The organism is Micromonospora sp. B006 (assembly GCF_003408515.1).
Classification (GTDB): domain Bacteria; phylum Actinomycetota; class Actinomycetes; order Mycobacteriales; family Micromonosporaceae; genus Micromonospora; species Micromonospora echinospora_A.
Genome location: NZ_CP030865.1, coordinates 3115201 through 3172871 on the forward strand (window position 1 = coordinate 3115201; position 57671 = coordinate 3172871).

Sequence of the window (57671 nt, forward strand, 5' to 3'; positions counted from 1 at the left end):
GCGTCACCGGGGCCCCGGCCGCGAGCAGGTCAGTTGACCACGCCGAAGCCGCCGGACCAGGGAAGCTTCTCGTTCGCCGCCAGGCTGATCTGCAGGAAGCCGACGGCCTCCATCTCGCGGGCGCGGTGGAGGGAGCCGGCGTCGACGGCCTTCAGCCCGGCGGCGGTGACCACGCCCGCGAGGGCGGCCTTGGCGTCCGCGTCGTCGCCGGCGATGAGCACGGTGGTGGTGAGCGGTCCGACGGTCCCCTCGGCGAGGGTGCCGGCGAAGGTGGTGTTGAACGCCTTGACAACCCGGGAGCGTGGGAGCTTCGCCGCGATCTCCGCGGCGGCCGAGGAGTCGGCGGGAACGGTGAGCGAGTCGTAGGTCTCGAAGTTCAGCGGGTTGGTGATGTCGACGACGATCTTGTCGTCGAGCTGACCGGCGCGCTGAGCGAGCACCTGGTCCACCGCCGGGTAGGGCACGGCAAGCACCACGATGTCACCGGTGACCGGCTTGTCGAGATCGGTCTTGCCGAACAGTTCGACGCTGTTGTCGCCCTTGGCGGCTATCGCAGAGATGGCCTGGCCCATGTTTCCGGTGCCGATGATCGAGATATGCGTCATGAGGCTCTTCCTTCCAGGGATGTTGCCGATGCTTCAGAAGATTGAGCACGCAGTCGGTGATCCGCGGACGGGACGGCTATGTCTCAGCGGTGTGTCGGCAGCCACCTCTCGCGCGAGTGACGCTACCGATGCGCCCCACGGCGCGCCGCTGATTGGCCACCGTTCATCAGTGGGCCGCCTTCCGCCGGATCCGCCAGATCCGCAGCGCCACGACGGCGCCGATCAGGGCCAGCAGGATCCACTCCCCGATGCCCAGTTCCCGCTCCAGATACCGGTAGGAGGCGGCGCCCAGGTAGCCCAGCACCGCCACGGCTGTCGCCCACACCAGCCCGCCGGCCAGGTTCGCCCGCAGGAACACCGGCCACCGCATCCCACCGGTCCCGGCGATCATGGGGACAACGGCCCGCAGCACCGCCACCCAGCGTCCGATGAGCACCGCCCATGCCCCGCGGCGGGCGACCAGGCGGCGGGCCCGCGCGATGTCGAGGCGCCGGCGCAGCACTCGCGGGGCGCGGGCGAGCACACCCGCGCCGTACCGGCGGCCGAGGGCGTACCCGGCCTGGTCACCGAGGCACGCCCCGACGGTCCCGGCGGCGACCACCGCCCACAGCGGCAGCGCACCACCGTGGGCCACCAGCCCACCGATCAGGATCGCTGTCTCACCCGGTACGACCAGCCCGAGCAGCGTCGAGGACTCCAGAGCCGGCAGGACGACCACCAGGGTCAGGACCAGGACCGGCGGCAGCCCGACGAGCGCCTCCACCACCTTGTCCACCACTCGCTGATTGTCGCCCCAACGGGTTGATCAGTGGTGAGCAAGACCGTCGGGTGGGTCGGCGATCCGCAGGGTTCGGGTCGACAGCAGGCATCCGTGCCGCCTGAGGGGCGGCTCACCGCGCCGGGAGACTACCAACGCCACTTGAGGGGCAGCTGAGCGCACTCGCGCCGTCACTCCAGGGCATCGACGCCCACCGGCGTGGGGCGCCGGAACAGCCGCAGCAGGCGGGCCGCGACCTCGCCGTCGCCCCGGACGACGACGCCGGCGGAATGCAACGGCACGCCACCGAAGACGAGCGAGCGGAAGACCCCGACGCCGGCCCGGATCACCAGCTCGGCATCGGCGGCGTCCGCGCGCACCACGTCGAACCGTCCGTCCTCGACGGTGACGAGCAGGCTGTCGCCGTCGAGGAGAAGCTGACACCGTACGGCGAAGTCGCCCGCCGCGGCCGGGTCGAAGGTGGTCTTCATGGCGAGGGCCAGCGCGTCCCCGCTCAGCTGCGCCGACGAGGTCAGCGGGCTCCGGCTCCCCCACCTGGCCAGCCCCAGCAGGGCGGGTTCGAGGTCCCGTCCCCATTCGGTCAGCTCGTACGCCCGGACGCCGGCCGGCGGTCCGAGACGCCGACGGCGTACCACTCCCGCCTCCTCCAGCTCGGCGAGCCGGGCGGTGAGCATGCTCTGACTGGCGCCGGGCAGGCCGCGCCGCAGGTCGGTGAAGCGCTTCGGGCCGAGCAGCAACTCGCGGACGATCAGCAACGCCCACCTGTCGCCGACCAGGTTGAGCGCCCGGGCCAGGCCGCAGGGGTCGTCGTATACGCGCGTCATGCCATCGATGGTATTCCTACAGCACTGTTTGGTGCTAAATTCGCACCGTGACGACCTACATCCTGGTGCCCGGGGCGGGCGGCGACGCCTGGTACTGGCACCGCCTGGTCCCCCTCCTGGAGCAGCGCGGCCACGAGGCGACGGCCGTCGAGCTGCCGGCCGTGGACGACAGCGCGGGACTGCCGGAGTACGTGGACACCGTGGTCGACGCGGCCGGTGACCGCGGGGACCTGGTGGTGGTGGCCCAGTCGATGGGCGGCCTGACCGCGCCACTGGTCTGCGGCCGGCTGCCTGTCGCACGGCTGGTCCTGGTCAACGCGATGATCCCGGCTCCCGGCGAGACCGGCGACGACTGGTGGACCAACACCGGCCAGGACCAGGCCCGCCGTGAGTGCGACAGGCGCGAGGGCCGCTCCCCCGACGGGCCGTTCGATCCGCTCGTGTACTTCTTCCACGACGTGCCGGAGGACATCACCGCGCAGGCCATGGCGGGTGGGTCACCGCAGTCGGGAACCCCGTTCGCGCAGCCCTGGCCGCTGGACGCGTGGCCCGACGTGCCGACCGAGGTCCTGTGCGGCAGCGCGGACCGGTTCTTCCCGGCCGAGTTCCAGACCCGGGTGGCCCAGCAGCGGCTCGGCGTCACGCCCGAGCGCCTGCCCGGCGGTCATCTGCTGGCCCTCAGCCTGCCCGAGGCGCTGGCCGCCGCGTTGGACCGCTGAGGCCACCGGTCCCCGCCGTGGCGGGGACCGGCAGACGCCGCACCGGGCATGTCAGGAGCCGGCGACGTCCGTGGTGAACGCGAGCTCGCGGCCGGCCTCGATGTCACCGGCGAGCGCCTCCACACGGGCCTTGGCCAGCGCGTAGGAGTCGGAGCCGAGGACCTGGTGCAGCGGCGCCGCGCCGCCGACGGCGACCTCGATGATGGCGGCCGCGGCCTTCACCGGGTCACCGAGCTGGCTCCCGGGCATCGCCAGGTGCGCCTCGGTCATCTCGCGGATCGCCACATAGCCGTCGGCGGTGCTCGCCGGCAGGCCGAGCGAGGACGTACGCAGGAAGTCGGTACGCGTGTAGCCCGGCTCCACGACGTTGACCTTGATACCGAACTCGGCGACCTCGGCCGCGAGAGCGTCCGACAGGCCCTCCAGCGCGTACTTCGCCGAGCAGTACAGGCCCCAGCCCGGGAAAGCGGTGAGGCCCAGGATCGAGGAGACGTTGATGATGTGGCCGCTGCGCGCGGCGCGCATTCCGGGAATGGCCGCCCGGAGCACGTTCCAGACGCCGAAGACCTGCACCTCGAACATCTTCCGCACCTCGGCGTCGCCGGCTTCCTCGACCGCGCCGAGGAAGCCGTAGCCGGCGTTGTTCACCACGACGTCGACGGCGCCGAAACGGTCGGTGGTGGCGCGGACCGCCGACGCCACCGCCGCCTCGTCGGTCAGGTCGAGTTCGAGGGGAAGCAGCCGCTCCCGGTCGACCGGACCGAGGGCCGCGCCGAGACGCTCGGCCGAGCGGGTCGTCGCCGCGACGTTGTCGCCCCGGTCCAGCAGTTGCCGGACCAGTTCGAGGCCGATGCCGCGGGACGTGCCGGTGACGAACCAGGTGGCCGGACGGGTGGTCGGGAAGGACATGAGAGCTCCTGAGTCTCGGTGCCGTGGCGTCCCGGCTGGGACACATCCCATGCTGCGGACGAGAAAGGGCCGAGAACACGGCGAGGCAAGCCCAGCGCTGCCTGGGAACGACACACCCACCCGGACGGTGTCGCGGAACGCCACTCGCGGCCGATCATTGGGGCATGGCGGGACACTCAGACCTCGGCCGGTTCCTTCGCCGGTGCCGGGCCTCCCTGGCGCCGGAGGACGTGGGCATCGCCCCCGCGACGCACGGGCGCCGGGTCCGCGGGCTGCGCCGGGAAGAGGTGGCGTTGCTCGCCGGGGTGAGCGTCGACTACTACACCCGACTCGAACAGGGCCGGCACACCAGCCCGTCCGCAGCGGTCGTCGAGGCCCTCGCGCGGGTCTTCCAGCTCGACGCCGCCGCCGGCGCCCACCTCGCCGACCTGGCGCGGCCCGCCCGGCGCGGCAACCAGGAGACGCCCGCCCAACGGGTACGTCCGGCGATGCACCAGCTGATCGCCTCCATGACCGAGCACCCGGCGCTCGTCCTCGGACGCCGCACGGACGTGCTCGCGTCGAACGCCCTCGCCCGTGCGCTGCTCACCGACTGGACACTGCTGCCGCCACGGCAGCGCAACTACATCCGGTGGATCTTCCTGGACCCGGGCGCCCGCGACGCCTTCCTGGACTGGCCCACGGTGGCCGCCGAGGTGGTCGGCACCCTGCGTCTGTATGCCGGCCGCAATCCCGACGATCCACAGCTCAGCCGGCTCGTCGGCGAACTGACCATCAGGAGCCCGGAGTTCCGTACCTGGTGGAACGGGCACTACGTGCACGAGCGCACGTACGGCACCAAGCGGATGCGCCACCCGGGGGTCGGGCCGATCACGCTTCGCTACGAGGCCCTCGCGATGCCCGGCGACCCGGACCAGACGCTGTTCATCTACACCACCGACCCCGGCAGCCCGTCGCACGACAACCTGCGCCTGCTGGGGTCGCTGGTGGCCCGGTCCGGGTCGACGCCGGGCACCACCTCGTCCGCCCGGACGCCGCGCGGCTGAGCCGGCCCGAGAGCGTACCCGGGCCGGCCCACCTTCCAGCAGCGCGCGGTCAGACGCTGATCCGTCCGGCCCCGGCGCCCGCCGTCACGACGGCCTTCACGTCGCAGGCGGCGTCCTGCGTGTACGGGTACGGGATGCCGGCGACGCTGCCACCGGCCTGCCCGGCCCCCGAGTTGACGAAGCAGTTGTTGCGGGCGACCAGCGAACCGGGACCGGACGAGCCCTCGCCCCGGTGGTAGGGGTCGGCCGTGTTCTCGAAGTAGTTGCTCTCCACGAGCACCCCGGCGTTCATCGTCGACGCCACGCCGTAGCCGCCGACGTTGCTGTAGAGGTTGTTGTAGACGTGGACCGGGTTGCCGAAGCGCACCCGCGGGTGGCGCTGGTTGGAGCCGTCGAACCAGTTGTGGTGGTAGGTGACGCGCAGGTGCCCGACGTCCTGACTGCCGTTGTCGTCGCTGTGGCCCAGCAGCATCGACTTGTCGTGACCGTAGACGCGGTTCCAGGACACGGTGACGAAGTCGGAGCCGCGCTTGATGTCGACAGCGCCGTCGTACCCGTTGGTGAAGCTGTTGTGGTCGATCCAGATGTTGGTGGCCGACTGTTCGACGTTTATGGCGTCATCGCTCCAGTTGCGGAAGTTCAGGTTGCGGACGATGACGTTGCGGTCGCCGCTGACTGTGAATCCGCAGCCGGAGATCGTCGCGCCGGCGTTGCCGAGGATCGTCTTGTTGGAGCGGACCCGCAGCATGCCGGAGCAGGAGATCGTGCCGGAGACCCGGATCACCGCGGCGCTGGACGACCCGAGCGCGCTGGACAGGGCGGACGCGCTGGTCACCGTGGTGACGGCGGCGTTGCCGCCGCCGGTGGTGCCACCGTTCTGGGTGGCCCAGCCGACCAGCCCGGTCTGGGGTGTCCCGGGGCTGCCGCCCCCGATCGGCACCAGTTGCCACTGCTGGTTGGCGCCGTTGAGGTCGGCGTACTGGGAGATCCGGCCGCCGTCGGCGGTGGACCACTCCCAGACCTCGAGCGCCTTGTTGGAGTGCCTGTTGATCAGGCGGACGTAGCCGCTGTCCGAGTCGAGGACCTGGAACTGCTGGTTGGTCGCGTTGAGGTCGGGCCACTGCCGGTACTCCGCGCCGTCGGCGGTGTTCCACTCCCACAGGTCGACGACCTTGCCGCTGTTGCGGTTCTGCAGCCGGTAGTAGCCGCTGCCGGAGCTGACGAAGCGGAACTGCTGCCAGGCCCCGTCGTTGCGGGACCACTGCTGGATCACCGCGCCGTCGGCCGTCGAGGTGTCCCGGACGTCGAGGACCTTGCCGCTGTTGCGGTTGACCAGCACGTAGTACGCGCCTGTGTCGATGGTGGCCGCCTGGGCCGAGGGCGACGCGACGACCGCGCCGACGGTGCCGACGACGAGGGCGCCGGCGGCGGCGACCAGGGACCGCCAGCGGTGCCGCCGGCGCCTTTCGGGTGTGGTGAGAGCCGTTGTCACGGGAACTCCTCCGGTGGACGGTGGTGGTGGGTGGGGGTGCGGGGGTGCGCCTGCGGCGCTCAACACCAGTTCAGCGTCGAGTTGACCCGCGTGACGTTGCTGATCGTGTTGTTCGCTCCGCCGCAGGGACTCTGGGTGATGTTCGTGTTGGTGACAGTGAGGTTCTGGAAGCGGATGCCGGAGGAGATCGGGAACTCGGTCCGGGACGCGATGCGGACCTCGCCGCCGCCGGTCACCGTGCCGGACACCCCGGCGATCGTGACGTTGTAGCAGTTCTCCACGAGGATCGAGTTGTTGCCGGTGTTGGAGATCGTCACGCGGTCGATGACCGCGCCGCCGGACTCCGACACGCAGAAGATCCCCCGGCCGCCACCGGACGCGATGACGGTGCCGACCCGGATGTTCGTCGGGTACGAGTTGCCCACCCGGCCGTTGCGGTTGGCCATCCGGAACGCCGCGTAGCCGGTTCCGGTGCCGGCGCCCTGCGCGTCGACGGTGCCGACGGTGGCGTTGATCGTGTCGTTGAGCAGCAGACCGGAGTATCCGGTGTTGCGCGCGGTGACGGTGCCGATCGTCAGGCCGTCGACGCCGTACGTCTCGACGCCGTGCGCGCCGGTCCCTGACACGTACACGGTGTCGATGCGCACGTTGCGCACCTTGACCGCCCGGTCGCCGCCGTGGTTGTCGATCCGCACCCCCAGGCCGCCGGACAGCCGCATGTCGATCTGGCCGAGCGTCAGGTTGTTGACGTTGCGCATGAAGATCCCGTACAGCGGCGCACCGGTGAGCGTCAGGTTCTGCACCTCGACGTCGGTGGTGCCGCGGGAGTAGACGGGCGCGTAGTCGCCCGATCCCGAGCCGGTCACGTTGATCGTGCCGCAGACCGCCAGCGTCGTGTACGACGGCAGCGACAACCGCGAGCCCGCGCTCATCGAGCCGGAGCCGCGCACCACCACCCGCTGCTTCGCGGTCCGTCCCGCCGACAGCGAGTTCACCGCTGCCTGCATCGCGGCGAGCATGTCCGAGCCGGTGTACACGGTCGACGATCCGTTGCGGGCCGTCCAGGTGCCGCCGTTCAGCACCGCCTCGGCCTGGTACGAGCCGCTGCCGCACCCGGTGCTCGGCGGCGGCGTGGTGGGTGTGCCGGTGCCCACCGGGACCAGCTGCCACTGCTGGTTGGCGCCGTTGAGATCGGTGTACTGGCTGATCCGGGCGCCGTCGGCGGTCGAACGCTCCCAGACCTCCAGGGCCTTGCTGGAGTGCCTGTTGATCAGGCGGACGTAGCCGCTGTCCGAGTCGAGGACCTGGAACTGCTGGTTGGTGCCGTTGAGGTCGGGCCACTGCCGGTACTCCGCGCCGTCGGCGACGTTCCACTCCCACAGGTCGACCACCTTGCCGCTGTGGCGGGCCCGCAGGCGGTAGTAGCCGCTGCCGGAGGAGACGAACTGGAACTGCTGCCACGCGCCGTCGTTGCGGGACCACTGCTGGATCACCGCGCCGTCGGCCGTCGAGGTGTCCCGGACGTCGAGGACCTTGCCGCTGTTGCGGTTGACCAGCACGTACCAGGCGCTGGTGTCGATGGTGGCGGCCTGCGCCGGCGGCGCGGCCACCACTGCGACGCCGACCGCGCCGGCCAGCGCCGCCACCAGGGCCAGCACCAGGCCGGCACGCCGGCGGCGTGGGGCGCCGGCGGGCGACGTCACTGCGGGGTTGAGCATCGTGGACCTCCAAAAGGGGTACGCCGAATGCGGCGTGACGGTTTCTCCGGGCGCGCCTACTCCAGGTGGAAGGTGGCCGCGGCCCGGTCGGCGCTGGTGTTCACCGCTTCGAGCTGGAGCAGTCCGTCGCGGTGGCGGACGTACCGGCCGCTGTAGTTCTGCGATTCGAGCGAGAGCGCCTCGGCCGCGGCCAGGCCGGGACGGCGCTGGAAGCTCGCGTCGTTGTCGAACAGGGCCGAGCCGTCGTCGCGTTCGACGTAGAGGGCGAAGGCCCGGTGGCGCAGGAAGTAGCCGGGGAAGTTCGTCGACTCCAGGGACACCGATCCGCCGCCGGCGAGGCCGGGGACGATGCGGAACTGCGAGTCGGCCAGGTTCGTCACGTTCGGCTCGACCCGGGCCCGGTAGTCGTAGTGCCGGACGTAGCTCGCGGTCAGGTCGTGTGACCGCAGCCGGATCGGGGTGGCCCCGTCGGGTACGGGGATGCCGAAGTTCGGGGTGCCGTCGGCGTTCCAGTAGAGCTTCTGGATCCGGGTCCGCCGGTTCGGGTCGTTGAGCGGGTCGCCGCTGATGTCCCGGTAGTTGCGGTCGTGGTAGACCAGGATGTCGCTCTGCCCGTCCTCGGAGACGGTGAAGGAGTTGTGCCCGGGGCCGAACTGGCCGGTGGCGGCGCTGCTGGCGAACACCGGGTTCGGGCTCTTGGCCCAGGCGGCGGCGTCGAGCAGGTTCGCGCCGGCGGACGCGGTCAGCATGCCGAGGCAGTAGTGCGCGTCGGTGGCGCTCGCCGAGTAGGTGAGGAAGACCCGGCCGTTGCGCTGGATCACCGTCGGACCCTCTGCGACCCGGTAACCACGGGTCTCCCAGTCGTACGTCGGGACCACCAGCCGGGTCACCGTGCCGGTGATCTGCCACGGGTTGGCGCCCATGCGGGCGAGGTAGACGTTGGAGTTGGTGGAGATGCCGGGTTCCTGCTGGGCCCAGGTCAGGTACCGCACCCCGTTCACCACGAACGTCGAGGCGTCCAGGCTGAACGTGTCCCACGGCGTGGTGATCCGGCCGCGTTCGGTCCAGGAGCCGGACAGCGGGTTCGCGCTCGCGTTCTCCAGCACGTACATCCGGATCCGCCACACGTCGTCGGTGCGTCCGGCGGCGAAGTAGACGTACCACTTGCCGTTTATGAAGTGGATCTCCGGCGCCCAGATGTGGGCGCCCATCTCCCCGCTGGTGTGGCGGCGCCAGATCGTCGTCTCCGCGGCGCCGGCCAGTCCCTGCAGGGTGGTGGCCCGCCGGAGCACGATCCGGTCGTACTCCGGGACCGTCGCGGTCATGTAGTAGTAGCCGTCGGTGTGCTTGACGATGTGCGGATCGGCACGCTGGTTCACCAGCGGGTTGGTGTAGCTCACCGCCGGCGCGGCCTGCGCGGGCCCGGCCACCGGCAGACCGGCGGTCACGGCGACCGCCGCGAGCGCCGCGGCCAGCATCGGCCGCAGGCGTCGGCGGGCGGGGGCGGCGGGCGCCGCGCCGGCCCCTCGGCGGCGGGCCGTGCGGAGCAGGTGTCGAAGCGGCATGTGCCCTCCCAGGTGGGCCAGGTCGTCGGGGATGGTCCGGGGCCCGGGTCAGTAGACGTAGGGCCAGGCGGCGGCGTCGTAGCCGATGCGGTTGACGCCGAGCAGCGACGCGCCGTTGTCGGCGTAGTAGTGGTAGAAGAGGACGTCGCCGTCGGTGTCGGCGAGGACCGCCTGGTGGCCGGGCCCGTGCACGCTGCCGTGCGAGGCGAGGATCTGGGTGCCGCCCCCGGCGAGCATGTCCCGGCCGTCGCGGTCCACGAACGGCCCGGTCGGGCTCGCCGAGCGACCGACCATGATCCGGTACGTGCTGGCGGCGCCCTGGCAGCATCTGTCGAACGAGACGTACAGGTAGTACCAGGCGCCGCGCTTGACCAGGACTGGCGCCTCGATGCCGGGGCCGTAGTTCGCGAGCCCGTACATGGCGGTGCCGAGCCTGCGCCCGGTCGCCGGGTCGATCGGGATCATCTTGATGCCGGACCAGAACGAGCCGAAGGTGAGCCACCAGCGGCCCTGGTCGTCGGCGGTGAGGTTCGGGTCGATGGCGTTGAAGTCGTCGGTGGTCCGTGACTCGACGACCAGCCCCTCGTTGGTCCAGCTCCCGGCGGCTCCGGTGGCGCTGGTGGCCAGGAAGATCGCCGAGCGGTTGGAGCCGAAGGTCGAGGCCGAGTAGTACAGGTGATAGCGCCCGTTGCGATACGACAGGTCCGGCGCCCAGAGGTTGCGCGCGCCCCCGGTGTACGTGGTGGTCCACGGCGCGCCACCGGGGAAGACGGTGCCCGCGTTGCGGTAGGCCACCCGGTCGGTGGAGGTCTTCAACACGATGTCGTCACCGGTGTGCGCGACGAGGTAGGTGCCGTCGGGTCGTCTGACCACTGTCGGGTCGTGCACGCCGATGTCGCCGGTGACCCGGCCGCGCTGCGGATAGGCCGGCGCCGGAGTGGTCGGCGCCGGGCTGGTCGGTGTTCCGCCGCCCAGTCGGATCAGCTGCCACTGCTGGTTGGCGCCGTCCAGGTCGGAGTAACCGGCCAGCCGGCCACCGTCGGCGGTCGACCAGCCCCACACGTCGACGACCTTGCCCCACTGCCGGTTCACGAACCGCACGAACCCACCGGCGGAGTCCTGAAGCCGGAACTGCTGGGTGGCCGAGGACCGGTCGGTGGACTGCACCAACTGGGTGCCGTCGCCGCCGCTCGGCAACTCCAGCACCTTGCCGCTGTGCCGGGACCGCACCCTGTAGAACCCGCCACCGGCGTCCACGAACTGCCACTGCTGCACCGCGAGGTCGTTGCGCGTCCACTGGTTCACCGGCGCGTTCTCCGCCGTCGACCAGTCGTACAGGTCCATCGCCTTGCCACTGTGCCGGTTCACGAACACGTACGACGCGGTCGTGTCCACCGTCGCCGCCGACGCGGGCGGCACCCCGGCCAGCACGCCCGCGCCGAGGGCCAGGGCCGCCGAAACCGCCACCGCAACCGTCCGTGTCGTCTGAGCGGTCCCTGCCACCGAAACCTCCTGCGCTTGGTCGCCTCCGCTCCCGAGATCACGAACACGGGGCGAACGATCATGGCAGCGGCGTTACGTCCGGGTTACCAGTCATGTTTTCGATAACATAGACGACTGTCAAGGTGATGGCAGGCTCGAAGCTTTCGGAAGGCTTGCTTACGGTCTGATCGCCGCACGCGTCTGCGGACCGCAGCGGCGGGTGGTTAGCGCTAACAGACCCGGCGGATCGGCCCTGTCGACACCGGGCCTCCGTCGGTCACCGCGGCTCGGCCGGGCCCGGGTCGCTCGCGTCCACGAGAGAGACGGGAGTGCCCAGCTCGACAGTGCGGGAGACGGTGCAGAGCCGGTCGTGTGACTGCCGCAGAGATCGCGGCAGGGCCTCGCGGGCCCGGTCACCGTCCGCGCCGGCCGGAAACGCCACAGCGAAGGTGACGGTGAGGTTCCGCATCCGGTTGCCGGCTTCCGGATCACGGATCTTGTCACCGCTCACCGTGACGGCGAACCGGGTCGGTTCGGCGCGACGGCTGGTCACCAGGTCGACGTCGACGGCGGTACAGCCGCCGAGCGCCGCCAGCAGCAGTTCCACGGGCGTGAAGGTCTCGTCCTCCCCCGTGCCCATCGACATCTCGCCGCCCCGGGCGTTGCGCACGACGTACCGGCCCACGCTGGTGCGCTCGATCTCCACCGACCGGAGCGTGTCCTCACTCATGGGACGAACCTACCGAAAACGCTCCGCGAACGTGCGGTATGGGCCGGGTCGCGCAACCCGTCCCGCACAGGGCATAGTGGCCCGCGGCTTCATCGACCGATGTTGCCCGCTCTCGGCGAAGGTGGTGGGAAGTGACGACGCGCTCCCGTGTCCGATGGGCCCGCGCGGCCGTACTGGCCACGCTGGCCGGAGGGACGTTCGCGGTCGCGGCGGCACCGGCCACGGCCGCGCCGGAGACGGTGAGCATCCTGAGCGTGTCGGCGGAGAACGTGAAACCCGGCGAGACGGTACGCGCGCAGTTCCGCGTCACCAACACCGGACGCCGGGCCGAGACGGCGATCATCGTGGTGGGCGGCGGCCTGCGGTGCGCCACCGGCTGCCGGGCGGAGCCGAATCTCGGTCCCGGCCAGAGCCGGACCTTCGACGCGACACTCGTCGCCCCGGATGCCCGCCCGGGCGAGACCACCGGCCTCAACATCTCGATCGGCGTACGGCTCGCCGGGCAGAACAGCTACGCCTACAAGATGGTCCACGTCCACGGAGCGGGTGCCTCGCCCACCGGCGGGGCCGAACCCGGGGCCGGGGTGAGTAGGGTCTCCGGCCGGGTCCTCGACGCCGACGGAAAGGCGATCGGCGGCGCGGACCTGACCATCCGGGACAGCGCCGGTCACGAGTACCGGACGACCAGCAACCGCAGCGGCCAGTTCTCGATCACCGCCAAGGCCGGCCGGACGATCGCCGAGGGATCCATCACGGTCCGCGCGTCCATGGACGGCTACCGTGCCGCCCGCGCGACCGTCAGGGGCAGGGCCGGTGACGTCGCCACCGTACGGCTGACCCTTGCCGCAGTGGCCACGCCGACCACGACGTCGCCGTCGCCCGCCGCGGCGGCGAACCCTCTCGCCGCGGCGGCCGACGACGACACGCCCGCGGCCGCGCCGCCCGCGCTCAAGGCGGCCGGCGAGGAGGGCGGCAGTACGTCGATATTCCTCCTGGGCGGCCTGCTGGTCGCCGCGGGCCTGGGCGCGCTCGCACTGGTGCTGGTGCGCCGGAGGAACGCACCTGGCGCGGTGGCGGAGGCGGCGGCTCCCCCGGCGACCTGGCCGCCGGCCGGCGGGAACCTGGCCGACGCGCCGACCGCGATCCTGCACCTCGGGCCGGCCGGCGGCGGGCCCGGCGGGCCGGAGAACGCGCTCCACGATCCGGCGCTCACGTACCGGCGCCGAACTGCCACACCCGGAGGTTCCTGATCCGGGCGGCCCTGCCCGTGGCGCTCGGCGATCGCCCCGTCGGAAGACGTACGGTGAATCGGGCTCCCCGGCCCGGATGGCCCTCGGCCTCGATGGTGCCGTGGTGGCTGGTGACGACCTCCTGGAGCAGGGCCAGCCCCAGGCCGAAACGGCGGTCGCCGGCACCCGCGCCCCGGTGGAACCGGTCGAAGATGCGCCGGGCGTCCGCCTGGTCGAAGCCCTTCCCGGTGTCGGCGATCACGAACTCGGCGACGTCGTCAACGGCCCGCAGCGTCACGGTGATCCGGCCTCCCGCGGGGGTGTGGGCAAGCGCGTTCGCCAGCAGTTCGCCGACGACCCGGCGCAGGGCCGACTCGACACCCGGCACCGGCAGCGGGTCGCCCGGGATGTCCAGGACGAGCGTGACCTGGCGCTCGGCTGCCCGGTCGCCCTCGGCGGTGACTGTCGTACCGATCAGCGCGGTGAGGTCGACCGGCGGATCCGGCTCCCGGTCGGCGGGCGCGGCGGCGAGCCGGGCGGAGAGCAGCAGGTCGTCGACGATCTCGCCGAGCCGGCGGGTGGTGCCGATCAGCCGTTCCAGGTCGTCCAGGTTCGTGGCGGCGCCGTCGTTGCGCGCCCGGCGCGCGATCAACTGGGCCCGGGTGTGCACCTGGGCGATCGGCGTGCGCAGTTCGTGGCTGGCGTCCGCGACGAAGCGGCGCTGCCGGGTCAGGGCCTCCGCGAGTGGTGCGACGGCTCGACGGCCGACGACCATGCCGGTCAGCACGGCGGCGAGCAGCCCGACCACCGCCGCGAGGCTGAACGCGAGCAGGAGGTGCCGGCGGTCGGAGAGCTGGAAACGGGCGTCGAACACTGCCTGGACGACGGTGTCGCCGCGGGCCTCGGTGCGTACGTGGTAGGTCGTGCCGTTACGCGTGACAGTGGTGATCTCGGTGGCCCCGGTGGCCGCCACTGTGGCCAGCACGTCGTGCAACGGGAAGCCCGGTGGTGGCGGGTTCGCGCCGGTGTGCACGGTGGCGCCCTCGTACTCGAAGATCCAGCTACAGGCGGGCGGGCCGGCGATGGTGCCGTGTTCGGTGCCCCACGCCAGCTCACGCTGGATCTGCGCGTCCTGGCCGCGGACCAGCACCGCGTAGGAGATGCCGCCCGCCAGCAACAGCAGGGCACCGATGGTGAGGCCGACGAACAGGCCGATCCGGAGTCGGGTCCGCCGCACGATCGCCTTCTCGACCGCCTCCATCAGAGCGTTCCGAGGCGGTAGCCGAGGCCGTGCACGGTGCGTACCGCCGCGCGGCCGAGTTTGCGCCGGAGGTAGTAGACGTAGGTGTCCACTATCGATGCACCGGCGGCCTCCTCGAAGACCTTGCGGCGCAGCACGGCTCGTGGATGCACGGCGTTCGGCCGGGCCGCCAGGACGCGCAGCAGCTCGAACTCGCGGGTGGACAGCGCCACCCGGGTGCCGTCGGCCAGCACCGCCTCGCGCGGTCCCAGGTCGAGCCGGCCGGCGCCGATGCGCAGCACGTCAGTCGGCTCGGGCCTGCGCCGGCACAGCGCCCGGACCCGGGCGCTCAGTTCGTCGAGGTCGAACGGTTTGATCAGGTAGTCGTCGGCGCCCGCGTCCAGCCCGGCGATCCGGTCGTCGACGGTGCCGAGCGCGGTGAGCATCAGGGTCCGGGCCGGGACCGCCCGGGCGCGTAGCCGGGTGACCAGGTCGAGGCCGTCGAGCGCCGGCAGCATCCGGTCGATGACCATCACGTCGTACGTGCGGGTCAGCCCGAGGTGCAGCCCGCGCTGGCCGTCGAAGGCCCGGTCGACCAGGTAACCTTCGTGGCCGAGCGTCTCGGTGAGCATCTCGGTCAGATCCGCGTCGTCCTCGACCAGCAGCAGCGGGTTCGATGTTCCGCCCCGCATGTGTTAACGATCCCATAGATGACCGCCGATAGAAGCATCAGTATTTGCCTCTTCAACTATCTGAAACCGCCAGCGCGGGCTCGCGTACGGCGTCGGGCTGCCGGGCCTCCCGGCGCTCGATCCAGCTCAGCGTCGGCGTCGTCATCAGCGTGGTGACCAAGGCGACCAGCACCAGCACTGTGAACAGGGCGGGGTTCACGATGCCCGCCTCCAGCCCGACGTTCAGCGCGATGAGCTGCATCAAACCACGGGCGTTCATCAGCGCGCCGACCCGCAACGCGACGCTCGACGGCTCACCCCGCATCCGGGCCGCCGCCCAGCAGGCGCCGAACTTGCCGACGATCGCCGCCGCCACGCAGGCCAGCGCGAACAACAGCACCGGCGGCGAGGCGAGCAGGCCGAACTCCGTACGCAGGCCCGAGTAGGTGAAGAACAGCGGCAGGAAGAGCGTCGCGGCGACGGGTGTGAGCGTGTCCACCACCTTGTCGGTGTTGTCGGTGCGGGGCATCACCACGCCGACCGCGAACGCGCCGAAGACCGCGTACAGCCCGATCTCGTCGGTGTACCAGGCGACCAGGAACAGCAGCGCGACGGTGCCGAGCAGCCGGGCGCGGTCGTTGAGGGCCCGGTGGGTCATCAGCGTGGCGGTGACCGTACGCCCGCCGAACCAGAGCACCAGCCCGAACAGGACCGCTCCGCCGGCGGTGACGCTCGCGGGTCCGGCCCGGCCGGACGCGACCGCCAGCACGGCGGCCAGCATGATCCAGGCGACCACGTCGTCGATCGCGCCGCTGGCCAGGGAGAGCGTGCCGTGCCGGGTGCCGGCGTGCCCTTTCTCGGTGATGATCCGGGCCAGCATCGGGAACGCGGTGATGGCCAGGGCGACGCCGACGAACGCGGCCGAGACCCCGAGTGACGTCCCGTCAGCCTGGATCGGCACGACGCCCGCCGTCACCAGCACCAGCAGCACCCCCAGCAGCAGCGGCGCGGTGACCCCGGCCAGTGAGATCACGCCGGCGGTGCCGGCCAGCCCGGTGACCCGGTGGGCGCTGAACGCGTACCCGGCCTGGAACATGAACAGCACCAGGCCGACCTGACCCACGACATAGAGGATCGGGAGCAGGGGGGCCGGGAACAGGGCGTCCTGCACGTCCGGCAGGAGGAGCCCGAGCAGCGACGGGCCGAGCAGTACGCCGGCGAGCATCTCGCTGACCACGGCGGGCTGACCCGCCTTGCCGAGCAGCCACGCGACCCCTTTGCAGAAGATCAGGATCACGGTGACCGCGATGAAGAACCGTGGCGCCAGCTCCGTTGGTGTCATCGGACAGCCCTCTCGAAGTAGTTGGTGCACAACCGCTGCCGGCGGGCGTCGAGCACCATCCAGGTGCCGAACACCAGTTGCCGGACACTGCGGCCCACGTCGGCCCACCGGTCCCGCGACCGCATCGCGGCCAGCCGCAGCCGCCCCGGGCCGGCGAGCCCGACCGGTGTCAGATACGCCGGGCCCCGGCTGGGCAGCGACCGGGTGTGTGAGGCGGAGGAGATCAGGACGTACCGGCGCAGCACCTCGCGGGTCGCGGCGCGCATCATCACCGGCGCGACGCCGCGGGCCGGGCAGGCGCGGTTCGCGGTGACCCCGTACGGGATGAAGTGCGCGTCGCCGCGCTTGAGCGTCAGCCACCGGTCCGGGTCGAACCGGTCGTCGCCGGCGGCCCCGCCGCGGTGGAACGCCAGGTAGTTGAAGAGCAGCACCGTTCCGGCGGGCAGTGCCGCCCCGGTGGGCAGCGTGATCGGCGCCGAGGTGATCCGGTGCGCGACGCCGAAGAGCGGGTGCACCCGCAGTGTCTCGTCGATCACCCGGTCCAGCGCGTCGTCACCGTCGAGTCCCCGCTGCACGTCGGGATGCGTGGCGAGGGCGAGCAGCACGTGCGCCATCGCCTCGGACATCTGCACCACAGCGGTGTTGAAGAACGCGCCCTGGAGGTACCAGGCCGTCTCCTGGGCGGTGAACGGCGGCGGCAGCGTCACCGGGCAGGTCCCCGCCTCGATCCGGTCGCGCAGATACCCGGTCAGCCGCTCGCGCCGCCGCATGTGCCGGAGTCCGGTGCACTTCAGCCCGCTGACCACGTCGTCGGCGTTGGCGACGATCAGCGCCCGCGCCTCCGGTGGGCACGCCTCACCGAAGACGAGTTCGTAGTAGACCTCGGCCCAGACCGGCATCATCAGGTCGCGCAGCCGGACGTGGCTGGTCCGGTCGGCCGGCAACCGGTCGAGGACGCGCCGGGTGGCCGCGGTGGCGAGGTCGTCGCAGCGCTGGCGGCGTACCGCGAGCACCCGCCGGGTCGTGGCGGCGACGGTCCGGTAGCGCTCCCCCGGTTCCAGATGTTCCTGGTGCATGTGCGGTCCGGGCGCCAGCCAGTACCAGAACAGGTCCGACAGCCCGGCCCCGCGGCTGCGTCCGTCCGCCGCCGGATCGGCGTACACCCGCTCGAAGTGCTCCATGCCGACGGTGGGGCCCGGCACCGGAACGCCTTCGACACCGTTGACTCTGACGAACACCCACTCCCGCAGCCGGACCACGGTGCGGGGCAGCCAGTACGGCACGGTCCAGGCGATCCCCGCCAGGACCGGCAGGACGATCAGGGCGCTCATCCGCACGCCACCGTGGCGACCAGGTCGCCGCGCAGGTCGGCCGGCTCGGCGACGCCGGCCAGCGTCAGCGTCCGGTCGAGGTCGGCGTGGAGCAGGTCGAGCACGTGGCGCACCCCGGCGGCGCCGCCCACCGCGAGCCCCCAGAGCACCGGGCGGCCGACCAGCACCGCGCTCGCGCCGAGCGCCAGCGCCACCAGGACGTCGGCGCCCCGCCGGACGCCGCCGTCGAGCAGCACCGGCACCCGCCCGCCGACGGCCTCGACCACGGCGGGCAGCGCGTCCAGGGTGGCCAGCGCCCCGTCGAGTTGCCGGCCGCCGTGGTTGGAGACCAGCAGACCGTCGAGACCGTACGAGACGGCCAGCGCCGCGTCGGCCGGATGCAGCACCCCCTTCAGCAGAATCGGCAGCGTGGTGACCTCGCGCAGCCAGGCGATCCGGTCCCAGTCCAGCCCGGCGTCCATCTGGATGTCGCGTACCCGGCCGGTCGCGTCGCGCATGTTCTCGCAGCTCATTCCGGGCGGCAGGTCGGCGAAGCCGTGCCGCAGGTCGCGTTCCCGCTGGCCGAACACGGGCGAGTCGACTGTGACGACCAGGGCGGTGCACCCGGCCGCCTCCGCCCGCCGTACCACTGACGCGGTGAAGTCCAGGTCCGGCTGCGGGTACAGCTGGAACCACAGCGGCCCGCCGGCGGCGGCGATCTCCTCGACCGGCCGGGTGGCCGCCATGCTGACCACCATGATCGTGCCCGCCTCGGCGGCGGCGCGCGCGGTGGCAACCTCGCCCTCGGGGTGGGCCAGCCGGTGGAACGCGGTCGGCGCGATCAGCACCGGCATCGAGATCCGGCTGCCGAAGAGCGAGATCCGCAGGTCGCGCCGGCGCACGCCACGCAGGACGCGGGGCACCAGCCAGCGCCGGGTGAAGGCCGCCTCGTTGGCGCGCACCGTACGTTCCTCGCCGGCACCGCCGGAGAAGAAGTCCCAGTGCACCGGGTCCAGGCGGCCCCGCGCGTCGGCGGCCAGGTCGGCCAGGTTCAGCGCCGGGCCGTCCAGCGCCGCGTCGGACGGACGCATCTCAGCTCTCGGCACTGCTCAGGCAGCGGTCGACGAACGCGACGAGCGGCGCGACGTGGGTCTCCGGCCGGTCCCACCGGTTCTCCAGGTTCTCCGCCAGGTGGTGGGTGGCGACGACCCGGCCCGCCCGGTGGTGGCGGACGACCGGATGCAGGTAGGCGGCGTCGTGGGCCTGACCGGGGACGTCCTGGGCTACCCGGTGGACGGTGACGTCGAACGGGTCCACCTGGTCGTGCTCGGGGCCGTACTCCAGGGTGACCACGAAGGCGTGCTCGTAGTCGTGGTCGGGGGTGCGCAGGCCGGTGCCGGTGAAGTACTCGACCGGCACCTCCTCGTGGTAGCGCGCGTCGGATCCGGCGACGGTGACCACGTCGGCGAGGAAGCCGAACTGCTGCCACAGCGCGGAGGTGCGGTTGACCCGCGCGACGACGGCGTCGGCGATCAGCTCCGCGGTGGCGTCCAGCTTCTCCGCCGGCCACGGCGTGTCCCCGTACCGTCGTTCCAGGATCCGGTGCAGCGCCCGGACGGCGTACCGGAAACCGTGGATAAAGCCGCTCGTCGAGCGTTTGAAGTCCCGTTCCTGGCTGATCGTGCCGGCGAAGTAGAGGCCGGGCACGTTCACCGACTCCCACTCCGGGGTCTGCGCCGGGAAGCGGTCCCGGATGGCGAGTCGCGGACGGCAGGTGTCGTCGAAGATGGACGCGTCGAAGGCGAAACCGGTGCAGGCGAGCACCCGGTCGTACCGCAGCTCCTTGACGACCTCGTCGGCGCGGGAGAACGAGAAGGTCACGGTGAAGCCGTCGCCGTCGCGCTCGATGCGTCTGACGTCGCCGTCGAGGATCGCGTTCGCCGACTTGAGCTGGTAGGTGTCCAGGAAGTTGTTGTTCACCGCCCGCAGGTGTCCCACGTAGTGCGTGCGCCAGGCCATCCGGATCGAACTCGGACCGGCCACGTGGATCAGCGTGGTGGTCTCCATCAGGCTGTCCGCGGTCTCGAACGCGGAGTTCCCCTTGCCGATGATCAGCACCTTCTGGTCCAGGTAGTCACGCGGGTCGACGGGCATCTCCGCGTACTGCTCGGCGAGTTCCAGACCCGGGATGTCCGGCCGGTACGGCTGGGAGACGCCGGTGGCGACGATCAGCCGCCGCGCCCGGAAGACCTCCTCCCCCGCCCGCACCTCGAACACCCCGTCGACCTTGCCGACCGACGTCACCCGGGAGTTGTACCGGACCCGCGCCCCCGTCTTCGCGGCGAAGTCGGCCAGGTAGCGGACCATCACGTCGGCGTCGGGGAAGTACCGCTCGGTGTAGCCGGTGAACCGCAGCGCCGGGTCGTCGCTGAGCAGCGAGTTCCAGTCCAGCCGCAGGTTCAGCTCCGGGTCGTCCGAGCCGGTGTGCGGCTTGTTGATGGAGATCAGTTGCCGGTGGCGGGGAAAGGTGGCGAAGAACGCCCCCGGGATCCCCGCCTGCTCCAGGACCAGATAGTCGCGCTTGCCGTCGGCCTCCAGCAGAGCCGCGAGTTGCAGGCCGGCCGGCCCGGCCCCGACGATCAGGTAGTCAAGCGTCATGTGCGTCCATCCTCAGGAGAAGGAAACGGAGAAATCCGCGATCACGTCGGCGGCGCGCCGCACGTCGGCGTCCAGCGGCCGGTCCGGGTCGATCGGTGGTACGGCCGCGGCCACCGCGGCCAGCGCCTCGGCACAGCCGGACGCGGTCGGCGCACGCGCGCCGACGTACGCCGCCTGGCGCAGTCCCACCGCGAGTGACCCGACGACGAGGTGCAGCAACCGGGTCTGGTCCAGCGCCCGCAGCGCGGCCTGGGTGCCGAGCGGGACGACGTCCTGGTTGTGCAGGTTGGTCGGCACGCTCTGCATGCTCGCGGGCATGGTGTCCCGGCGGATCTCGGTGATCAGGGCGGTCGCCGCCAGTTGCACGCCCTGGAGTCCGTGCTGCTGTCCCGGGCCGGCGGCGAGCATCGGCGGCAGGCCGCCGTTGCGGTTCGGGTCGACGAGCAGGTCCAGTTGCCGTTCGGCGAGGTTGCCGACCTGCGCCACGACCATCGACAGCACGTCGGCGGCGAACGCGGCCGGCTGCCCGAAGAAGTTGCCGCCGTGCACGACGAGGTCGTCGTCGGGAAAGAACAACGGATTGTCGGTGACGCTCGCGAGGTCGGCCCCGACGACGGCGTCGACGTAGCGCAGCGCGTCCTCGGCGGCGCCGAGCAGTTGCGGCGCGCACCGGATGCTGTACGGCTCCTGCAACGGACGTGTCCCGGACGCGACGAGGCCGGCGCCGACCCGGCGCATCCGCGCGCCGACCTCGACCGCGCCCGGATGGCCGTACGCGGCCAGCAGCCGGGGGTCGAGGAACTGCGTGTCGCTGCCGAGCAGATCGGCGAGCAGGCAGGTGAGCACCTGGACCGTCCGGTGTGCGCGGCGGGCCGCGTCCAGCGCCAGCGCCGTCGCCGCTGTGGTCAGCGAGGTGCCGTTGACCAGGGCGAGGGCGTCCCGCCCGTCCAGCGGCAGCGGTTCCAGGCCGGCCCGCTTCAGCGCCTCGGCCGCCGGTAGCCGTACCCCGTCCAGGTAGGCGTGGCCCCGGCCCCGTAACGCCTGTGCGGCAGCGCCCAGCGGGATCAGGTCACCGCTGGCGCCGACCGAACCGAGCCGGGGCACCACGGGGACGAACGTGGTCGCGAGCATCGCCGCGAGGGCGTCGATGACGTGCGGGGAGACCCCCGACGCGCCGCGGGCCAGCGACGCGGCCCGCAGCAGCAGAGTCGCGCGGACCACGTCCGGGTCGAGTTCCGGGCCCTGACCGGCGCCGAGGTGGGCGAGCGTGTTGTCGGCCTGGTCACGCAGGTCGGCGCGGCCCGCGTACCCGACGAGGGCGCCGAATCCGGTGGTGGCGCCGTACACCGCGCGGTCGTCGCCGAGCACCGCGGACAGGAAGGTACGGGCGGCCGTGACGCGCTCCCGGACCTGCGGTCCGACCACGACCTTGACCGGGTCGCGGGCGGCGCGGAGGTCGGCGATCCGCAGTGGGACATCGAGGTCCACCTCTGTCGTCATGCGATCGCACCCTAGAGACGAATTCTCAGAACGCTCTGAGATCGAGTCGCTACGTTGCGGCGCATGACGGTCGACTATCTGATCATCGGAGCCGGACCGGCCGGGTTGCAGCTCGCTCACCTGCTGGAGCGCGACGGCCGCGACTATCTGGTCCTGGAGGCCGGCCCGGCGCCGGGCACGTTCTTCACCACCTACCCCCGGCACCGGCAACTCATCTCGATCAACAAGGTGTGGACCGGATCCGACGATCCGGAGTTCAACCTGCGCGCGGACTGGAACTCGCTGCTCAGCGACGATCCGGCGCTGCTGTTCAAGAACTACAGCCGGCGGTACTTCCCGGACGCCGCCGATCTGGTGCGCTACCTCGCCGACTTCGCCCAGGGTCTGCGGGTCAGGTACGACACCCGGGTCACACGGGTCGCGCGCGACGGCGACCTGTTCACCGTCCACGTCGGTGACGACACCCTCACCGCCCGCCGGGTGGTGGTCGCCACCGGCGTGTCCCAGCTGTACGTCCCGCCGATCGAGGGCGCCGCGCTCGCCGAGCGGTACGACACGGTCAGCGTCGACCCGGACGACTTCACCGACCAGCGCGTCCTCATCATCGGCAAGGGCAACTCGGCCTTCGAGACCGCTGACGCCCTGGTCGAGACGGCCGCTGTCATCCACGTCGCCGGCCCGCACTCGATCAAGCTGGCGTGGCAGTCGCACTACGTCGGGCATCTGCGCGCGGTGAACAACAACTTCCTCGACACGTACCAGCTCAAGTCGCAGAACGCGGTCCTCGACGGCACCGTCGAGCGGATCGCCCGGCGCGACGACGGCGGCTACCGGATCGACTTCCGGTACGCCCGCACGGTCGAGGCGATCCGGCAGATCGACTACGACCGGGTCATCCTCTGCACCGGATTCCGGTTCGACGCGAGCATCTTCGACCCGTCCGCCCGGCCACGGCTGGTCATCAACGACCGCTTCCCGGAGCAGACTCCGGCGTACGAGTCGGTGAACGTGCCCGGCCTCTACTTCGCCGGCACCCTCACCCAGCAGCGCGACTTCAAGCGCTCGACGAACGGGTTCATCCACGGCTTCCGGTACGGCGTGCGGGCCCTGCACCGGATCCTCGGCGCCCGCCACCACGACACCCCGTGGCCGGCCACGCCGCTGGAGCCCACCCCGGAGGCGATCGCCGACACGGTCATCGCCCGGATCAACCGCACCTCAGCGCTGTGGCAGCAGTTCGCCGTCCTCGGCGACGTCGTCGTCATCGACGGCGACACCGCGCGCTACCACGAGGAGGTGCCCGTCGCGTACGTGCACGACGGCGGCCTGGGCCCGGAGCCATTCGCGTTCGTGGTCACCCTGGAGTACGGGCCGGACCACGACCAGGTCGACCCGTTCGACGTCACGGTGCCCCGGATCGCCGAGAACGACGCCGCGCACGCGCACGACGCCAGCTACCTGCACCCGGTGGTCCGGGTCCACCGCGGCGGCCGGGTCGTCGCGGCGCACCACCTCGCGGAGAACCTGGAGAACCACTGGAATCTGCCGGACGTGCACCACCAGCCGCTCGTGCTCTTCGTCAAGGGCGTGCTCTCCGATGCCGGCTGAGGTCTGGCCGCAGCCCGTGCTGGACCTGCTCGCCACCGGTGACGACCGGCCGGTCTTCGAGGACGGCGACCGGAGGGTCACCACGGCCCAGATGTACCGGCTGGTCCGGCGCATCGCCGCCGGGCTCCGGGCCGCGGGAGTCGGCCCCGGCGTCGGGGTGGCCCTGCGGCTCGGTGTCACGGCGGAGGCGTTCGCGGCGATCATCGCGGCGTTCGCGGTCGGCGCCCGGGTCTCCGGGATCCGCCCCGACCTGACACCGGCCCACCGCGCGTGGCGCCGTGGCGAGAACGAGCTGCTGCTCGACGACGCCCGGGTCGCCGAACTGGCGTACACCCCCGACGACGACAGGCCGCTGATCGCCGCCGGGCGCCCGGACGACGTCGCCCGGATCATCTGGACCAGCGGCAGCACCGGCAGCCCGAAGGGCTGCGCGCAGACGTACGCGGCGATGAGCGCGGCCTGGGGCCCGTACCCGGACCGGTGGCCCCCGGCGATCGCCGACCTCGCCACCCGGCTCCGGCGTTATCTCGTCTTCGGTTCGCTGAGCAGCCAGGTGATGCTGGAGTACGGCATCCTCACCCTGGCGGCGGGGGGCACCCTCGTCGCGGCCCGGCCCCCGGGTTTTCCGGGCATGATCGCCCGGCACCGGGCGACCGCCAGCGTCATCACAGTGGGCAAGCTGTACCAGCTCGTGCACGACCAGCGCGTCGATCCGGCCGACCTGAGCAGTCTTCGGGCCCTGCTGGTGTCCGGGTCTCCGCTCGCGCCGGGCCGGCTCGCCGAGGCGCTCGACGTGCTCGGTCCCGTCGTCTTCCAGGGCTACGGCCAGACCGAGACCGGAATGATCACGATGGTGACGCCGACCGAGATGCTGGCGTCCCCGGCCGCGCTCGCCTCGGTCGGCCGCCCACCGGCGGTGACCGAGCTGTCCATCCGGGACGCCGACGGCCGCCCCGCCACCGAGGGGGAACTGTTCGTCCGCACACCGGCGCAGGCCGCCGCGTACTGGAACGATCCGGCCGAGACCGCCGACGTCTTCGTCGACGGCTGGGTCCGCACCCGCGACCTGGCCCGGCTCGACAACGACGGCTACCTGCACCTGCTCGGCCGGATCCGGGACGTCGTCATCGTGCACGCCAACCTGGTGTACGCCGGCCCGATCGAGCGGGTCCTCGCCGCGGACCCCACAGTCGCCGAGGCGTACGTCGTCGGCCGTCCCGACGACGTCACCGGGGAGGCGGTACACGCGTACGTGGTGCCGGCCGCCGGTCACACACCGGATGCCGGACGGCTGCGCGCGCTGGTGGTCCGGGCGCTGGGCGAAGCGTCGGCGCCGCAGACGATCCGGTGGATCGACCGGGTGCCGGTGGGGCCGAGCGGCAAGCCGGACAAGCGCGCCCTGGCGTACCTGACGACCACATGATCTTCACCGGTCGGCTACTGGTGGCCTACCATCCGTGCATGACAGTCCTCGACGCCGCCGCGCTGCGTACCCGCTCCAGCCTGCGGAGAACCGCCGTCGGATTCGCCGCCCTGTGGTCCGTCGCCCTCGCCGCGTTCGCGGGCGTCAACATCCTGTTCGGGGCGCGGAACAGGGATTACCTGCTGCAGTACGGCAGCGACGCGGGTGACCGGTTCGCGACCAACATCGTCATGCTGATGTCGTGGCTCGGCCTCGTCGCCGCTGTCGGCCTCGCCACGTGGATCACCACGCTGATCGTGCTCGCGCACACCCCCGAGATGCACAAGGTGCTGCGTATCCGCGTCCGCGTCGCGTCGGCGCTGGTGCTCGTCGCCACGCCGGTCGTCACAGTCGGCGCGCTCCTCCTCGGGTACGCGCTGATCGTGCCGTGGATCTACGCGGGAGTGCAGGCCTGAGGCCCGGAGCGCGAACACCTACGTGACGCGGTAGGCGGTGTAGCGCACCCGGTCGGCCTCGCGGATCGCCGACGCCACGAAGACGGACTGCTCCAGCACGGCGAGCGCGGGCACCGACGTCTCCAGTCGTACGCCCAGCCGGAAGTAGTACTCGGCGGGGTCGACCGCGTCGCCGCGCAGCAACGCCGCGAGGATCTCCGGGCGGCCGCTGCGGACGCCGAACGTGCGGAGGTAGACGTGGCCACCGTCGGCCGTGCGTGCCGAATAGCGCGTGTCGATCTCGATCGCGCCGTCGGGGCGGACCAGCTGCCAGTCGGCGCCGCCGGGCAGGATGTCGGCCTCGAACAGGCCGGTGACCCGGCCGCCGACGACAGGCACCACGCGACGGTGGCCCGCGCGGGTCACCCCGTGGTCCTCCAGCGCGCCGAGCCGCACCTCCACCTCGAACGCGGCCTCCAGGCCGGGAACCGCCGGGGCGCGCACCGCCCCGTGACCGGCGGGTCGGCGCGTACTCATGGGGTGTCCTTGGTGTCCGCGAGCGCGTCGCGCAGGCGTTCCAGCGCGGGCACCGCGGCGGCGAGGGCCGCGCGGTCCGCCGCCGACAGGGTGGCCGCGGCGCGGGCGACCAGCTCTCCGCTCGCGAGGTCGAAGCGGTCGAACAGGTCGAGGGCCTTCGGGGTGGCCAGGACCTCGACGTGGCGGTGGTTGCCGGGACGGGGACGGCGCTCGACGAGACCGTTGCCCTCCATCGTGGTGAGCAGGTTGCTGACCGTCGAGCGGCTCAGGCGGAGTCGTTCGGCCAGCTCACCGGGGCCGGACACGGTGCCCCGGGGCAGCGCCCGCACGATCTCGATCTGCGCGTCCGGGACCTCCGGCAAGTGCTCGGCGGCGCGGGCGGCGGCGAGCAGCGTGCGGCGCAGCGGTGAGATCACCGACGCCAGGCGTGCCGCGTCCAGCTCGGTCGTCTCCGGGCCGGTCACGGCAGGACGCCCGAGAAGACCGTCGGCGTCAGGGAGGCCCGTTCGTTGAGGTCGGCGGGCAGGAAGCCGGCCGCCTTCTTGTAGCCGGTGGCGATCTCGGTCAGCTCGTCCGGCGGGATGACGTCGTGGATGTGCGCGAACCCGTCCGGCGCGCGCTCGCGGGCGAGCACCATCACCTGCTCGGGCCCCTGCCGCCGGTTGCTCAGCACGAGCGCGGTGGTCGCCGGCCGCCGGTCCGCCTCGTAGGCCTCCAGCGCCGCCGGGACCGTCGGCGCGGTGGCGAGGTGAAAGGCGAGGGTACGCGCGTCCAGGATCGCCTGCGATGCCCCGTTGGAGCCGTTCGGGTACATCGGGTGTGCCGCGTCCCCGAGCAGCGTCGTGTTCCCGTGGGTCCAGGTGTCGATCGGGTCGCGGTCCACCATGGGGTATTCGAGGATCTCGTCGGCGGCGGCCAGCAGTGCCGGCACGTCGAGCCACGGGAAGCGCCAGTCCGCGAAGAGCGCGACGACCGGCGCGGGGTCGACCGTCCGGTTCCAGTCCGCGTTCGGCCCGGCGAAACCGGGGCCGCGCCGCTCGGCCACCACGTTGATCACGCCGGGACCGATCGGGTACGCGACGAACTTCTGTTCCGCGTCCCCCGCCATGATCATGGTTCGCCCGTCCAGGAATCCGGGCGCCCGGGCCGTCCCCCGCCACAGCGTCAGCCCGTTCCAGATCGGCTCGCCCTCGTCGGGCTGATGTTGCCGACGCAGCGCGGAGTGGATGCCGTCCGCGCCGACGATCAGGTCGGCCGCGACGCTCACCTCCCCCGCCGCCGTCGCGAAGCGCGCGACGCCGTCGTGGACGCCGACCAGCCGGTGCCCGGTGCGCACCACGTCGGCGCCCAGCCGTTCCCGTACCACGGCAAGCAGTTCCATCTGGAACCGGCCGCGGTGCACGGAAAGCTGCGGCCAGCGATATCCGGCGTCCAGCCCGCGCGGCTCGCTCCAGATCTGCTGACCGTAGCGGTTGTAGTAAGCGAGCGTGCCGGGCGCGGCGCCCAGCCTTTCCACTCGTTCCCCGAGGCCCAATTCGGTCAGCTCTCGGACGGCGTGCGGGAGCAGATTGATCCCGACGCCGAGTGGGCGCAGCGCGTCGGCGCGCTCGTAGACGGCGATGTCACGGAAGCCGGCCCGGTGCAGGCTGAGCGCGGTGGTGAGGCCACCGATACCAGCGCCCACGATCACGATCGCCAAGTCGCCGCTCCCTTCGCCACCGTGCCACCAACCGCACAGTTTGGTCACAAAATCGTGGTGCGTCAAGACGCATTCTCATCGCGGTCGGACCACTCCGATCGCAATGCGAGCCGCCTTATCAGAATTCTTGACAATCAATCACCTCTGCATGACGCTGATCGACGCGGTCGGATGGTTCACCTCTCCTCGCCGGCCCCCACTCCTCCGGATGCACCAGCGCTTCGCACGGAAGGGCTCGTCCATGAAGAAGGTCACCGCCCTCGCTGTTCTGGCCGGCGTCGCGATCGCCCTCACCGGCTGCACGGACTCCGACGCCACCGATCCGTCCCCCGGGGCAAGCGGCGAACTGCGCAAGGTTCGCGTGGCGGCGCTGCCCATCAGCGAGACCGCCGCGCTGTGGGGCGGCATCAAGGCGGGCATCTTCCGGGAGCAGGGGCTCGACGTGGAGGTGGTGCCCGCACAGGGCGGCGCCCAGGCCATCCCGGCCCTGATCAACGGCGACATCGACTTCGCCATCGGCCAGCCGTTCGGCCCGTTCCGCGCCGACCTGCAGAACCTCGGCGTGGTGATCATCGGGAACTACGCCTCGTCCTATGCCGACGGTGACGACATCAACGCCGTGGTGGCGTCGGCGAAGTCCGGCATCACCCGGCCGTCCCAGCTCGCGGGGCGCAAGGTGTCGGTGAACAGCCTGGGCGCCGCCGGCGACGTCACGATCATGGCGGCGGTCGAGAAGGACGGCGGGGATCCCGCCAAGGTCAAGTTTGTCGAGGTGGCCTTCCCGGACGCGCCCGCCCAGCTCGCCGCCGGCAACATCGACGCCGCCTGGGTGACCGAGCCGTTCATCACCCAGCTGCGCAAGCGCGGCGACGTTCTCGTGGTCGCCCCGTACCAGGCCACGGTTCCCGGGCTCGCCACCCTGACGACGATCACGTCGAGCAAGCTGAAGGACTCCGACTCCGCCCTGGTCGCGGACTTCTCGGCGGCGATGAAGAAGACGCTCACCTGGGCCAAGGACCCGGCCAACGAGAAGGACCTCCGTCAGGCCATCAAGGACAACCTCGAGCTACCGGAAGCGGTGGCGGACTCCGTACGGCTCCCGGCGTTCGGGTGGGAGCTCGACCGGGCCGGCCTGGAGCAACTGGCGACGCTCGCCCAGAAGTACCGCGTCCTCGACCGGCGACCCGACTTCGACCGACTCATCCAGCAGCAGTAGCCGGCCGATGCGCAAGATCCTGCTGGGCGCCGTCGGCCTGCTGGGGTTCCTCGTCGTCTGGCAACTGATCCCGACACTGGGACTGGTCGACCCGCACTACCTGCCGTACGCCACCGACGTGTTCGGACGGCTGGCCGAAGAGGTCCGCGACCTGGCGTTCTGGCGGCGGATCCGGCTCACCATGACGTCGTGGGCGATCGGCCTGACGGTGGCGACGCTCGCGGCCGTCGCGCTGGGCACTGTGGTCGGGCTGGTGCCGTTCCTGCGTCGCGCGACGCACACGACAGTCGAGTTCCTGCGACCGGTGCCGTCGGTCGCGCTGATCCCGCTCGCCGTGCTGATGTTCGGCCTGCAGATGCGCGCCGCGCTCGTCATCATCGTCTACGCGGCGTTCTGGCAGGTGTTCGTGCAGGTGATCTACGGCGTCGCCGACGTCGACACCGTCGCCCGGGACACCGCGCGGAGTTTCGGCCTCACCCGCGCCGAGCGGCTGCGCTACCTCGTCCTGCCGACCGCTCTGCCGTACCTGATGACCGGCCTGCGCCTCGGCGCGGCGGTCGCGCTCATCCTGGCCGTCACCGCCGAGATGGTGATCGGCAACCCCGGCCTCGGGCGCATGATCGAGCTGTCCCGCTCCGCCGGGGACGCCGTCGGCCTGTACGGCCTCGTCGTGGTCACCGGGGTCCTCGGCCTGCTGGTGAACCTCGTGTTCCGCTTCGTCGAACGCCGCTCGCTGGCCTGGCACCAGTCGGTCCTCGCGGACGAGGCAGCCCGGTGACCGCCCTCGGCGCGGGCCGGGCCCGCCCGCGCGGCCCGGGCGCACGGGCCGCCGAGAACGTCCTGTTCGCGGTCGGGCTACCCGTCCTGGCCGTGGGGCTGTGGGCGGTCTGGTCCACGCGGTCGACGAGCCGGTTCCTCGTCGGCCCCCGGGCGCTGCTCGACGCGTTCCGGCAGACCTGGATCGGCCCGGCGTTCGTCGACGACGTCCTGCCGAGCGTGTACCGCCTCCTGGCCGGCCTGTTCGCGTCGGTCCTGCTCGGCGTCGCCGCCGGCGTCGTCATCGGCCGGATCCGCCCGCTACGCGAGATCCTCGAACCACTGCTGGAGTTCTTCCGCGCGATTCCGCCACCGGTGCTGATTCCGGTCGCGATGCTCCTGCTCGGCATCACCGACACCATGAAGGTCGTCGTCATCGTGTCCGGCGCGATCTGGCCGATCCTGCTGAACACGATCGAGGGCGTCCGGGCGACCGACAGCGTGATGCTGGAGACCGCACGCTCCTTCCGGATCTCCCGGTGGGACCGGCTGTGGCTGCTGATCCTCCCGGCGGCGAGTCCGCGCATCATGACCGGCGTCCGGCAGGCGCTCTCGGTGGCCCTGATCCTCATGGTCATCTCGGAGATGTTCGCGTCGTCGGCCGGCCTCGGCTACCGGATCGCCTACTTCCAACGGAACTACCTCATCGCCGAGATGTGGAGCGGCATCCTCCTGCTCGGCCTCATCGGCGTCTTCCTCGCCGTGGCCTTCGGTGTCGTCGAACGCCGCGTCCTGCGCTGGTACCACGGAATGAAGGAGATCACCCGTGCCTGACGGGAGCCCGCTGCTGCGGGTCGAGCACCTGCGGAAGGTCTACGCCTCCGGCCGGGGCGAGGTCGAGGCGATCGGGGACCTCAGCTTCACCATGGATCCGGGCGAACTGCTGTGCATCGTCGGTCCCTCGGGCTGCGGGAAGACCACGCTCCTGAAATGCCTCGCCGGACTGCTCCGGCCCACCAGCGGCCTCGTCGAGATGGAGGGCTCACCGGTGACCGGGCCGAGCCCGGCGATGGCAGTGGTCTTCCAGGAGTACGGCCGCAGCCTCTACCCGTGGCTGACCGTCCGCGGCAACGTGGAGCTTCCGCTTCGCCACAAGAAGCTCTCCCGCGCCGAACGCGCCCGGCTGGTCACCGACGCCCTCGATGCGGTCGGGCTGCCGCAGTCGGCGCGCAGCCACCCGTGGCAGCTCTCCGGCGGGATGCAGCAACGGGTGGCCATCGCCCGCGCCATCGCGTACCAGCCGGACGTGCTGATCATGGACGAGCCGTTCGCCGCTGTGGACGCGCAGACCCGCGCGGACCTGGAGGACCTCGTCCGCGAACTGCACCTGACCCGCGGGATCTCCACTGTCTTCGTGACGCACGACATCGACGAGTCCGTCTACCTGGGCCAGCGTGTGCTCGTCCTGTCGAACTCACCGACCCGGGTCCAGGAGGACCTGGTGATCGACCTCCCGGGGGAACGCGATCAGCTCACCACCCGGGCGCTGCCCCGGTTCACCGAACTGCGGACCCACGTCTACGAGCAGATCCAGCGGGCCAAGCGCGGGCCGGCCGCCGCGCCCCCGCCGACGTCCTGACGGTGCCCCGCCCGGTCCCCCGCCCCGGCGTCCGGGCGCGGGCCGGTGGTCCCGCCGGCACGGGTCCACCGGCCGTGCCGGCATCGATCATCGCGGATCTACGGTCGAGGTGACGGACCGATGGAGGGCGGAAGCATGATCGGAACCCTGGTGGAGAACGGTCTCACGGCGTTGGCCGCCTACGACTCCTACGGCCAGGAACAGATCGACGGGATCGTGAAGAAGGCGTCGGTCGCCGCGCTCGGCCGGCACGCCGAACTCGCAACGCTGGCGGTCGAGGAGACCGGCCGCGGCGTGTTCGAGGACAAGGCGGTGAAGAACATCTTCGCCTGCGAACACGTCACCAACCACATGGCCGACGTCCGCACGGTCGGGGTGATCGCTCAGGACGACATCACGGGCATCACCCAGATCGCCGAGCCGGTGGGGGTGGTGGCCGCGGTGACGCCCGTGACGAACCCGACCTCGACCACCATCTTCAAGGCGCTGCTGGCCCTCAAGACCCGCAACCCGGTCATCTTCGCCTTCCACCCGGCCGCTCAACGGTGCAGCCAGGAGGCGGCCCGCACGGTCCGCGACGCCGCCGTCGCCGCCGGCGCGCCGGAGCACTGCATCCAGTGGATCGACGAACCGTCGGTGGCGGCGACGAACGAGCTGATGCGGCATCCCGACGTCTCGGTGGTCCTGGCGACCGGCGGCAACGCCATGGTCCGGGCCGCCTACTCCACCGGCAAACCGGCGCTCGGCGTCGGCGCCGGCAACGTCCCCGCGTACATCGAGGCGTCGGCCGACGTGGCCCGCGCGGTCCACGACGTGGTGCTGTCGAAGGCGTTCGACAACGGCATGATCTGCGCCTCCGAGCAGGCCGTCATCATCGACGACGCGATCCGGCCGGCCGCCCTCGCCGAGTTCCGGCGACTGCACGCCCACATCGCGACGACGGAGGAGAAGTCGCTGCTGGAGAAGCTGCTCTTCGGCTCCGGGAAGCTCAACCCGGACGTGGTCGGGCAGTCGGTGACCTGGATCGCCGAACACGCCGGTTTCCCGGTCGACCCGGACACCTCGATCATCCTGGTCCCGGTCGACCGGGTCGGCCCGGCCGAGCCGCTGACCCGGGAGAAGCTCTGCCCGGTGCTCGCCCTGCTGCCCGCCACCGGCCACGACCAGGGCTTCGAGTACGCCGAGCAGATGGTCGAGTTCGACGGTCTGGGGCACAGCGCCGTCATCCACACACGGGACGCCGATCTGGCCGAGGCGTACGGCCGCCGGGTCAAGGCCGTCCGGATCATCTGGAACGCACCGGCCTCGCAGGGTGGCATCGGCGACATGTACAACGCCTTCCTGCCGTCGCTGACGCTGGGCTGCGGAAGCTACGGCCACAACTCGGTGTCGCACAACGTCACAGCGGTCGACCTCATCAACATCAAGCGCGTGGCCCGGCGGACCAACAACCTCCAGTGGTTCAAGGTCCCGCCGAAGATCTACTTCGAGCCGAACGCGATCCGCTACCTCGCCGACATGCCCGACGTCCGCCGGGTCACCGTGGTGACCGACCACACCATGACCAGACTGGGCTACGTGGACCGCGTGCTGTCCGTGCTGCACCGCCGCCGCGAGCAGGTCGCCCTGCAGATCATCGACGACGTCGAGCCGGAACCCAGCGTACGCACCGTCGATCGCGGCGCCGAGCTGATGCGCTCGTTCCGCCCGGACACCATCGTCGCGCTCGGCGGCGGTTCGGCGATGGACGCCGCCAAGGTGATGTGGCTGCGCTACGAGCACCCCGAGGTGGTCTTCGCCGACCTGCGGGAGAAGTTCTTCGACATTCGCAAACGGGCCTTCAAGTTCCCCACCCTCGGCGCGCTGGCCCAGCTCGTCTGCATCCCGACCACCTCGGGCACCGGAGCCGAGGTCACCCCGTTCGCGGTCATCACCGACACCGCCTCCGGCAAGAAGTACCCGCTCGCCGACTACGCGCTCACGCCGAGCGTGGCGATCGTCGACCCGGTCCTGGCCGCCGACCTGCCGGCGGTGGTCACCGCCGACAGCGGCTTCGACGCGCTCACCCACGCGATCGAGTCGTACGTGTCCGTCTACGCCAACGACTTCACCGACGGCCTGGCCCTGCACGCCGTCCGGCTCATCTTCGGCAACCTCACCCGGGCCGTGCGCCAGGGTGCCGCGGACCCGGTGGCCCGCGAGAAGATGCACAACGCCGGTACGATCGCCGGCATGGCGTTCGGCAGCGCCTTCCTCGGCATCGTGCACGCCATGTCGCACACCCTGGGCGCCACCTTCCACGTCGCACACGGGCGCACCAACGCGATCCTGCTCCCGCACGTCATCCGGTACAACGGCACCGTGCCGGGCAAGCTCACCGGCTGGCCCAGGTACGAGACGTACCGGGCGCCGCAACGCTTCGCCGACATCGCCCGTACCCTCGGGCTCCCCGCGGCGACCGACGCCGAAGCGGTCGAAGCGCTGGCCACGGCGATCGAGCACCTGCGCGACGAGGTCGGCATCGAGCCGTCGTTCGCGGCCGTCGGGGTGGACGAGCGGGCCTTCCTCGCGGCGCTGCCGCAACAGGCGCTGAACGCGTACGAGGACCAGTGCGCGCCGGCCAATCCGCGGATGCCGATGCTCGGCGACATGCAGGAACTGATGCGCGCCGCCTACTACGGACCGGCGGCCGCCGCCTGCGGTGGCGGTGCCGCCGCTTCGCCATCGAGGGCCGAAGGTCCCGCGTCTTGCGGCCTGCGGCCCCCGGTGGACGAGCTCGGCTGGGCCTAACCTGGGTCCAGACAAGACGAGATCAGTGAAAGGAAGCACGGTGACCGCGGTCGAATCCGAACTCCGTACGCTCGCCGAACTCGACGACACCGAACTCGCCGGTCTGGACGCGTGGTGGCGGGCGAACAACTACCTGACCATCGGGCAGATCTACCTGAAGGGCAACCCGCTGCTGCGCGAGCCCCTGTCGGCTGAGCACATCAAGCCGCGCCTGCTCGGCCACTGGGGAACGAGTCCCGGCCTGTCGCTGATCTACGCGCACGTCTCCCGGCTGATCCGGCGCACCGGCCAGCAGGCGATCTACCTGGCCGGCCCGGGTCACGGCGGGCCGGCGCTGGTTGCCGCCGGCTATCTGGAGGGCGCCTACAGCGAGATCTACCCGGACGTCAGCCAGGACGAGGCCGGGATGCTGCGCCTGTTCCGGCAGTTCTCCAGCCCGGGCGGCATCCCGTCGCACGTGTCCGTCACCACCCCCGGCTCCATCCACGAGGGCGGTGAGCTGGGCTACGTCCTGGTCCATGCGTTCGGCGCGGTGATGGACAACCCGGACCTGCTGGCCATCGCGGTGGTGGGCGACGGTGAGGCCGAGACCGGGCCCCTCGAAGGCTCCTGGAAGGGCGTGTCCTTCCTCAACCCCGAACGCGACGGCGCGGTCCTGCCGATCCTGCACCTCAACGACGCCAAGATCTCCGGGCCAACCGTGCTGGGGCGCAAGGACCCCGAGGAGGTACGCCACCTGCTGCGTGGCCACGGCTACGACGTCATCGAGGTCGAGGGCTCCGACCTGCCCGGCATGCACCACCGCTTCGCCGCCGCCCTCGCCACGGCCTGGACGAGGATCCGCGACATCCAGACCGCCGCTCGTGACGGCTCCTGGGACGGCGCCCGCCCCACCTGGCCGCTGATCATCCTGCGGTCGCCGAAGGGCTGGACCGGTCCGGACTCCGTCGACGGGGTCACCGTCACCGGGACGTGGCGGTCGCATCAGGTGCCGCTGTCCGGCGTCAAGGACAACCCGGAGCATCTCGCGCTGCTCGAGCGCTGGCTCAAGTCGTACCGTCCGGAGGAGCTGTTCGATTCCACCGGCGCGCCGGTGGCGCTGATCCGGGACCAGGCCCCCGACGGTGACCTGCGGATGAGCGCCAGCCCGCACGCCAACGGCGGGCTGCTGACCCGGGACCTGGACCTGCCGGACTTCCGCTCCTACGCGATCGAGGTGCCCCGGCCGGCGCAGCAGCGGGCCGAGTCGACGCGCAAGCTGGGCGAGATGATCCGCGACATCTACACCCGCAACGCCGACCGGTTCCGGTTGTTCTGTCCGGACGAGACAAACAGCAACCGCCTCGGCAGCGTCTTCGACGTCTCCGACCGCGCCTTCATGGAGCGGGTGACACCGGAGGACGTGGCGATCAGCCGCGACGGCCGGGTCATGGAGGTGCTCAGCGAGCACAACTGCCACGGCTGGCTGGAGGGCTACAACCTCACCGGCCGGCACGGCATGTTCGCCACCTACGAGGCGTTCGCCATGGTCAGCGCCTCCCAGACCGTGCAGCACGGCAAGTGGTTGCAGGAGGCGAAGCACCTGCCCTGGCGCGCGAAGGTGCCGAGCCTCAACGTGCTGCTCACCTCGACGGCGTGGCGCAACGACCACAACGGCTTCTCCCATCAGGGGCCGGGCCTGATCCAGGTGGTGCTCACCCAGCGCGGCGACGTCGCCCGGGTCTACCTGCCGCCGGACGCCAACACCCTGCTGTCGGTGGCCGACCACTGCTTCCGGTCGCGGTCGTACATCAACCTGATCGTCATCGACAAGCAGCCGCAGCTGCAGTACCTCTCCATGGACGAGGCGATCGAACACTGCGCCCGCGGCGCGGGAATCTGGGAGTGGGCCGGCACCGACGACGGCACCAGCGACCCCGACATCGTCCTCGCGTGCGCCGGCGACGTCGTCACCATGGAGACGGTCGCGGCGGCACAGATCCTGCGCGAGCGGCTGCCCGGTCTCAAGGTCCGTGTGGTCAACGTGGTCAACCTGATGACGCTGGTCCGGCCCAAGGACCACCCGCACGGCATGAGCGAGACCTTGTTCACCGAGCTGTTCACCGACGACGTCGACGTGGTCTTCTCCTTCCACGGCTACCCCGGCGCGATCCACCAGCTCGTGCACGGCCGTCCGGACGCGGACCGGTTCCGCGTGCGCGGCTTCATCGAGCAGGGCACGACCACCACCCCGTTCGACATGACGGTGCGCAACAAGGCGTCGCGGTACCACCTCGTGATGGACGCCATCAACAACGCCAAGCGCCTCCCGCGCGGCGCGGCGGATCTCAAGGCGTGGTGCCGCAGTCAGCTCGACCGCCACGAGACGTACGTCGTGGAGCACCTGGAGGACATGCCCGAGGTTCGCGACTGGGCCCTCGGCGACTGGGCCGCACGCGGCTGAGGTCGGCGGAGACGGTGGCGCCGGCCGGCGTCACCGTCTCCATCCGCGTACGTGGGTCCGCCGTCAGAAGACGCGCGTGCGGCGCGCCCCGGACGCGAGGCCCGCGATCGGGCCGACGGCGCCGCCCCGTCCAGATTGCCGGGGTTCCCCCACCAGGTCCACGTCCATGACGGCCGGGGTGCCGTCCGGCTCCTCGAACTCCGCGTCGGCGCACCGGACCCGTTCCAGGTCCCGGCCGGAGACCACGCCGACGCGAGCCTCGTCGAACGCCTCGGGCAGATCGGTGACGAGCCAGACCGCGTCACCCTCGGCGACGACTGCCGCCGACGCGGCGCCCAGCACCCATGGCTCACGCTCACCCGCGAACGGCCGGGCGCCCGCGGCGTAGGCGTTCGACCGGGCGTACACCGGTTGTTTCACGTCGAGGTACTTCTGCTGGTCGCTGGGCGGCTGTTCGTCGAGGCGGGTCAGGTACTCCGCGAACGACGCGGGATGGCCGTCGTATCCGGCGGTGCCGCCCAGCGGTGACCCCTGGCCCTCCGCGCCTGTCCCGTAGGCCGCGCCCGGGTCGCCGCCGAGGAAGAGGTTGCCCACGTACCTGTCGTCGCCACCGTAGATCACCGCGTACCCGGCGACCTGGGTGCTGTGCGGCAGGTGGTACGGCGTGGCGCGGTCCAGCACCTGCTCCAGCCGCATCGTGCCGCAGATCAGGTTGTTGACGAAGGCGCCGCCCTGGCTGAACAGCTCCAGCGCGGCGGGTGAGCCGAAGATGTTGTGCTCGACCAGGTAGGGGCCGTGGCTGACCTCGACGAAGAGGTCCCGGCAGTTGTCGTGGTAGACGTTGCGGGAGAGCCGGGTGCCCTGCGCCTGCCAGTCCAGCCAGGTGCCGAGCGAGCAGCCGTGGATCCGGTTGTGCCGGATCACCACGTCGATGGCGGCGTGCAGCTTGATGCCGGCGATCTCGTACCCGTAGAACTCGCGCTTCACGCCGATGCCGTGGATGTGGTTGTCCTCGATCGTGGAGAACGCACACCCGAGGTGACCCACTATCGCGTTCTGCCCGCAGTCGTAGATCGTGTTGCGGCGGATCACGTGCGAGCCGATGTGCTCGCGGTCCCACCCGATCTGGCGGGCCGCGAAGACCGACTCCAACTGGTACTGGTAGCCCGGCTTGTCGCCGCGCAGCGCCGAGAAGTTCTGCCCGGTGGAGCCCTCCTTCCCGATCGAGATCGCCGAGCACTTGGCGTCATGGATCACGTTGTCCTCGATGACCCACCCCTTCGCCCAGCCGGGCCCGATCAGGCCCGGCTGGTCGGCGGTCGGCGGCGCCCACGGGCTGGCCGCGTGCGCCAGCTCGAAGCCCCGGACGGTGATGTAGTCCAGATGCGGCTGCTCCGGGTGGAAGACGCTGCGGCGTACGTTGATCTCCACCAGCTCCGTGTTCGGGTCGGCGCCCTGGAAGTTGGCCCAGATCGTCGTCTGCTCACCGACCTCGGCGTACCAGACGAGCCGGGTCTGGTCGGGATTGCCGATCGGATGGGTCAGTCCGGTCCAGTCGTCGACGACCTCGGTGCGCCGGGGCGGATCGTCGACCTCCGCCCGGGTCGCCACCTCGAAGAAGCTCAGGCCGTTGAGGTAGACGTCGCCGAGGTGCCGGCGTGGCGCGCCCCGGGGGTAGACGATCCAGTCACCGGCCACCTCCTGAGCGAACGGGTTGAACGAGCCGAACAGCGAGTTGTCGACGGTTGCCCGCCACACCGTCCCGCCGAGCGGCTCCCAGCCCGTGACGCGCTCCGATCCCTTGATCACCACGTGCTCGCCGGGAGCCGCCTCGTAGGTGATGCGGCGGGAGTCGCTGAGACCGCCGTGGCGTGGCTTCACCCACTCGCGGTACTCCCCCGCGTGCACCACCACCGTGTCACCGGGCTGGGCGACGCCGGCCGCCCGGTTGATCGTCCGGAACGGCCGCTCGGCGCAGCCGTCGGCGTGATCGGAACCGCTTGTCGCCACGTGGAACACGGATGTCATCCGGGAAGCCCTTCTGGAGATGTCTGTTCAGGTCCATACCGGCAGGTCGATCCGGGAGGGGTGGGCGCCGCCGTGGGAGATCTCCTGCTCCGCCCGCACCGTGGTGGCCGCGGTGGCGGCCGGTTCTCCGGTGCCGGGATTGCGGGCGTAGCGCGGATGCGCTCCGGAGCTGACCTGCACGGCGACGCGGTGGCCGGCGGCGAAGCGGTGGAACGCCGGCCACAGCGGCACCTCCAGCTCGACGAAACCGTCCTCGTCGGGCTGCGGGTCGGTGTCCGCGGCACCGACGCCGCCGACGCGGCGGATGCCGTCGCACACGCTCATCGAGCGGCCGTCGGGGTGCACGTCGCAGATCCGCACGAACACGTCCGCGCTGGCCGCCGTCGAACGGAACCGGACACGGGCGGTCGGCTCCCCGGCGAGGACGAGCGCGTGCGCCAACGGTGGACTGCGGAAGACGACCACGTCCGCGCGGCGTTCGTGGGCGCTGTTGTCGACCGGCCCCGGGGCCGGGCCCATGCCGGGGCCACCGAGCGCGGGTGTGGGCCGGTCGGGATCGTAGGTGTAGCGGGTGCTGCCCGCGCGGGGGACGGCCGGGTCGAGCAGCCCGGACGGGTGCAGGTACCACCGCTGCGCGGCGGTGCCCGGCGGCGGCCACGCGGGCAGGTCGCGCCACTGCTCCGCGCCGGTGAGGAAGGCGCGCACGGGTGCCGGCCGGGTCGTGGGCGCGCCGGCGAAGTGTTCCTTGAGGAACGTTATCGACTCGGCGAGAAACGGGCTCTGCGCGCTGCTGTGGCCCCACGGTCCGATGGTCAGCCTGGGCGGACGACCGGCCGCGGCGAGTTGGGCGTAGTTGCGCAACTGCCAGGGCAGGAAGATGTCGTACCAGCCGGTGGCCATGTACACGGGCGCGGTGACGTCGGGCACCGACGCGATGTGCGACTGCCGGGTCCAGTAGTCGTCGGTGAGCTTCTCGTGGGCCAGCCAGTCCTGGTACCAGCTGATCGGGTGGCCTGCCACCGCGCTGTCGCCGCGGGACAGCGGCAGCACGTCGAACGCCGCCGCCAGCTCCCGGTCCGGCCGCCGCGCGAGCCGGGCCCGGACCAGGGCGCCGCGCAGGCCCCGCAGGTCCATCAGACGAGACCAGCCGAGCGAGCCCTCCAGCGAGAAGACGCCGTTGGTCCAGGTGATCGGGCCGAAGTCGGCCATCGTGACGTTCAGGCACAGGGCGTCCGGGGCGTTGCCGGGGTCGTCACGGCACATCCGTCCGGCCACCGCCCACTGGGTGTAGCCGAGGTAGCTCTCCCCGTACGTCGCGACGGTACCGGTGCACCACGGCTGGCGGCGTACCCACCGGTGGGTGGCCATGCCGTCGCGCTGCTCGTCGAGCTGTGGCCGGAAGCGGCCACCGGAGCCACCGGTGCCGCGGCAGCTCTGCGCCAGCACCGTGAACCCCGCGCCGGCCAGCGCCGGCGCGTGGGTGAGCGAGCCGTGCCGGCCGTACGGCGAGCGGACGACGATCGTGGGCAACGGCGGTTCCACCGCGCCGACCGGCTGGTAGAGGTCCGCGACCAGCTCGACGCCGTCGTCCATCGGCACGCGCAGCCCGCGCCGCACGGTGAAGGTGTACGGGGGCTCCGTGGCCGCGTGGCGACGGAGCCGCCCGGACAGGAGGCGGCCGAGAACTGTCATCGCTCGCTCGCGGGTTGCCCGATACGGCTCGCGGCATCGACACTCATGACGGCGTCGTGCCCGTACGAGAAGGAGCGGAAATGGAACCGGAGCCCGCGTACGGTGAGTCCCTCGGCGACCGCAACCCGATCCTCCCGGGCTTCTGGCCCGATCCGAGCATCTGCCGCGCCGGTGAGGACTACTACCTCGTGTGTTCGAGCTTCGAGTACGCGCCCGGTGTGCCGATCTTCCACAGTCGTGACCTGGTCGACTGGCAGCAGATCGGCAACGTGCTCGACCGCGCCGGTCAGCTTCGGTTGCCGGCCGACACGCTTGCTTCGCGGGGCATCTACGCGCCGACGATCCGCCACCACGACGGCCGGTTCTGGGTCGTCACGACGAACGTCACGCTCGACCGGCACCTGATCGTGACGGCTGCCGATCCCGCCGGCCCGTGGTCGGATCCGGTCTACCTGGACCTGCCCCACGTGGACCCGTCGCTGGCGTGGGACGACGACGGCAACTGCTGGATGACGGTGTCCGGGGTCGAGTCGTACCGGATCGACCCGCGCACCGGCGAGGTCCTGGAAGGACCGGTGGCGATGTGGTCGGGGACGGGTGGCCAGTACCCGGAGGCGCCGCATCTGTACCGGGTCGGCGACTGGTGGTACCTGCTCGTCTCGGAGGGCGGAACCCACACCGGCCACGCGGTGAGCGTCGCCCGCGCGCGCTCGCCGCGCGGGCCGTTCCAGCCCGGGCCGGCCAATCCGATCCTGACGCACCGCGGCACCGACCGGCCGGTGCAGGCGACCGGGCACGCCGACATGGTCGAGGCGGCCGACGGCAGCTGGTGGATGGTTCTGCTGGGGATCCGGCCGAAGGGCCAGTGGCCGCCCTACCACGTCCTGGGGCGGGAGACGTTCCTGGCGCCGGTGCGCTGGGTCGACGGGTGGCCGGTGGTCGGCCCGGTCTCGATCGCCACCGGCCCGGATGGGACGAGCCGGTGGGCCGAGCGGGACGATTTCGACGACGACCGGCTGGGGCCACAGTGGATTTCTCCGCGGGAACGGCCCCCCTCGGCGTGGTCGCTGACCGACCGGCCCGGCTGGCTGACCCTGCACGCGACCGGCGACAGCCTCGACCGCAGTGGCGCCACAGTCGTCGGTCGCCGCCAGCAGCACCACGACTGCCGGGTCAGCGCCCGCGTCGATCCCGGCTCCGGCCGGTCCGGGCTGACGATCAGGATCGACGAGGCCCACCACTACGACCTGGAGCTCGCCCGGGGGCAGGCCCGGGTCATCGGCCGGGTCGGGCCGTTTCGTCAGGTGTTCGGCGAGTGCCCGGTGCCCGCGGGGGCGGTGACCGTGGCACTGGCCATCCGGACCACCGACGTGCTGCCCCCGACGGTCACCTCGTCCGGCGATCTGGCGCAGGCGGGACTCGTGGGCGTGACGGCAGCCGGCAGTGACACGATCAGCTTCGAGGTCGAGACCGGCGACGGCTGGGCGCGCCTGGCGGAACTCGACGGCCGCTACCTGTCCACTGAGGTCGCCTCCGGGTTCACCGGCCGGGTCATCGGCATGTACGTCACCGAGGGAAGCGCCGGTTTCGACTGGTTCGACTACCGGCCGGCCGGCTGACGAGACCGAGACGGACCTCACCCCTTGAATGCGCCTTCCATGATTCCCTGCACCAGACGGCGTCCGACGAAGACGAACAACACCAGCAGCGGAATGGTCGCCAGGAACGAGCCGGACATGGCCAGGCCCAGATCGATGTCCCGGTTCTGCTGCAGTGCCTTGATGGCGATCTGGACGGTGTAGTTCTCCGGCGACTTCAGGACGATGAACGGCCACAGGAAATCGTTCCACGCGTAGACGAACGTGAACAGCCCCAGCACGTACGCCGCCGGGCGGACCAGCGGGAAGGCGATCCGCCAGAAGATCTGCCAGGTGGTCGCGCCGTCCACGCGCGCCGCGGCCATCAGCTCGTCGTCGATGGTGCTGCCGATGTGTTGACGCATCCAGAAGATGCCGAACGCGCTGACCAGACCGGGAACGATCACCGCTTGCAGGCTGTCCACCCAGTTCAGCTCGGACATGATCAGGTACTGCGGTACCACTGCCAACTGCGCCGGCACCGTCATGGTCAGCACGACGATGAGGAACAGGGTGTTGCGGCCGGGGAAGGACAACTTGGCGAAGGCGAAGCCGGCCAGCGCGCAGAGCACCGCCTGGCCGACGGCGATCGTGGTGGCCACGATGAGGCTGTTGAGCAGCGACTGCACGAACGGCACGATGGTGAAGACCAGTTCCGCCAGGTGCAGGAAGTTGCCGCCGGGTGTGATCGTCGGCGGGAGGGTCGTCGCGGTGGCGGAGTCCGTCGTGGCCACCACGAACATCCAGTAGAGCGGGAAGACACTGGCGAGCGCCACGAGGGTGAGCAGCGCGTACACCGCGATCGAGACGCGGTTGGCCTGGCGCCGCCTGGCCCGCTTGGGCGCGGCGGTCGAGGGTTCGGGCTTCATGGGCGCTCCGAGCGGACGCGGGTGGCCAGCAGATAGTTGATTCCGGAGAAGGCGACCACGATGACGAAGAGCGCGACGCCGACCGCCGCCCCGTAGCCGAAGTGGAACTGTCCGAAGGACTGCTCGTAGAGGTAGAGGGTGACGGTCTGGCACTGCCGTGCCGCCCCGCACGTGAGCCCGCCCACCGGGTTGGCAAGCAGTGGCTCGGTGAAGACCTGCAGCCCGCCGATCGTCGACGTCACGACGGTGAACGCGATGATCGGCCGCAACGACGGGATGCTGATGTGCAGGAACTGTCTCCAGCCGTTCGCGCCGTCGGCGGCGGCGGCCTCGTACAGCTCCCGGGGAACCGCCTGGAGCGCGGCGAGGTACAGCAGTGTGTTGTACCCGGTCCAGCGCCAGGCGATCATCGTGGCGATCATGACGTGGCTGCCCCACAGCGAGGCCGTGAAGTCGATGTGCTCGAAGCCCAGCAGCCCGAGGAACCAGTTGATCATGCCGTAGTCACGGTCGAACATCTGGGCGAAGACGATGGTCGTGGCCGCCACCGAGGTGACGTAGGGAACGAGCACCGACATCCGGAACAACGCGGCCAGCCGCAGCCGCGCGTGGTTGAGCAGGTGCGCCAGGCCGAGCGCCAGGAGCAACTGCGGCACCGTCGACATCACCCAGATGCTGAACGTGTTCCGCAACGCTCCCCAGAAGCGCGGGTCGTGCAGGAGTTCGGCGAAGTTGTCCAGCCCCACGAAGCGGTGCTCACCGATGGGATCCCAGTCGAACAGGGAGATGTAGAAGGTGAACAGCAACGGGAAGAGACCGAAGATCAGGAAGAGCACGAAGAACGGCGAGATGTACGCGTACGGCGCCAGGAACTCCCGTACGCCCTGCTTGATGCGCCGGTTGCGACCGGGCCTCCGGACGTCCGGCGGGATCGGGGCCGGGCCGAGCATGGTGGTCAAAGCGTCACCTTCCCGATGCGCGGCAGCCGGGTGGTACCCGGCTGCCGCGCATCAGCCCTCCGTCATTCCCGTACGGCGTTCTTGACGTTCGTCAGCGCGGTGTTCCAGGCGTTGGCCGGATTCACCTTGCCCTGCTCGACGCTGGTGAGCGTGTTGAGGAACTCGGTGCCGATCGGGCCGTCCTGCGGACCGAAGTAGAAGGGCTTGATCCCCAGCACCGACTGGGTGTAGATCTTGCCGATCGGCGCGTTGCTGAAGAACGGGTCGGTCTTGCCGACCAGCTGCGGGTCGGTGTAGACCGACGGCGTGGTGGGCAGCGACCCCTGCATCAGGAAGTGGTCCAGCTGCCCCTTCGGCGACTGCATCTCGGAGATGTAGTTCCACGCCGCCTTCGCGTTCTTGGCGCGCTTGGGGATGGCGAGGAAGCTGCCACCCCAGTTCCCCGAGCCGCCGGGAATGGTGGCGATGTCCCACTTGCCGTTCGTCTCGGGGGCGTTCGTCTTCATCTGGCTGAGCATCCAGGACGGTGAGCACACCACCGCGTAGTCGCCCTTCTTCATGGCCGCGGTCCAGCCGGAGGAGAACGACCCCTGCTTGGCGGAGATGCCCGCGTCGAAGGCCTTCAGCGTCACGTCGAACGCCGCCTTGACCTGCTCGTTGTCGTAGTCGAGCTTGCGGTCGGCGCTGTAGTAGCGCTGGCTGCCCTGGTTGACCGCCTGGAAGAAGACGCTGGTCGGCGTGTTGTCCACGAACGGTTTGCCGGTCTTCTGGACGTACGTCTTGCCGACGTTGATGAACTCGTCCCACGTCGGCCAGAGCTTGGAGACCTCTTCGCGGTCGGTGGGCAGGCCGGCCGCCTTGAACAGATCCGTACGGTAGGCGACCGCCAAGCCGCCGACGTCGGTCGGCACACCGATGATCTTGCCGTCCTTGGTCGTCGACTGCGCCATCACCCAGTCGAGGTAGTTGCCCTTGATGTCGTTCGCGCCCAGCGTGGTGAGGTCGACGAAGTTGTCCGGGGACTGCATGAACTTCGGCAGGTCGTCGGCCTGGATCAGCACCAGGTCGGGCACCTTGCCGCCGGCCAGCGCGGCGGTGAGCGCCTGCGCGGTCTCGGTCGTGCTGCCCACCTCGGTGAGCTTGATACGCACATCGGGGTGCGCCTTGGTGTAGACGTCGACGTCGGCCTTCTGGTTGATGTTGGCGAACGACCAGAACTCGAAGGTCTTCGAGTCGGATTCGCCGTCTGATCCGCCACAACCGCCGAGGAGGAGCGCGGCGGTGGCGATGATGGCTACGGTGCTCCGGACGCGTTTCAACGGCCCTCCATACGGTGATCGTGCGGCGGTGGCGGGTGCCCGCGGCGAATCAGGGCGACGGTCCTACCGGCGGTGGGCACCGCAGGCAGAAGCCGACGAGTGGCCTCACCGACGGGTCAGCGGTGATCCCGTCGTCGGTGAGATCGTCGTCTCCGAAACTTATCGAGATATTTACATGCCATGATTGCGTGCGCTGAGGCTACTAACTGCCCCGGCATCCGTCAACGACCCCGCTGCCAGCACGAGCGCCGGTCAGCGGGGAAACGTTCCGACCGGCACAGCGCCGAAAATTTTCGGAGCAAGCAGCGCGCCATGCGGCGACTCCGATAGACCGGGGTAATTGGATGGCCCGCTCGCCCGCTCCCGGACAGCGGACTGCCACCGCTGTCGCCAGATCGAACCCGTGAAACGGGCCCCGGTCCGACGGTCAGGCGAGATCCAGCTCCACCGTCACGTACGCGTGCGGGGGCAGCTCGACCTCCAGGCCGCGCGGGTGGTCCGCGACCCCGGCGTGCTCGCGGGGCGCGACGCCCGTGGTCGACGGCGTGTTGTGCGCGTCGAGCGCCTCGGCCGTCAGGACGGTGGCCCGGTGGGCCGTCACGTCCCGGCCGCGCAGGTCGAGGACGACAGTCGCCGGACTCCGCGCGTCGAGATTCGACAGCGAGACCAGCGCCGTGTCGCCGCGCGTCGAGGCGGACGCCGAGAGCGTCGCCAGGCTCTCCCCGGCCACCTGGCGCACCGGGACCTCGCCCTTGAGGGTCACGGCGAGCGACGCCGCGTCGTGGTGGGCCCGGTTCATCGCGAACACGTGGTACGAAGGCGTGAGCACCAGCGCGCCCGTCTCCGGGTCGGTGAGAATCATGGCCTGGAGCACGTTCACGGTCTGCGCGATGTTCGCCATCACGACGCGGGCCGCGTGGCGGTGGAACGTGTCGAGGTGCACCGCGGCCACCAGCGCGTCGCGCAGTGTGTTCTGCTGGTACAGGAAGCCGGGGTTGGTACCGGGCTCCACGTCCCACCAGGTGCCCCACTCGTCCACGACGAGGCCGACCTTGCGCTGTGGGTCCCAGCGGTCCATCACCGCCTCGTGGCGCGAGACCAGTTCCTCGATCCGGGTCGCGTTCCGCAGCGCCAGGTACCACTCCTCCTCGTCGAAGCCGGTGGCCGCGCCCTTCGACGACCAGCCCCGGGTCATCGTGTAGTAGTGCAGCGAGACGGCCTGGAACGGCCAGGCGCGAGAGTCGGGCGCCGCGAGGTCGTCGAAGGAACGCATCAGCGTCTCGGTCCAGTGGTAGTCGTCGCTGTTCGCGCCCGCGGCGATCCGGTACACCGTGTTGTCGCCGTGGTCGCGGACGTAGGTGGCGTACTGGCGGGCCAACGAGGCGAACTGCTCGACGCGCAGGTTGCCGCCACAGCCCCACGCCTCGTTGCCCAGGCCCCAGAACGGAACCCGCCAGGGCTCGTCGCGCCCGTTCTCCCGGCGCAGGGCGGCCATCGGAGAGTCGTCGCCGCGGGTCAGGTACTCGACCCACTCGGACATCTCCCGCACGCTGCCCGAGCCGACGTTGCCGGAGACGTACGGATCCGCGCCCAGCAGCTCGCACAGTGCCATGAACTCGTGCGTGCCGAAGGAGTTGTCCTCGACCACGTCGCCCCAGTGCGAGTTGACCATGCGGGGGCGCAGCTCGCGCGGGCCGATCCCGTCGCGCCAGTGGTAGTCGTCGGCGAAGCAGCCGCCCGGCCAGCGCAGGTTCGGGATGCCGATGCGGCGCAGCGCCTCCACCACGTCGAGGCGGATCCCGCCCTCGTTCGGGGTCGCGGACCCCTCCCCCACCCAGAAGCCGCCGTAGACGCAGCGCCCCAGGTGCTCCGCGAAGTGGCCGTAGACGTGGCGGGAGATGGTGGGACCGGTCAGGTCGAGGTCAATGACGGCGGTGACGGTCGAGGCGGTCATGGTCGTCCTTGGTGGAAGCGGCCTGCGGGGTGCGGCGTCGGCAACGATACAGCCACAGGCGATCATGTCGATCCCCCAGCCGCGGCCCACCCGCCCTTCTTGACCGCCCACCTGCTGCTTTACTACGATACTAGTAAAGCAGCGAAGGGCTACCAGTGTTCGTCTTCCGGCTCGACACCCACTCCGGCGTGCCGCCGTACCTGCAACTCGTCCAGCAGGTCCGCCAAGCGGTGCTGCTGGGCTTCCTCCAACCCGGCGACCGCCTCCCGCTCATCCGCGAGGTGGTCGAGGACCTGGCGATCAACCCGAACACCGTCGCCAAGGCGTACCGGCAGATGGAGCAGGAGAACCTGGTCACCGGCCGGCCCGGCCAGGGCACGTTCGTCACCGAACAGCAGTCGGCCGCGATGTCGCCGTCGACGTACACGTCGCTTCGGCGCGGCCTGGCGACCTGGCTGAGCCGCGCCTACGCGGCCGGCCTCGACGAACAGGCGGTCGACGCGCTCTTCACTTCCGTCCACCAGCAGACGAGGAACGAGGACGTGGCGTGACAGGGACCGAGATCGCGCTGCGCACCGACGGTGTGGGCAAGCGGTACCGGAAGGGCTGGGCGCTGCGCGACTGCACCCTGGCCCTGCCGGCGGGCGGCGTGATCGCCCTGGTCGGGCCGAACGGCGCGGGCAAGACCACGCTGCTGCGCCTGGTCGTCGGACTGCTGGCGCCGAGCGCCGGCACGGTGGAGGTCCTCGGCCACGACGTCACGGCCAGCACCCCGCAGACCCTGTCGCGGGTCGGGTTCCTGGCCCAGGACCACCCGCTGTACAAGCGCTTCACCGTCGCCGAGATGCTCCGCTTCGGCCGGGCCTGCAACCTGCGGTTCGACCAGGGGCTGGCCGAACGCCGGCTGGCGAAGCTGGGCATCCCGCTCGACCGCAGGGCCGGTTCGCTCTCCGGCGGGCAGCAGGCCCAGGTCGCGTTGGCGCTGGCCCTGGCGAAGCGGCCGAACCTGCTTGTCCTCGACGAGCCGGTGGCCAGCCTCGACCCGCTGGCCCGGCGCGAGTTCATGCAGGTCCTCATGGGCGCGGTGGCCGAAGGCGGGGTGACAGTCCTGTTCTCCTCACACGTCGTGCACGAACTGGAGCGCGTCTGCGACCACCTGGTCGTGCTCAACCAGGGCCGGGTCACGCTCACCGGTGACATCGACACCCTCCTCGCCGAGCACCGGCTGCTCGTCGGCCCGCGCACGGCCACCGACCTCGACCGCTCCGGCGCCGTCGTGCAGGCCGTCCACAGCGATCGGCACACCACCCTGCTGGTACGCGACGGCGGCATCCCGGCCGCGCCGGGCTGGCAGGCCCAGCCGGTCGGGCTGGAGGACCTGGTGCTGGCGTACCTGCGCCGGCCGTCCGAGCCGAGCGCCACCGTCCCGTCGGGGGTGGCGGCATGACGTGGTTGATCTGGCGCCAGCACCGGACCGAGGTCTGCGTCCTGGGTCTGCTTCTCGGCGTGTTCGGCATCGCCCTGCTCGTGCTCGGGACACAGGCCCACGACCTGTTCCCCGGCGGTCCCGCCCGGTGCGCGGGAGAAGCAGGCGCCAACGAGACGTGCACGGCCGCCTTCCGCCGGCTCGACGAGGAGTACGGGTACGTCGAGAACCTCCTCGCGGCCTTCTATCTGGTCCCGGTCGTCATCGGCGCGTTCCTCGGCGCGCCGCTGCTCGCGCGCGAACTGGAGGACGGCACCTGGCAGCTCGCCTGGACGCAGGCCGTGCCACGGATGCGCTGGCTGGCGGCCAAGCTCGCAGCGCTGGCCGGCGTCACCGTCGCGCTCACCGGCATGTTCACCGCGGTGCTCACCTGGTTCCGTCAGCCGTTCGACGCGTGGGAAGGACGGTTCCAGTACGACGCCTTCGACCTGGAGGGACTCGTTCCGCTGGCGTACGCGCTGTTCGCGTTCGGCGTCGCCACCGCGGCGGGGGCGATCCTGCGGCGCAGCCTGCCCGCGTTCGGCGTCGCGTTCGGGGCGTTCCTCGCCGCCCGGATGTCGGTGGCGCTGCTGGCCCGTCCCGCGTACGCCACGCCGCTCACCACCATGGAGCCGGTCCCCGCCGGCGGCGCGAAGGGCCAGGCCGGGCACTGGCCCGTGCCCGGCGTCGCCGACTGGATGATCGAACGCGGATACGCGGACGCCACCGGGCGCAGGCTCAGCTCGACGGAGTACTACGAACTGGAGGACGCCGCCAACCAGGCCGGCACGAACCTCAACCAGTTCCTGCACGCGCGGGGCATCCAGCGGTTCGGGGTCTACCACCCGGCCGACCGGTTCTGGACGTTCCAGCTCATCGAGGCGGCAGTGTTCGTCGCGGTCGCGGCGATCCTGATCGGTGTGGTGGTGTGGCGGGTACGGCGCCGAATGATCTAGAACCTGCGCGAGCGAGACCTTGTGCTCAGCGAACAGGCGGCACGGACGTCCGGTCGGCGGGACGCATCACCGCGTCCAGCCAACGCAGCTGCCGCCGGACGTGGACGGCCTCCCCGCCCTCGTGGCCGTTGAACGGGTACGTGTGCATCTCCCGTAGCGGCACCGTCGATCCACTGGCGGCGGCGTACTGGTTGTAGGCGGCGAAGCCGGTGCTCGGTGGGCAGACCTCGTCGCGCAGGCCGATCCCGAAGTGCGCCGGGGCGGTGGCGCGCCGGGCGAAGGTGACCCCGTCGACATAGGACAGAGTGCGCCGGACCGGCTCCTCGGCCTCGCGGTGCACCGCCAGGTAACGGGCGATCTCTCCGTAGGGGGACGCCTCGGTCAGTTCGATGGCGCGCTGGATGTCGCACAGGAACGGGGCGGTGACCAGGAGCGCGGCGAGGCCGTCGACGAGGCCCGCCGCCGCGAGCGCGAGTCCGCCACCCTGGCTGTTGCCCACCGCGGCGACGCGGGCCGGGTCCACCCCGGGCAGTACGCGGACGGCGTCGATCGCGCGGACCGCGTCGGTGATCAGACGGCGGTAGTGGTAGTCGTCCGGGGACAGGATTCCCCGCGTGGCGGGGCTGGGCCCGCCGGGCGCGTCGTGCGGGTCCGGGGTGTCGCCGCGGCTGAACAATCCGGCCTGTCCCCGGTTGTCCACCAGGAGGTGGGCGTAACCGGCGACCGGCCAGGTGAGCCGCTCGCCCGGCAGGCCCCGGCCGCGTCCGTAGCCGGGGTACTCCACCACTGCCGGCAGCGGCGCCTGTACGCCCGCGGGACGGGTGTACCAGGCCCGGACCGGTTCGCCGCCGAAGCCGGCGAACGTCACGTCCCACACGTCGACCAGCCGCAGGTCGGTGGGTTCGGGGTGGACGGCGACGAGCACCGGGGTGGCCGCGGCGGCGGTGAGGGTGGTGCGCCAGAACCGGTCGAAGTCGGCGGGTTCGACGACGTCCGGCGTGTAGCGACGGAGCTGGTCGAGGGAGATATCAATCGACGCTCTTGACACGAAGATAACGATACCCATAAATTTCCGCAAAGCTTACGGCGCATTACCGGAAAGTTCCGGCCGACGGTCAGGCGGGAGGACGAGCTTGGCATCTCCGATCCCGCGCGGTCGTCGTACGCCCTGGCGGCGGGCCCTGCGCCGGGACTGGCAGCTCTACTCGCTGGCCGTCCTTCCGCTGCTGTTCTTCCTGACGTTCCGCTACCTGCCGATGCTCGGCAACGTGATCGCGTTCCGGCGCTTCCAGCCGGGCGGCAGCCTCTTCGGCGAGTACTGGACCGGGCTGCGGTACTTCCGGTTGTTCTTCACCGACCCGACCTTCTGGAGCGTGTTCACCAACACGCTCGTGCTGGGCGCGCTGACGCTGGTGTTCTGCTTCCCGCTGCCGATCGTGCTCGCGCTGCTGCTCAACGAGGTGCGCAACCGCGCGCTCAAGCGGTTCGTCCAGTCGGTGTCCTACCTGCCGCACTTCCTGTCGATCGTGATCGTGGCCGCCATGGTCCTCCAGTTGCTGTCGGTGGACGGCACGGTGAACCAGATGGTGCGTGCCGTGGGCGGTGAGCCGGTCCCGTTCATGCAGCAGGCCGGATGGTTCCGGACGATCTACGTCTCCTCCGAGGTCTGGCAGACGGTCGGCTGGGGCACCATCCTCTACCTCGCCGCGCTCACCACCGTCGACGGCGACCTGTACGAGGCGGCCCGCATCGACGGCGCCAACAGGTGGCGGCAGACCTGGCACGTGACGCTGCCGGGGATCCGGCCGACGATGGTGACGCTGCTGATCCTCAACATCGGCACCTTCATGGCCGTCGGCTTCGAGAAGATCCTGCTGCTGTACAACCCGCTCACCTACCCGACGGCGGACGTGATCTCGACCTACCTGTACCGGGTGGGCATCGTCTCCGGGAACCTCAGCTACGCCGCCGCGATCGGCCTGTTCGAGTCCGTGATCGGGCTGACGCTGGTGCTGTCGGCGAACGCGATCTCCCGGCGCACGGTGGGGACGAGCCTGTGGTGAGCACGCAGGCCCGTACCCAGGCCCCTACGCGGGAACCGGCGGCCCGGCCGCGTGGCCCCCGGCCCACCCGGGGCTACCGGGTCTTCCAGGTGGTGAACGCCGTCGTGCTGACCGGCGTCGTGGTGGTGACCCTGTATCCGTTCCTCACCATCGTGGCCCGCTCGCTCAGCGACAACGCGTACATCGTCGCGGGTGAGGTGAACCTCGTGCCGCGGGGGTTCAACCTCACCGCGTACCGGGTGGTGACGTCGGACCCGACGTTCTGGGTCAGCTACCGCAACACCGTCTTCTACACGGTGGTCGCCACGCTCATCTCCGTCGTGCTGACCACCTGCTACGCGTACGTGCTGTCGAAGAGGCACCTGCGGGGCCGGACCGCGCTGGTCGGGATCGCCGTGTTCACCATGTTCTTCACCGGCGGCCTGATCCCCAACTACGTCCTGGTCACCAGCCTGGGGCTGAAGAACACGGTGTGGGCGATCGCCCTGCCCAACGCCATCAACGTGTTCAACCTGCTGGTGATGAAGGCGTTCTTCGAGAGCCTGCCGGTCGAGCTGGAGGAGGCTGCCGCCGTCGACGGGCTGAACACGTACGGCACGCTGCTGCGGATCGTCCTGCCGCTGTCGAAGGCGATGGTCGCCACGATGGTGCTGTTCTACGCCGTCTCGTTCTGGAACTCCTGGTTCGCCGCGTTCCTCTACATGGACCGTCAGGAACTGCTCCCGGTGACCGTCTATCTGCGCAACCTGATCGCCGGCGCGACCGACGCCACGCAGACCGGCGGCGGCCTCGGCAGCGCCGGCGACGTCGTCCAGTCCGCCGCCACCATCCAGTCCGTGACCATCGTGCTGACGATCCTGCCGATCCTCGCGGTCTATCCCTTCATCCAGCGGTACTTCGTCTCCGGAATCATGCTCGGCGCCGTGAAGGGATAGCCGCCCCCGCACCACCCCACCACCGGAAGGAAGAATCCATGGCCAAGCTGTCCCGGCGCCAGGTGCTGCTCGCCACCGGCGCGGCCGCCGTCGTCTCCCTGGCGGGTTGCGGCGACGACGCCCCGGACAAGAAGGACCTCGACCGCAACCGCGCGGGCGCGATGGAGAAGTACGGCATCGGCGACCAGTTCAAGGCCACCGAGCCGGTCACGTTCTCGATCCTCTACAACAACCACCCGAACTACCCGCTCAAGCCCGAATGGCTGTTCTGGACCGAGCTGGCCGGGCGGACGAACGTCAAGCTGGACCCGGTAGCCGTGCCGCTGAGCGACTACGAGCAGAAGCGCAGCGTGCTGGTCGGCTCCGGCGACGCCCCGCTGATCATCCCGAAGACCTACCACCCGCAGGAGAACTCGTACGTCTCCTCCGGCGCGATCCTGCCGGTCAGCGACTACCTCGACCTGATGCCGAACTTCAAGGACAAGATCGAGAAGTGGAAGCTCCAGCCGGAGATGGACACGCTCCGGCAGGAGGACGGCAAGTTCTACCTGCTGCCCGGCCTGCACGAGAAGCCCTGGCAGGACTACACGCTCGCGGTGCGCACCGACGTGCTGGAGCAGTTGAAGATCCCGTCCCCGACCACCTGGGACGAGGTGTACGCCATGCTCAAGGCGATGAAGGCGGCCCACCCGGACGTCATTCCGTTCTCCGACCGGTTCGGCAAGCCCAACCCGGCCGGCAACCTGCTGAACATGCTGGCCCTCGCGCACGGGCTGCCCGGCGCCGGCTGGAACTACCAGCCGACGAGCTGGGACGCCGGGGCCGGCAAGTACGTCTTCACCGGCGCCTCGGACGGCTACCGGCAGGTGGTGGAGTACCTCCACAAGCTGGTCGCCGAGGGGCTGCTCGACCCGGAGACGTTCACCCAGACCGACGACCATGCCCGGCAGAAGCTCGCCAGCGGCAAGTCCTTCGTGATCAGCTCGAACGCGCAGACCCTGGTGAACGACTACCGCCCGGACATCGCGAAGATCAACCCGAACGCCCGGCTCGGCAAGATCCTCTTTCCGGTCGGGCCGGCGGGAGCGGTCAACGCGGCGAGCCGGCTGGAGAACGGCGTGATGATCTCCAGCAAGGCCCGCGACGGCAAGAACTTCGTGGCCATGATGCAGTTCGTCGACTGGCTCTGGTACTCCGACGCCGGCCAGGAGTTCGCCAAGTGGGGCGTCGAGGGGACCACGTACGCCAAGGACGCCTCGGGCAAGCGCACCCTCGCCCCGGACGTCAACGTCATCGGGCTCAACCCCAAGGGCACCAAGCACCTGCAGAAGGACTTCGGCTTCTACAACGGCGTCTTCGCCTACGGCGGCAAGCTCGACCTGGTGCAGTCGTTCTTCTCGCCCGAGGAGCTGGAGTTCCAGAAGGAGATGAACGCCCGCAAGGCCGCGCCCTGGGTGACTCCGCCACCCGCGCCGCTCAGCGACGAGGAGCGCGAGCAGACGACGCTGTGGGCGACCGCGCTGAAGGACCACGTCACCCAGAACACGCTGAAGTTCGCCCTCGGCCAGCGGCCGCTGAGCGAGTGGGACGCCTACGTCTCGGAGCTGAAGGGCAAGAACGCGCAGGCCTACATCGACCTGGTCAACAAGGCGTACGAGCGGTACCGCAAGAGCCACGGCTGAGCGGCGATGCGCGCCACCGTTCCCGAACGGCCCGTCGGCCGGCTGACCGACGCCTGGCGTACGTGCGTGGGCACCGGCCGGTTCGACCTGGCTCTGCGACGCGACTACCAGGACTCGCTGGCGCTGGTGCAGCGGGACATCGGCTTCCGGCACATCCGCGGGCACGGGCTGCTCAGCGACGGCGTCGGCGTGCACCGTCCCTACACGTACCAGGGCGAGCACCGGGTGCGGCACGCCTTCACCTACGTCGACCAGGTCGTCGACGCCTATCTCGCAGTGGGCATCCGGCCCTTCGTCGAGCTGGGGTTCATGCCCTCGGCGCTCGCCTCCGGCGACCAGACGGTGTTCTGGTGGCGGGGCAACGTGACGCCTCCGGAGTCGTACACCGAATGGGGTGACCTGGTGCGCGCCACGGTGGCCCACCTGGTCGACAGGTACGGCCTCGACGAGGTGCGCGGCTGGCCCGTCGAGGTGTGGAACGAGCCCAACCTGCCGGCGTTCTGGGCGCGCGCCGACCAGGACGCCTACCACCGCCTCTACGAGGTGTCGGCACATGCCGTCAAGGACGTCGACGCGGCGCTCCAGGTCGGCGGCCCGGCCCTCTCACCCGGGGCCGACGAGTGGCTGAAGCCGTTCGCCGAGTTCGTCACCGACCACGACGTACCCGTCGACTTCGTCAGCCGGCACGCCTACACCTCCGGACCGGCCCGGCACCTGCCGTTCGGCACCCGGCAGACCCTGGCCCCCGCCGCGGAGCTGCTAGAGCAGTTCGCCGCGCCCCGCCGGCACCTGGCCGGCACCGCGCTGGCCGACCACCCGGTGCACATCACCGAGTTCAACTCCTCCTACCGGCCGGACAACCCGATCCACGACACGGCCTTCCACGCCGCCTACCTCGCTCCGGTCCTGGCCGGCGGCGGGGACCTGGTCGACTCCTTCTCCTACTGGACCTTCAGCGACGTGTTCGAGGAGGAGGGGGTGCCCACCGCGCCGCTGCACGGCGGCTTCGGCCTGCTCACCCACCGGCAGGTCAAGAAACCCACCTACCATCTGTACGCGTTCATGGCCCGGCTCGGCGACGAGGTGCTCGCGCGCGGGCCGGACCATCTCGTCACCCGGCACCCCGACGGCCGGGTCGCGGTGCTGGCCTGGGCCCCGGTGGACGTCACCGGCCGGGAGCCGGCACCCGAGCGGCACACCCTGTCCCTGTCGGTTCCGATCGGCCCGCCGGGCACCGCGTCGGCGTTCCTGCTCCGCTCGTCGGTCAGCGAGGACGCCGGCAACGCCTTCGCGGCCTGGCGGGAGATGGGCAGCCCGCACTCACCACGGCTCCGGCAGCTCGACGCGTTGCGGGAGGCCGCCGAGCCGGCCCGTACCCATCGCGCAGTGCCGGTCGCGGGCGGGCGGGCGGACCTCGACCTCGACCTCGCCCGGCACGAGGTGACCCTCGCGGAACTGACGCCGGTGGTGGACGAGACCCCGCCGTGGTGGGACGACAGGTTGCTCGACCCACCCGGGGACCGACGGTGACCGGCGCGACCGGCGGGCTGCGCGAGTTCGGCGACGGGCCGTTGTCGCGGGCCGCCGCGACGGTCCACACCCTGCTCGTGGTCGAACTGCTGCTCCTGGCGAGCACGCTGCCCGGCCTGGCCGTGCTCGTACTGCTCGACCGCGACAGCAGCAACCTCCCGCTGGTCGCCGCCGCCGCGCTGCCGGTCGGTCCGGCCGTCTCGGCCGCGTTGTACACGCTGCGGCACCAGCGCCCCGACCTGACCGATCTCCGTCCCGCCGCCGCGTTCCGCCGGGCCTACCGGGCCAACCTGCCGGGCGTGCTGCGCGTCTGGGCGCCGACGCTGCTGTGGCTGGCCGTCATCGCGGTCAACCTGGCGAACCTGCCCGCCGCCGCCGTCCCCGGCTGGTGGGCCGTGCCGCTGGTGGTGGTCGGGGCGGGGGTGGTCCTGGTCGGGGTCAACGCGCTGGTGATCGTCTCCCTGTTCACCTTCCGCACCCGCGACGTGCTCCGGCTCGCCGTGTACTACGTGGCGCGCAAGCCCGGCGTCACAGTCGGCAACGTCGTGCTGCTGGCCGCCGCCGCCGGCGTCACCGCGGTGTTCTCCGAGGCGGTGCTCGCCCTGCTCGCAGCGCTCCTGGTGCTGGCGCTGCTGCGCATCGGCGACCCGATGATCGACGACATCCGGGCGGAGTTCACCGCATGAGCGTTCCGGTCACCGGCCGGGCGTCGGCCGACGCCGGCGAGTCGGCCTGGCACGCCGCCTGGCTCCCGCCAGCCGCGTTCCGCGAACTCGGCTCCCGCGGGGTGCTGGTGCACGGTGACGGGCCCCTGGTCGACACCGTCCTCGACGAGGTGAGCCGGGCCTGCGCCCGGTACGGCGGACGGGTCTGGCACGGTCCACCGTGGCAGGTGGACGCCGAGCTGGTGCTGGCCCTGCGCGAGGCCGGCCCGGTGCCGAACGCGGTAGCGGAGGCGGCCCGGCTCGGCGCGACACCTGCGGTCAACGGCACTGGTGACGGCGCCCTCGGCGACGAGGGATACCTGCTGGCGCGGGTGAACGGCGTGACTGTGGTCCTGGCCGACGCGCCGGCCGGCCTGCTGTACGGGATGTTCCACGTGGTCCGGCTCGGCGCGGCGGCCTTCGACGACGACCTGCCGCCGCGGCGGCACCGGCCGGCACTGGACCGGCGGATGCTCGACCACTGGGACAACGTGGCCGTACATCCGGTGTCGGGCCAGGTCGAGCGGGGCTACGCCGGCGGCTCGCTGTTCTGGCGCGACGGCGCCGCCCGGCGCGAGCCCGGCCGGCTCCGCGACTACGCACGCCTGCTCGCCGCCTGCGGCGTCAACGCGATCTCGGTGAACAACGTCAACGTGCACGACACCGAGGCGCTGCTGCTGACCGACCGGCTCGGCGACGTCGCGGAGATCGCCGAGGTGCTCCGCCCGTACGGCATCCGGGTTCATCTGGCGGTGACCTTCGCCGCCCCGATGGTCCTCGGCGGCCTGCCCACCGCCGATCCGCTGGACGAGCGGGTACGGGCCTGGTGGGCCGCCGCCACCCGGCGCGTCTACCAGCGGATCCCCGACTTCGGCGGCTATCTGGTGAAGGCCGACTCCGAGGGCCGGCCCGGCCCGTTCGCGTACGGGCGCGACCACGCCGACGGCGCGAACCTGCTCGCCGAGGCGCTCGCCCCGCACGGAGGCGTGGTGCGCTGGCGGGCGTTCGTCTACGACCATCACCAGGACTGGCGGGACCGGTCGACCGACCGGGCCCGGGCCGCGTACGACCACTTCGCGCCGCTGGACGGACGATTCGCCGACAACGTGATCCTCCAGGTGAAGTTCGGCCCGATCGACTTCCAGGCACGCGAACCGGTGTCCCCGGTGCTCGCCGCGATGCCGGCCACCCGGCTGGCGGTGGAGGTGCAGGCAACGCAGGAGTACACCGGCCAGCAGCGGCACGTCTGCTACCTCGGGCCCTGGTGGAGCGAGGTGCTGCGGTTCCGGCCCTGGGGCGCGGCCGGCGACACGATCGCCGACGTGGCGGCCGGCCGGGCGGGCGCCGGTGGCGGCCTGGTCGCCGTGTCCAACGTGGGCGACGACCCGTTCTGGACCGGGCACCCGCTGGCCCAGGCGAACCTGTACGCCTTCGGCCGGCTCGCCTGGGATCCGCTGCTGGATCCCGGCGCGATCCTCGACGAGTGGATCGACCTGACGTGGGTGCCGGTGACCA

At 71.0% G+C, this 57671-nt stretch carries 48 protein-coding genes (1 of these 48 running past the window's edge); 22 read left to right on the top strand and 26 right to left on the bottom strand.

The window, feature by feature from the left end; translation table 11 throughout:
* Positions 1–29 precede the first annotated feature (29 nt).
* From MicB006_RS14675 to MicB006_RS14685, 3 genes are all read right to left on the bottom strand, one after another.
* A complete protein-coding gene (locus MicB006_RS14675; protein WP_116506775.1) occupies positions 30–605 on the bottom strand; it encodes an NADPH-dependent F420 reductase in 576 nt (191 codons plus the stop codon).
* Positions 606–771: 166 nt separating this feature from the next.
* A complete protein-coding gene (locus tag MicB006_RS14680; RefSeq protein WP_116506777.1) occupies positions 772–1383 on the bottom strand; it encodes a DedA family protein in 612 nt (203 codons plus the stop codon).
* 170 nt (positions 1384–1553) lie between these two features.
* Positions 1554–2207: a helix-turn-helix domain-containing protein gene (locus tag MicB006_RS14685; protein ID WP_192900241.1), complete on the bottom strand. Its 654-nt coding sequence runs from the start codon at positions 2205–2207 to the stop codon at positions 1554–1556.
* 47 nt (positions 2208–2254) lie between these two features.
* Here MicB006_RS14685 and MicB006_RS14690 point away from each other — a divergent pair, with 47 nt between their 5' ends.
* Positions 2255–2926, top strand: a complete 672-nt coding sequence (locus MicB006_RS14690; RefSeq protein ID WP_116506779.1) for an alpha/beta fold hydrolase — start codon at positions 2255–2257, stop codon at positions 2924–2926.
* Positions 2927–2977: 51 nt separating this feature from the next.
* Here MicB006_RS14690 and MicB006_RS14695 read toward each other — a convergent pair whose 3' ends face one another.
* Entirely contained in the window at positions 2978–3835 is an 858-nt protein-coding gene (locus MicB006_RS14695; RefSeq protein ID WP_116506780.1) for an SDR family NAD(P)-dependent oxidoreductase, read from the bottom strand.
* Between the two features lie 164 nt (positions 3836–3999).
* Between MicB006_RS14695 and MicB006_RS14700 the strand changes: the two genes are divergently transcribed.
* Positions 4000–4881 carry a helix-turn-helix transcriptional regulator gene (locus tag MicB006_RS14700; protein WP_116506782.1) on the top strand — a complete coding sequence of 294 codons (882 nt, stop codon included), beginning with the start codon at positions 4000–4002 and terminating at the stop codon, positions 4879–4881.
* Between the two features lie 49 nt (positions 4882–4930).
* On the opposite strand, the gene MicB006_RS14705 is transcribed toward MicB006_RS14700, so the two are convergent.
* From MicB006_RS14705 to MicB006_RS14725, 5 genes are all read right to left on the bottom strand, one after another.
* Positions 4931–6373, bottom strand: a complete 1443-nt coding sequence (locus MicB006_RS14705) for an RICIN domain-containing protein (RefSeq protein WP_116506784.1) — start codon at positions 6371–6373, stop codon at positions 4931–4933.
* 59 nt (positions 6374–6432) lie between these two features.
* Positions 6433–8091 carry an RICIN domain-containing protein gene (locus MicB006_RS14710; protein ID WP_116506786.1) on the bottom strand — a complete coding sequence of 553 codons (1659 nt, stop codon included), beginning with the start codon at positions 8089–8091 and terminating at the stop codon, positions 6433–6435.
* A 56-nt stretch (positions 8092–8147) separates the two neighbouring features.
* Positions 8148–9656: a family 43 glycosylhydrolase gene (locus MicB006_RS14715; RefSeq protein ID WP_116506788.1), complete on the bottom strand. Its 1509-nt coding sequence runs from the start codon at positions 9654–9656 to the stop codon at positions 8148–8150.
* Positions 9657–9704: 48 nt separating this feature from the next.
* Positions 9705–11159 carry a family 43 glycosylhydrolase gene (locus MicB006_RS14720; protein ID WP_116506789.1) on the bottom strand — a complete coding sequence of 485 codons (1455 nt, stop codon included), beginning with the start codon at positions 11157–11159 and terminating at the stop codon, positions 9705–9707.
* A gap of 256 nt (positions 11160–11415) precedes the next feature.
* On the bottom strand, positions 11416–11868 hold the full coding sequence (locus MicB006_RS14725) for an OsmC family protein (RefSeq protein WP_116506791.1): 453 nt from the start codon (positions 11866–11868) through the stop codon (positions 11416–11418).
* A 131-nt stretch (positions 11869–11999) separates the two neighbouring features.
* Here MicB006_RS14725 and MicB006_RS14730 point away from each other — a divergent pair, with 131 nt between their 5' ends.
* On the top strand, positions 12000–13118 hold the full coding sequence (locus tag MicB006_RS14730; RefSeq protein ID WP_116506793.1) for a carboxypeptidase-like regulatory domain-containing protein: 1119 nt from the start codon (positions 12000–12002) through the stop codon (positions 13116–13118).
* Here the strand turns inward: MicB006_RS14730 and MicB006_RS14735 are convergent.
* The 7 genes from MicB006_RS14735 to hutH are packed head-to-tail and all read right to left on the bottom strand — an operon-like array spanning position 13078 to position 21818.
* A complete protein-coding gene (locus MicB006_RS14735) occupies positions 13078–14358 on the bottom strand; it encodes a HAMP domain-containing sensor histidine kinase (RefSeq protein WP_225980757.1) in 1281 nt (426 codons plus the stop codon). The genes MicB006_RS14730 and MicB006_RS14735 overlap by 41 nt on opposite strands.
* Positions 14358–15029 (bottom strand): response regulator transcription factor, encoded by a 672-nt coding sequence (locus MicB006_RS14740; protein ID WP_116506796.1) that lies wholly within the window; start codon positions 15027–15029, stop codon positions 14358–14360. The genes MicB006_RS14735 and MicB006_RS14740 overlap by 1 nt, the downstream gene beginning before the upstream one ends.
* A gap of 52 nt (positions 15030–15081) precedes the next feature.
* On the bottom strand, positions 15082–16350 hold the full coding sequence (locus MicB006_RS14745; protein WP_116506798.1) for a cation:proton antiporter: 1269 nt from the start codon (positions 16348–16350) through the stop codon (positions 15082–15084).
* On the bottom strand, positions 16347–17681 hold the full coding sequence (locus MicB006_RS14750; protein ID WP_116511444.1) for a cytochrome P450: 1335 nt from the start codon (positions 17679–17681) through the stop codon (positions 16347–16349). Before MicB006_RS14750 ends, MicB006_RS14745 begins: the two co-directional genes overlap by 4 nt.
* Positions 17678–18751, bottom strand: coding sequence for an alpha-hydroxy acid oxidase (locus MicB006_RS14755; RefSeq protein ID WP_116506800.1), 1074 nt, complete (start codon positions 18749–18751; stop codon positions 17678–17680). Before MicB006_RS14755 ends, MicB006_RS14750 begins: the two co-directional genes overlap by 4 nt.
* 1 nt (position 18752) lies before the next feature.
* The gene (locus MicB006_RS14760; protein ID WP_116506802.1) at positions 18753–20318 is read right to left on the bottom strand and encodes an NAD(P)-binding domain-containing protein; all 1566 of its coding nucleotides are present in this window, start codon (positions 20316–20318) and stop codon (positions 18753–18755) included.
* 12 nt (positions 20319–20330) lie between these two features.
* Positions 20331–21818, bottom strand: a complete 1488-nt coding sequence (hutH, locus tag MicB006_RS14765; RefSeq protein ID WP_116506804.1) for a histidine ammonia-lyase — start codon at positions 21816–21818, stop codon at positions 20331–20333.
* A gap of 63 nt (positions 21819–21881) precedes the next feature.
* Here hutH and MicB006_RS14770 point away from each other — a divergent pair, with 63 nt between their 5' ends.
* The 3 genes from MicB006_RS14770 to MicB006_RS14780 are packed head-to-tail and all read left to right on the top strand — an operon-like array spanning position 21882 to position 25304.
* Positions 21882–23426, top strand: coding sequence for an NAD(P)-binding domain-containing protein (locus MicB006_RS14770; protein WP_116506806.1), 1545 nt, complete (start codon positions 21882–21884; stop codon positions 23424–23426).
* On the top strand, positions 23416–24849 hold the full coding sequence (locus tag MicB006_RS14775; RefSeq protein WP_116506808.1) for a class I adenylate-forming enzyme family protein: 1434 nt from the start codon (positions 23416–23418) through the stop codon (positions 24847–24849). The genes MicB006_RS14770 and MicB006_RS14775 overlap by 11 nt, the downstream gene beginning before the upstream one ends.
* 38 nt (positions 24850–24887) lie before the next feature.
* The gene (locus MicB006_RS14780; RefSeq protein WP_152037839.1) at positions 24888–25304 is read left to right on the top strand and encodes a hypothetical protein; all 417 of its coding nucleotides are present in this window, start codon (positions 24888–24890) and stop codon (positions 25302–25304) included.
* 18 nt (positions 25305–25322) lie between these two features.
* Here the strand turns inward: MicB006_RS14780 and MicB006_RS14785 are convergent, their stop codons facing one another.
* From MicB006_RS14785 to MicB006_RS14795, 3 genes are read right to left on the bottom strand one after another with little or no spacing between them, the layout of a single operon-like run.
* Positions 25323–25820, bottom strand: coding sequence for a DUF3237 domain-containing protein (locus tag MicB006_RS14785; RefSeq protein WP_116506812.1), 498 nt, complete (start codon positions 25818–25820; stop codon positions 25323–25325).
* Complete coding sequence (locus tag MicB006_RS14790) at positions 25817–26284, bottom strand: MarR family winged helix-turn-helix transcriptional regulator (protein ID WP_225980758.1); 468 nt, start codon at positions 26282–26284, stop codon at positions 25817–25819. Before MicB006_RS14790 ends, MicB006_RS14785 begins: the two co-directional genes overlap by 4 nt.
* Positions 26281–27510 carry a flavin-dependent oxidoreductase gene (locus MicB006_RS14795; protein WP_225980807.1) on the bottom strand — a complete coding sequence of 410 codons (1230 nt, stop codon included), beginning with the start codon at positions 27508–27510 and terminating at the stop codon, positions 26281–26283. Before MicB006_RS14795 ends, MicB006_RS14790 begins: the two co-directional genes overlap by 4 nt.
* Before the next feature lie 250 nt (positions 27511–27760).
* On the opposite strand from MicB006_RS14795, the gene MicB006_RS14800 reads away from it, so the two are divergent.
* The 6 genes from MicB006_RS14800 to MicB006_RS14825 all read left to right on the top strand — a co-directional run bounded on the left by MicB006_RS14800 (position 27761) and on the right by MicB006_RS14825 (position 36363).
* Complete coding sequence (locus tag MicB006_RS14800) at positions 27761–28735, top strand: ABC transporter substrate-binding protein (protein WP_116511446.1); 975 nt, start codon at positions 27761–27763, stop codon at positions 28733–28735.
* Between the two features lie 7 nt (positions 28736–28742).
* Positions 28743–29513, top strand: coding sequence for an ABC transporter permease (locus tag MicB006_RS14805; protein WP_116506815.1), 771 nt, complete (start codon positions 28743–28745; stop codon positions 29511–29513).
* Positions 29510–30325 carry an ABC transporter permease gene (locus MicB006_RS14810; RefSeq protein WP_116506817.1) on the top strand — a complete coding sequence of 272 codons (816 nt, stop codon included), beginning with the start codon at positions 29510–29512 and terminating at the stop codon, positions 30323–30325. Before MicB006_RS14805 ends, MicB006_RS14810 begins: the two co-directional genes overlap by 4 nt.
* Entirely contained in the window at positions 30318–31130 is an 813-nt protein-coding gene (locus MicB006_RS14815; RefSeq protein WP_116506818.1) for an ABC transporter ATP-binding protein, read from the top strand. The genes MicB006_RS14810 and MicB006_RS14815 overlap by 8 nt, the downstream gene beginning before the upstream one ends.
* 135 nt (positions 31131–31265) lie before the next feature.
* The gene (gene adhE, locus MicB006_RS14820; protein WP_225980759.1) at positions 31266–33920 is read left to right on the top strand and encodes a bifunctional acetaldehyde-CoA/alcohol dehydrogenase; all 2655 of its coding nucleotides are present in this window, start codon (positions 31266–31268) and stop codon (positions 33918–33920) included.
* 40 nt (positions 33921–33960) lie between these two features.
* Positions 33961–36363 carry a phosphoketolase gene (locus MicB006_RS14825; RefSeq protein WP_116506822.1) on the top strand — a complete coding sequence of 801 codons (2403 nt, stop codon included), beginning with the start codon at positions 33961–33963 and terminating at the stop codon, positions 36361–36363.
* Positions 36364–36426: 63 nt separating this feature from the next.
* Here the strand turns inward: MicB006_RS14825 and MicB006_RS14830 are convergent, their stop codons facing one another.
* Both MicB006_RS14830 and MicB006_RS14835 read right to left on the bottom strand, forming a co-directional pair.
* Positions 36427–38391, bottom strand: a complete 1965-nt coding sequence (locus MicB006_RS14830; RefSeq protein WP_116506824.1) for a right-handed parallel beta-helix repeat-containing protein — start codon at positions 38389–38391, stop codon at positions 36427–36429.
* Positions 38392–38418: 27 nt separating this feature from the next.
* Positions 38419–40083: a CocE/NonD family hydrolase gene (locus MicB006_RS14835; protein ID WP_116506826.1), complete on the bottom strand. Its 1665-nt coding sequence runs from the start codon at positions 40081–40083 to the stop codon at positions 38419–38421.
* 80 nt (positions 40084–40163) lie between these two features.
* Between MicB006_RS14835 and MicB006_RS14840 the strand changes: the two genes are divergently transcribed.
* Positions 40164–41702: a glycoside hydrolase family 43 protein gene (locus MicB006_RS14840; RefSeq protein ID WP_116506828.1), complete on the top strand. Its 1539-nt coding sequence runs from the start codon at positions 40164–40166 to the stop codon at positions 41700–41702.
* Between the two features lie 17 nt (positions 41703–41719).
* Here the strand turns inward: MicB006_RS14840 and MicB006_RS14845 are convergent, their stop codons facing one another.
* The 4 genes from MicB006_RS14845 to MicB006_RS14860 all read right to left on the bottom strand — a co-directional run bounded on the left by MicB006_RS14845 (position 41720) and on the right by MicB006_RS14860 (position 46821).
* The gene (locus MicB006_RS14845; protein ID WP_073827873.1) at positions 41720–42589 is read right to left on the bottom strand and encodes a carbohydrate ABC transporter permease; all 870 of its coding nucleotides are present in this window, start codon (positions 42587–42589) and stop codon (positions 41720–41722) included.
* On the bottom strand, positions 42586–43539 hold the full coding sequence (locus MicB006_RS14850; protein ID WP_116506830.1) for a carbohydrate ABC transporter permease: 954 nt from the start codon (positions 43537–43539) through the stop codon (positions 42586–42588). Before MicB006_RS14850 ends, MicB006_RS14845 begins: the two co-directional genes overlap by 4 nt.
* Positions 43540–43610: 71 nt before the next feature.
* Positions 43611–44867: an ABC transporter substrate-binding protein gene (locus tag MicB006_RS14855; RefSeq protein ID WP_116506832.1), complete on the bottom strand. Its 1257-nt coding sequence runs from the start codon at positions 44865–44867 to the stop codon at positions 43611–43613.
* A 427-nt stretch (positions 44868–45294) separates the two neighbouring features.
* Positions 45295–46821: an alpha-N-arabinofuranosidase gene (locus tag MicB006_RS14860; protein WP_116506834.1), complete on the bottom strand. Its 1527-nt coding sequence runs from the start codon at positions 46819–46821 to the stop codon at positions 45295–45297.
* A 155-nt stretch (positions 46822–46976) separates the two neighbouring features.
* Between MicB006_RS14860 and MicB006_RS14865 the strand changes: the two genes are divergently transcribed.
* Genes MicB006_RS14865 through MicB006_RS14875 form a run of 3 tightly spaced genes read left to right on the top strand, consistent with a single transcriptional unit; the run spans position 46977 to position 49242 of the window.
* The gene (locus tag MicB006_RS14865) at positions 46977–47372 is read left to right on the top strand and encodes a GntR family transcriptional regulator (RefSeq protein ID WP_073827870.1); all 396 of its coding nucleotides are present in this window, start codon (positions 46977–46979) and stop codon (positions 47370–47372) included.
* On the top strand, positions 47369–48268 hold the full coding sequence (locus MicB006_RS14870) for an ABC transporter ATP-binding protein (protein WP_116506836.1): 900 nt from the start codon (positions 47369–47371) through the stop codon (positions 48266–48268). The genes MicB006_RS14865 and MicB006_RS14870 overlap by 4 nt, the downstream gene beginning before the upstream one ends.
* Positions 48265–49242: an ABC transporter permease subunit gene (locus MicB006_RS14875; protein ID WP_116506837.1), complete on the top strand. Its 978-nt coding sequence runs from the start codon at positions 48265–48267 to the stop codon at positions 49240–49242. Before MicB006_RS14870 ends, MicB006_RS14875 begins: the two co-directional genes overlap by 4 nt.
* A gap of 25 nt (positions 49243–49267) precedes the next feature.
* Here MicB006_RS14875 and MicB006_RS14880 read toward each other — a convergent pair whose 3' ends face one another.
* Positions 49268–50308 carry an acetylxylan esterase gene (locus tag MicB006_RS14880; protein ID WP_116506839.1) on the bottom strand — a complete coding sequence of 347 codons (1041 nt, stop codon included), beginning with the start codon at positions 50306–50308 and terminating at the stop codon, positions 49268–49270.
* 67 nt (positions 50309–50375) lie between these two features.
* Here MicB006_RS14880 and MicB006_RS14885 point away from each other — a divergent pair, with 67 nt between their 5' ends.
* The 6 genes in view from MicB006_RS14885 to MicB006_RS14910 are tightly spaced (at most 38 nt apart) and all read left to right on the top strand, a layout consistent with a single transcriptional unit that may run on beyond the window.
* Entirely contained in the window at positions 50376–51305 is a 930-nt protein-coding gene (locus MicB006_RS14885; protein WP_073827866.1) for a sugar ABC transporter permease, read from the top strand.
* The gene (locus MicB006_RS14890; protein ID WP_225980760.1) at positions 51302–52240 is read left to right on the top strand and encodes a carbohydrate ABC transporter permease; all 939 of its coding nucleotides are present in this window, start codon (positions 51302–51304) and stop codon (positions 52238–52240) included. The genes MicB006_RS14885 and MicB006_RS14890 overlap by 4 nt, the downstream gene beginning before the upstream one ends.
* Positions 52241–52278: 38 nt before the next feature.
* The gene (locus MicB006_RS14895) at positions 52279–53922 is read left to right on the top strand and encodes an extracellular solute-binding protein (RefSeq protein WP_116506841.1); all 1644 of its coding nucleotides are present in this window, start codon (positions 52279–52281) and stop codon (positions 53920–53922) included.
* Between the two features lie 6 nt (positions 53923–53928).
* On the top strand, positions 53929–55452 hold the full coding sequence (locus tag MicB006_RS14900; RefSeq protein WP_116506843.1) for a xylan 1,4-beta-xylosidase: 1524 nt from the start codon (positions 53929–53931) through the stop codon (positions 55450–55452).
* Positions 55449–56138, top strand: a complete 690-nt coding sequence (locus MicB006_RS14905) for a hypothetical protein (RefSeq protein ID WP_116506844.1) — start codon at positions 55449–55451, stop codon at positions 56136–56138. Before MicB006_RS14900 ends, MicB006_RS14905 begins: the two co-directional genes overlap by 4 nt.
* On the top strand, positions 56135–57671 hold the 5' portion of the coding sequence (locus MicB006_RS14910; RefSeq protein ID WP_116506846.1) for an alpha-glucuronidase. It continues 575 nt past the right edge of the window; 1537 of the gene's 2112 nt are visible here — the first part of the coding sequence; the start codon lies at positions 56135–56137; the stop codon falls past the right edge of the window. The genes MicB006_RS14905 and MicB006_RS14910 overlap by 4 nt, the downstream gene beginning before the upstream one ends.

What these genes read in the sequence shown, in the direction of transcription:
- MicB006_RS14835 (WP_116506826.1), bottom strand. Translation starts at nt 40,083, where the DNA reads ATGACAGTTCTCGGCCGCCTCCTGTCCGGGCGGCTCCGTCGCCACGCG.
- MicB006_RS14800 (WP_116511446.1), top strand. Translation starts at nt 27,761, where the DNA reads ATGAAGAAGGTCACCGCCCTCGCTGTTCTGGCCGGCGTCGCGATCGCC.
- MicB006_RS14880 (WP_116506839.1), bottom strand. Translation starts at nt 50,308, where the DNA reads ATGGGTATCGTTATCTTCGTGTCAAGAGCGTCGATTGATATCTCCCTC.
- MicB006_RS14785 (WP_116506812.1), bottom strand. Translation starts at nt 25,820, where the DNA reads ATGAGTACGCGCCGACCCGCCGGTCACGGGGCGGTGCGCGCCCCGGCG.
- MicB006_RS14805 (WP_116506815.1), top strand. Translation starts at nt 28,743, where the DNA reads ATGCGCAAGATCCTGCTGGGCGCCGTCGGCCTGCTGGGGTTCCTCGTC.
- hutH (WP_116506804.1), bottom strand. Translation starts at nt 21,818, where the DNA reads ATGACGACAGAGGTGGACCTCGATGTCCCACTGCGGATCGCCGACCTC.
- MicB006_RS14830 (WP_116506824.1), bottom strand. Translation starts at nt 38,391, where the DNA reads ATGACATCCGTGTTCCACGTGGCGACAAGCGGTTCCGATCACGCCGAC.
- MicB006_RS14695 (WP_116506780.1), bottom strand. Translation starts at nt 3,835, where the DNA reads ATGTCCTTCCCGACCACCCGTCCGGCCACCTGGTTCGTCACCGGCACG.
- MicB006_RS14675 (WP_116506775.1), bottom strand. Translation starts at nt 605, where the DNA reads ATGACGCATATCTCGATCATCGGCACCGGAAACATGGGCCAGGCCATC.
- MicB006_RS14845 (WP_073827873.1), bottom strand. Translation starts at nt 42,589, where the DNA reads ATGAAGCCCGAACCCTCGACCGCCGCGCCCAAGCGGGCCAGGCGGCGC.
- MicB006_RS14745 (WP_116506798.1), bottom strand. Translation starts at nt 16,350, where the DNA reads ATGACACCAACGGAGCTGGCGCCACGGTTCTTCATCGCGGTCACCGTG.
- MicB006_RS14735 (WP_225980757.1), bottom strand. Translation starts at nt 14,358, where the DNA reads ATGGAGGCGGTCGAGAAGGCGATCGTGCGGCGGACCCGACTCCGGATC.
- MicB006_RS14895 (WP_116506841.1), top strand. Translation starts at nt 52,279, where the DNA reads ATGGCCAAGCTGTCCCGGCGCCAGGTGCTGCTCGCCACCGGCGCGGCC.
- MicB006_RS14755 (WP_116506800.1), bottom strand. Translation starts at nt 18,751, where the DNA reads ATGCGTCCGTCCGACGCGGCGCTGGACGGCCCGGCGCTGAACCTGGCC.
- MicB006_RS14900 (WP_116506843.1), top strand. Translation starts at nt 53,929, where the DNA reads ATGCGCGCCACCGTTCCCGAACGGCCCGTCGGCCGGCTGACCGACGCC.
- MicB006_RS14840 (WP_116506828.1), top strand. Translation starts at nt 40,164, where the DNA reads ATGGAACCGGAGCCCGCGTACGGTGAGTCCCTCGGCGACCGCAACCCG.
- MicB006_RS14700 (WP_116506782.1), top strand. Translation starts at nt 4,000, where the DNA reads ATGGCGGGACACTCAGACCTCGGCCGGTTCCTTCGCCGGTGCCGGGCC.
- MicB006_RS14875 (WP_116506837.1), top strand. Translation starts at nt 48,265, where the DNA reads ATGACGTGGTTGATCTGGCGCCAGCACCGGACCGAGGTCTGCGTCCTG.
- MicB006_RS14740 (WP_116506796.1), bottom strand. Translation starts at nt 15,029, where the DNA reads ATGCGGGGCGGAACATCGAACCCGCTGCTGCTGGTCGAGGACGACGCG.
- MicB006_RS14770 (WP_116506806.1), top strand. Translation starts at nt 21,882, where the DNA reads ATGACGGTCGACTATCTGATCATCGGAGCCGGACCGGCCGGGTTGCAG.
- MicB006_RS14725 (WP_116506791.1), bottom strand. Translation starts at nt 11,868, where the DNA reads ATGAGTGAGGACACGCTCCGGTCGGTGGAGATCGAGCGCACCAGCGTG.
- MicB006_RS14775 (WP_116506808.1), top strand. Translation starts at nt 23,416, where the DNA reads ATGCCGGCTGAGGTCTGGCCGCAGCCCGTGCTGGACCTGCTCGCCACC.
- adhE (WP_225980759.1), top strand. Translation starts at nt 31,266, where the DNA reads ATGATCGGAACCCTGGTGGAGAACGGTCTCACGGCGTTGGCCGCCTAC.
- MicB006_RS14710 (WP_116506786.1), bottom strand. Translation starts at nt 8,091, where the DNA reads ATGCTCAACCCCGCAGTGACGTCGCCCGCCGGCGCCCCACGCCGCCGG.
- MicB006_RS14760 (WP_116506802.1), bottom strand. Translation starts at nt 20,318, where the DNA reads ATGACGCTTGACTACCTGATCGTCGGGGCCGGGCCGGCCGGCCTGCAA.
- MicB006_RS14860 (WP_116506834.1), bottom strand. Translation starts at nt 46,821, where the DNA reads ATGACCGCCTCGACCGTCACCGCCGTCATTGACCTCGACCTGACCGGT.
- MicB006_RS14780 (WP_152037839.1), top strand. Translation starts at nt 24,888, where the DNA reads ATGACAGTCCTCGACGCCGCCGCGCTGCGTACCCGCTCCAGCCTGCGG.
- MicB006_RS14850 (WP_116506830.1), bottom strand. Translation starts at nt 43,539, where the DNA reads ATGCTCGGCCCGGCCCCGATCCCGCCGGACGTCCGGAGGCCCGGTCGC.
- MicB006_RS14750 (WP_116511444.1), bottom strand. Translation starts at nt 17,681, where the DNA reads ATGAGCGCCCTGATCGTCCTGCCGGTCCTGGCGGGGATCGCCTGGACC.
- MicB006_RS14715 (WP_116506788.1), bottom strand. Translation starts at nt 9,656, where the DNA reads ATGCCGCTTCGACACCTGCTCCGCACGGCCCGCCGCCGAGGGGCCGGC.
- MicB006_RS14685 (WP_192900241.1), bottom strand. Translation starts at nt 2,207, where the DNA reads ATGACGCGCGTATACGACGACCCCTGCGGCCTGGCCCGGGCGCTCAAC.